The organism is Vibrio ulleungensis (assembly GCF_016900875.1).
GTDB lineage: Bacteria > Pseudomonadota > Gammaproteobacteria > Enterobacterales > Vibrionaceae > Vibrio > Vibrio ulleungensis.
Genome location: NZ_JAFEUM010000001.1, coordinates 852,616 through 910,286, shown reverse-complemented (window position 1 = coordinate 910,286; position 57,671 = coordinate 852,616). Strand labels below are relative to the sequence as shown.

Below are 57,671 nucleotides of genomic sequence, written 5' to 3'. Positions count from 1 at the left end.
TCGATACGGTGATTCTGCGGACCGGACGTTCTTTGCTCGTAGGCCTGTCTAGATTGCTTAGCAAAGAACTCGTTGGCAAAGCTGACACCAAAAGAAACACCATCTTCTTTAGGAACCGCGGTAAACGCGACATTTTCAGGTTGGAAAGGAGAAACAATGTATTGGTTCACTAAGAATGAGATACCTGCTGCAGCAAGAACATCATCAGCATGATGGCGGTTACCGTGCATTCGACTTAACCCAACATAGGATGCCGCAACATAAGCAGGAATACCCCATGCCGAACCATAACGACTTTGAAGAAACGCAGCTCCAGAAAACGCTGCTGCTGTGTGACCCGATGGGAATGAAGACGTTCCATTGCCGTTTGGTCGAACACGTCCCACAATCTTTTTACCACCCTGTACTATGACCTGAGCGGCACCAACTGACAGTGCTAATTGTTTTGCACCTTGAGGATCTTCGTGTAGCCACGCGGCTAATAAGCCAGTTGCGGGTATAAGTATTTGTAAGTAGTCGCCAGATGAAACATAGTCGTCGCTAATGTTTTGATTGATAGCATTGGTGCTCGCGTACGCCGTAGATAGAGTTGCTGCGCTTAAAATTGCTGTTAGTAGTTTCGTTTTCATAGTGCCGCCACCAGGAATGTAAGTAGATGTTTCAGGAGCGATAGTACGGGCAAAATTTAAATAGATTTAATTAGAAACTATAGGTTATGTCGATAGATAAGTTTAGTCTAGGTACGCAAATTTAGGTTAAGTTATTGTAATATATAAATTATAGCCTATGGTTGAATGGGTCAATAGATTCTTGTCAGTTAGCCAGATGGTATAGTCTCTGATCTATTAAAGATTTAATTACCATCAGCACATGAAGTATCATCGCGTTAGCAACAGGATTATCACTAACTAACCTCCGTACATCGTTCTACGTGGCCTGTGTTGTAAACGTACCCATGAAATTTAGTATAATGGGCTTATGAGAGTCTGTCGAATTAGAATCAAATTGCGATGCTTAAAACCATAGACTTTGATTGTTCACCTTTTTGCTTCCTCTTCCAGTTAGCGTCTTGATGCTAGTACTTAACGCTCACATCCCACTCTTTATTAAGTTCATAACGTACACCGGCGTCTGCCAACAAGACGGAATCATTTTAAAGTTTTTGAAATTGAACCTGAGCAAATGTATGCAAATCATCAATGACTTCATAATCTACATGCGAGTTAAATGTCGGCATTATGCGATACTCTGTTGCACTAGAATGTTTCCCGCAGTTGAGTTTGTCGATTTGGAAATGAAGTATGTATCCAGCTGCACCTGCACCTAAACTCGCAGTAAGATTATCACTTAATTCAACTACCCGATTGTAAGTTGCGCTTGCTGACCACCGTCTAGAAGCCAAATAGACGCCCTCTCCTGCCTCATAATGATTGCCTTCAAAGTCAAAGCTATGTTCAGTTTTACCATACTGTCTTGTTTCATTGGGGGGATAAGTTCACTTCTAAAAATGAGTTATCATTAATCTTATAATCGTACGTCAGCGACGAAAATGGCTGAACTTCGTCGACTGGATGATTACCGGGCAGCCTTGGTTTTAAGATCGCTTTTCTACGGAACGTAAGAAATGAAATGTATGTTCGAAGTAATGCGTTAGGGAGATAAACCATCAGTGGATTGGACTACTATCGACTTAATGAGTAAATAAGTCACAGCTAACATCGCAAGTACTTCTGGTAGCACCCAACCTGGGACTAACACAAGGGGCCCCAAAGCCGCACCAAAAGTTTGTGCTGCCAAAGTAAATCGTATGACGACTTTGCCATGCTTACCGCTCGCTAAACTGCCCATAACCAGTGGCAAAATTAGGTTCCAGAGTAGTTGAAAAAGACAAGACGCTACTATGAAGCTGATTTTGTCATGGCCTGTCAACATTACAGAAACAACGAAGCACTGCATCATAATTGCAATGGTTAGAACACTCTTTTTATGTTCGTGTGCTTTAGGGTGGGTAGAAATAATCGCACCCATCACACTAAACAAGGTCCCGACTGCAAACAACACTCCCTGGTCACTGACTTTCACGTTGTGTTCACTCGCAAACGTTGCCAGAGCCGACCACACCGCAGTGTGAGTCAACATAACCATAGCCACAGCACTTAAACTCAATAGTACCGACGTATAATCGATTGAATGATGATTGTTGAAATCGGTTGTTTCACTAGTGATGATACTTCGAGGTAGCAACGCTGCTAACCCGGCTAGAATCGCAAGAATGGAGAAGAATGCCTCGCTGCCTATAGTGTCAAGTGCAAGCGGTAATGACAAAAATAGAATTGCTGTCGTGATCATTTGAACGGCGATCGCCTTACCAAAAGCCGCATCTGGGTTACTTTCATTGCCTAATACTTCGTAGCTTCTTACTACCACTAAGCCAGCACTGATCCCGGCAATGATCCTTAGTACAAAAAACAAAGAAGGTTCTTGTGTGAATGCGCTGAAGATATGGCATAGGCACAACACTATCAGCGCAATTCGTTCATTAAAAATTATACGCCAACGAATTAGGATAAAGTTTACTGCACAGGCGAGCGCAAAACCTAATAGCTCTAAGGTGGCCAAGTAATTAATCAACGTCGGAGCGAACTGAGTGTGCTCTGCTACGGCTGTAATATAGCTGGGAAGTATGGAAAAAACGCTCGCTGCAATAGCAAGCTTTATTGAGGCTGAAAGCCAATTTGGAATTGAAAGCACATTCGAGACCTAGATTACAACATTCCGTTAACACTACAGTAAGCTAAACTCTTTTAAAAGTTTAGAAATGTATACAGTGTTCTACGAATTAATCTATGAATTATTCGATATGCTTTGTTCGCCACAAACAATCGACACCAATGTTCAATAATTACCTAAATACTTTAGAAAAGCTTGCTATCACTAGCCAATACTTCAGCTCTAAATTTAGGTTAACCAGAATGTTTGGTTAAAGCGAATCATAGCTTGTAGTTCGTCGATATAGGCTTGCCCACGTTCAGAGTAGCTCTGCAAACCTTGAGATAGAGCCAGTGCTGCGTCCGTACTTGTCAGATCACTTCGATTTAGCATTAACTTCGCACGAATGTTTCTAAGCTCTGCATAAGCTGCGTTACGATTAATATTCATAAAATAGGCATTAACGGATTGTTGTGCAGTGTCAAATTTAGCCACCTCATGGGTCGCACCTTCAGGACGTTGCTCTGGGACCAACCCGCAGCCTTTTGAATAACACCATTGACCAAAGTAATTGTTTGCTTGTACAGCAAACCTTGACGTTCCCCATGCCGATTCGTTGGCCGCTTGGGTAAGAATTAACGCTTCTGGAATAACATTGACGCGATGCAGCATCTCTTCTAGCCAGGCATTATCGATTCCAGTTGATGGAATAGGCCAGTTATAGCTATTGCCCAAACGCGCTAGGTTAGCTTCTTGTTCAGTGGTTATTATCGATTTGTTTTCTAATGCAATTTTGGTTTCATCCAACAGTTCACGTTCAGCCAAAATTCGGTTATTTTCAACCTCAACACTGACTCGTAAGTAGTCAATGAAGGCTTGCTTCTTTTCGGTTACTTCGCTGATAGCCGCAAAATTTGGCTTATCGTTGTTCACGGCTAAAGCAACAGCTTCAATTTCGGTTTCAATTTCGGTTTCGATTGTCACCAATTCCTGTGATGATGTCACTGGTGTATCTGAACTTAAAAACGGGTATACCATCATTGCCAATACCGACGGGAATACCGCAAGTGTAAGTACTTTTTTTATCACAAATCGACCTTTAAATTAATGCGGGTTGAACGCCCTTTTTTTCGAGCACGCATGTTATACAAAATTTTGTAGCCGCACTAGCCAATACAAGGTAAATCTTTGCAAAGTTAAAGACAGCAATTGTCAGCAAATTGACCGCACACGGGTGTTACCTACGAGTTTATTGTAACCACTGGGATTCTCACTCATTAATAGAGATAGAACCACAGAGTAATTTCTCTGGTTTTAGTGCTTTAATTATGAAATCAATGAAAAGTATCGTGCTAAAGAGATCGGTCATGGTTAGTCCGCCAGGGTATTAAGGCGTTTACCCCACTCCTTTAACTTTAATGAAGAGCCGCTAAGAGGCTCAATACGCATCAGTCTCGTTAACGTTCATTCGTCTCTCTTACCGAGTTAGCAGATACTTAGAGAATCAAAATTGGAAGTAGTATCAACCCAATCAACACAACACCGCCACTAAACAGCTACACTAACCAGTTATTGTGCTAGTAAACTGGTTATTACTGCATTAACGATCTTAATTGAGACAAACTAGTGACCCTAGTCGTTCTAGAAATAACCAACAAACACTCTGTCACTAATAAAACCGTGCACAGAACGTAAAAATAGACCAAACTCAAACGGTTACTCATACACTTCAACGATAGGAAGAATCTCTATGAAACCTCTAAAGTATGGTTTAATCGCTGCCGCTGCTCTGTTTACACTTACTGCCTGTGAATCTACGGTTATGTCTGACTCAAAAGACAATAACAGCGATATGAGCGAAAACATTGAACAACAACCTATCTCTTCGCTAATGGGCAAGCAGGTTCGCGCTTATACAACTGGCTCACCACTTACAATGGACTTCAATGAAGAGCGTGTGAATATCGAGCTAGATAACGAAGGCAAAGTCATTCGCATTTGGAAAGGTTAGAGCATTGCTGTAATGAGCCGCTATTGGGACGCAAGAATTACACTGTTTATTGTGTCCTGCTATACGTCCATATAGATCTAAGTAAATACATAGCCGTTCGTTCATGATAGCTAAGCTACCGCTTAGCTATCTTTGAGCAGGAGTCTGCTAGTTAAACCCCAATCACTGACTACCTATTCCGCAATTCTACTTAAGTAACTAAACGTTGGAGGTGTTCTACATTTAGTCCGGATAAGCACCTTGCAGTAGAAGCTGTAATAATCAATATTGAAGCCTTTTACCTTTGTTAAGCTTCGTCCATTAATTAACAAATAGAGACGGCTTTAATTTGAACCCACAAAGATGTCCCGGGCTTGATAGCAAGCAAGCGAATCGAGCGTGCAGTCACAAAAGATTGCAGTTTTATCCCACTTGCTAACTCTAAGATTAACAACAGCTCGCCTATGCGATGAGACTCTACAATTTGCTCTACCGTCGCTTCTAGGATATTTAATATTGAAGAGTGTTTTGGGTAGTCAATACAAACGCTGACATCCGTTGCCAAGATCCTACATCGTACTTTGTCGCCTATTTTTTCATGACGTTTTGGTACATAAAGTATTGGCCCATCTTCAATTGATAGCAGCGTTATGTCATCTATTTCCTTTTTGACTACTTTGGTATCGAAAATCGCACCACTTCGCTCTCCAAACTGCGCACTAAACGTTGGATCACACAGAATATCTACCGCCTTTCCCGATCGCGTGATCTGCCCGTTCGAAAACATCACCACATGGTCAGCTAACCTGGCTAGTTCGTCTATAGAGTGCGTGACGTAAATAACCGGAATTGATAGCCGTTGATGGAGTTTTTCTAGGTAAGGTAAGATTTCTGCTTTGATTAAGTTATCCAGTGCCGATAGCGGTTCATCCATTAATAGCAGCTTGGGTGATGTCAATAAAGCTCTAGCGATAGAAACGCGCTGCTTTTCCCCACCCGACAGTTGGTTAGGTCTACGTTCTAGAAGGCGAGTAATATTGAGCAATTCACAGACATCTTCAAGCTCGATTTGACGCTTATGTTTGCCGATCCTTTTGTAGCCGTAATTTAAGTTGTCAAATACCGATAAATGAGGAAATAGACTAGACTCTTGAAATACGTAGCCTATTTCCCTTGTATACGTTGGCATAAAGATGTTTCGTTCGCTGTCTTGCCAAACGCTGTCCCCTACGACGACACGTCCGGTCGCTGAGCGTTCAAGACCCGCTAATACTCTTAAGCAGGTGGTTTTCCCCGACCCTGAGTGACCGAATAACACAGTTACACCTCTTCTAGGCAGCGCCAAATTAGTGGCCAGTGTAAAACCGTCATAACTAAGATTTATCTGTAATTTAATTGGTTGCGAGTAAGATGGATCAATATCAAATTGCTGCATTGTGACGTTACTCATTAATCATGCTGTAGCGCTGATTAAGCCACTGCATCAAAAGTAAAGCGCAAAAAGAAAAAAGGACCATTCCCCCTGCGAGTATATGGGCCTTACCGTATTCCAACGCCTCGGCATGGTTGTATATTTCCACAGAAATAACCCTGGTCTTACCGGGTATATTACCGCCAATCATTAGTACAACACCAAACTCTCCTAGTGTGTGACAAAACCCCATTACCATAGCCGAAAACACGCCAGGCCATGCTAATGGGAGAGAAACACTAAAGAAAGTATCGAGTGGCGAGGCACGGAGTGTGGCTGCCGCCTCTGCGGGCTGCTTTCCAATTGATTCAAAAGCGTTTTGCAGTGGCTGTAAAACAAAAGGCAAAGAGTGAACAATGCAAGCAATGGCTATTCCAGCAAAGGAAAAAGGGAGTTGGCTAATACCCAGCGCTAGCATGGCTTTTCCCACTGGTCCGTTAGGCCCCATTAAAACCAACAAATAAAATCCTAGCACTGTAGGGGGCAATACCATTGGGAGCGTCAGTAACGCTGAAACAATGCTTTTATGCCTGTTGGTCGTTGTCGCTAACCACCACGCTATGGGTATGGCAATAAGCAGCAACCAACTCGTTACCACTAAAGCGAGCTTTAGCGTTGTGGTAATAACCGTAATGTCAATGTCGGCCATCGCAGAGCCCCTACAAGTACCCAAATTCAGACATAATCTGCTTGGCTCTTGGTCCTTTTAAATAGTCAACAAACATGCTTACGGCGTTGTTGTCTATCGCTGCTGACAAAATAACCGCATTTTGCGCTATCGGCTGGTAGTAACTGCTTGGGATCACCCAGAACGACCCGTCAATAAACTCTCCATCTCGATATATCTGAGACATTGAGAGAAACCCTGCTTGCGCGTTACCCGTGGTCACAAACTGATACACCACACTCAGGTTTTTTCCTTCCACCAATTTAGATTCCAAAGAAGCATAATTGTTGGTTTTTTCCATAACTTGTATTGCAGCCGCGCCATAAGGAGCCAGCTTAGGATTAGGCAGCGCTAAATACTGTATTGCTGCAGACGTCAATGAAGAAGCATCATTGCTTAGAAGAGAACGATCCAACGACCAAAACACTAACTGTCCATACGCGTAAGTGAACGGGTGGACCGCAAGACCCGCGTCCACAAGTTTCTGTGGCCTGGCGGCATCGGCAGAGAGAAAAACATCAAACGGCGCACCTTGCGTGATTTGTGCATACAACTGCCCGGTTGAGCCAGTGCTCACAATGAGCTCATCACCACTGTACTCTTTATAATCGATGGCTAACGCTTTAAGGGGACCAAAAAAGTTGTTGGCCACTGCGACGCGAACCGTATCTGCGCTCACCTCTAGTGACAACGTCACTATCGCTAGTCCAATGATAAACCTTAATTTCTTCAAACACATAGGCACCTCTTCATCACTATGACGCTAATTGGCTTAGCCATTGACGTTGTATGTATGCCGTGGCTCTATCTTGATGCTTTTCTTCTAGATACGGATACACTTCATCAAAACTGGCCACATAAGGGGCTTTCTTTTGCTCCCACTTAACGAGGTGGAAACCAGCTTCTGTTTCAATCGGATGACTAATTTGACCCGCTTTTAGGCTGTAGAGCGCGTCTGTAATTTGAGGGAAGAGTTTCTCCTCCTCACACCAACCCAAATGACCGCTTTCTACTGCACTTGGGCATTCTGAGTACTTAAGCGCGAGCTCCGAAAAAGGCGTTGTCTGAGAGAGTAAAAAGACAGACTTAATGCGTTTTTCGGCATTAATGCGAATATTGTCCTCAAACTCGTCGTTAATGGTGATCAAAATCTGATTGAGCTTCCAGGTGGTTGAACGAGAAAAATTGAGCCTATGCTTTTGATAATACTCCAGGGCGTGCTCACGACTGAGTGCAGGAATATTCGCCGCGACAAGCCCGAGTACTTTCTCACAATGGAGCTGCTCTTTAAGCGCGCGTTTATACCCCTCTTCGGTAATGGCTTGACTGCTTAACGCTGTAATAAACGCTTCGGTCGTATCAAAATTTTCCACACACTGCTGGAAAGCCTTTGACACTTCAAGCGCGTCCACCTGCACCTGCTGTGCTTCGTTTGAGGCTAGAATTTTTTGCTGTAACATTAGAAGCTGGTTTGTTGCCACATCAACGTCTTTGCGCTGCTCTAAAGAAAGAAACTCTAAATTTAAACGATACTTTTCAGTCGCGATTTTTGCGTTAAGGTAACGCCTTTTTTGTTGCATATACATTGCGTTATCCATGACTGATTGCCCCCTGAATATGTAACGGCTTTTGCGGCAATGAAAGCACTTTTGCGTCTAGCCAAATCCGTTCATTGGCAACGTTAACTAAGTATTCGACACCACCCGTTTCTAGATCCCTGAATACTCGATACACTTCAACCAAGTCCCCTTTTTTTGCAATGATTTCGCCACGCATCTTTAACGACATAGTTAATTGCGCTTGTTCTAGGGAGCGAAATTGACAGGGTATCCACGGCAGTTCACTATCAATCACTTCGTTGTCTCGCACCCCTACCGTTTTCTCGATGTCGGGAAAATAGATCTGATAGACCACTTGATCCTGCAAAAAATAGCCTGAACTTCTAATGATCCCTATCTCCCCCTCCTCAACTAGCAACTCACCCTTAGCGGTGTCCCTAAAACTGCCATCATTTCTAATGTTTCGGATTAGGCGTACCCTAGAACCATTAATAAAACGCGCTTCAAAACACTCCATGTTTTGTCCCCCCTTTAATCACAATCACTACAGCCATTGCATTGGCTTGCGGTAAATGACAATTCGTTACCACTAACGATTTGCCGGTAAGCAATGCGTAGTGCTTTTTGATACTCTTCAAACGTCGGTTCATCCTGAAACGACTCTAATATGTGGTGAAACATTCTCAGCAGTGGGATCCGTTTGCGTTGCAACACAACTGGGTCATACTCAACGTTCAAAAAGTCGCAAAACCCTTCAGCACTGACCAACTCACTCAGTTGCGTACTCAATTCACTATTCATCGTCCGCTCCTCGATCATGCACTCGCGTTCTTACACCCTAAGCAAGGCTTAACTGCGCCAATCGATATAAGTCGGCTTCAGTAGGGATCGACTTATTGGACTCTGCCCAAAAACGCAAATTACCTCTTAGCAGCTCGCACTGAGCTTTTGACAGTTCAATCCCTAATTGCTTGTATACGGTAGAGATTGCTGTATTACCCGAATGCTTCCCAAGCACCACCGAGTGTTGCCGACCGACCAACTGTGGCGAAAATCCTTGATAGTTATGTATGTCTTTGACCAGCCCATCGACATGGATACCAGACTCATGAGTAAATACACTGTCTCCGACAATGGCTTTTTGCGGCCCTGTGACTCGGCCACAGGTTTGATTGACAAGCTCACACAGGGTCGGCAGCGCATGTAAATTGATACCACTGTCAGCTTTTCCTAATACCGACAAAGCTACGGCGACTTCTTCTAGAGCAGCATTGCCCGCTCGCTCTCCCAACCCAACCACAGTTGTATTTACCGAGTTGGCACCGGCTTCGATCGCCGCAAGTGTGTTGGCTGTTGCTAATCCCAGATCGTTGTGAGCGTGCATCTCAATCGATAGGTCACTGTGTCGATTTAACGCCTCGATATACATAGTAGTTGTATGCGGATCAAGCACGCCTAATGTATCGGCGAATCGCATACGTTTTGCTCCTGCACCCTGAGCGACATCAGTAAGTCTGTACAACAGGTCTATATCGGCCCGTGACGCGTCTTCCATACCTAGACAGACATTAAAACCGTAATCGACAGCCGTTTTAATCTGGTCGCTCACATGAGAGAAATATTCCCTGTGCGATAAGAAACTTAACTTATGTTTTATCTGCTGCCCAGAGGCCGGGATAGAGAGATCTATCCAGTGCAACCCAATGCCGCGCGCAGCTTCAATATCACTGCGATGCATTCGGCACCAAGCCATGGATTGTGAAGTAGTCAGCGACTCAGTGATGGTTGCAATGGTCTCTTGCTCATGTCGACCCATTACTGGAATGCCTATTTCGAGCTCTTTTATCCCTATACTTTCTAAACTCAGGGCTATCGCGACTTTTTCATCGCGGGTAAAGGCCACACCGGGGCTCTGTTCGCCATCTCGTAATGTGGTGTCGTTAATGGTGACGTGTTTGTGGTTACTCATGCTACCCGCCCCTTTATCCGTAAGCAGGATTAAAGCTTGCTTCACTACCAACAGTGTCGCGGCTATTCCAATAAGGCGACATGCTCCTTAAACGCTCGACAATAGGAGGTAGATGCTCTAACACATGATCAATATCGTCATCTTGAGTGAAACGCGATAACGAAAAACGTAACGTTCCATGGGCCGCTGTGAGAGGGATTGCCATTGCTTTCATTACATGTGATGGCTCTAACGAGCCTGAGGTACAGGCAGAGCCCGACGATGCGGCGATGCCTACATGGTTCATCATTAATAAAAGCGCTTCCCCCTCTATATATTCCACAGCAATATTGGCGGTATTAGGCACTCTTTCTAGAGGGTTACCTGTGACAAAGGTATTGGGTATGCGGGCTAGAATGCCTTGCTCCAGCCTATCTCGCATCATGGCAATTCGGCTAATGTCGGCGTCGAGCGAAATCTCGGCCAGCTCTGCCGCTTTTCCTAGTCCTACAATCGACGCGCAGTTTTCAGTGCCTGCACGGCGTCCTCGCTCTTGGTGACCTCCCCTAAAGAGCGGGCGAAAGCGTGTACCGCGTCTAAGGTACAGCGCCCCAACGCCTTTAGGGGCGTGAAATTTGTGTCCTGACAAACTTAACAGGTCAATGTCCGTCAACTTTACATCAATAGGGTACTTACCTAAGACCTGTACCGCATCAACATGCACTTGCGCACCAACGCTCTTCGCAAGCCTTGCCACTTGGGCTGCGGGGAAAAGAGTGCCTGTTTCGTTATTGGCCCACATGATGCTGACTACCGCCACTTTGTCACTTAACACGCGTTTTAGCTCATTAAGATTTAATCGACCACGGCTATCGACACCGATGTAATGCACTGTGTAGCCCTTACGTTCCATGTGTTGACACAACTCTAAAGTCGCGGGGTGCTCTACCGCAGTGGTGACGATCTCTTTTCGATCAGGCAGCGCTTCTAATGCGGAATAGATCGCTGTTGCAGTAGCTTCGGTAGCGGAAGAGGTAAAAATGATTTCAGAAGAGTATTGTGCCCCCACTAACGATTGCACCTGTTCTCGAGCGGTTTCAACCGCCATACCCACTGTAGCGCCCTGCTGATGAATCGAAGATGGGTTTCCATAAAACTCACTCAAATAGGGCATCATTGCCCTTAAAACTGCAGGATCAATTTGGGTGGTGGCATTGTTATCTAGATAAACCGTTTTTAGCTCTGAATGTTGCTTTTTATTGAGGTTATCCATAGGTAGCCTCCTTAGTCAGAGCGCCACTTTGCACTGGGAACACCGTAATTGATTCACCTATGGCTGCGCTTATTTTGCTCTCGATACTGGCGAGCGTGAGTCCCGATAATCCACAACCACTACAGGCGCCCGACAAGTGCACGAACACCATGTCATCTTCCACATCCACCAGTGCAATATCCCCCCCATCTGCCACGATGCCCGGTCTAGCCTCATCCAGCACTTTTTCAATGATTGAGATTCTCTGTTTACTTTGATCATCGTATACAGCTTCAACGGTTTCGGGAATGGCAGTGCTTTGCGATTCTGCGCTTTGCACAGCAGAAACAGGATTGTCCAACACGCACTCCTCTAAAACCCATTCGATTTTTTCATGGCAAGATGAACACGCTCCACCCGCTTTGGTGTAGTTGATCACTTCTTCTAGGGTCGTCAAATTATTCGCAGCCACGATGCGCTTTATCATCAGATCATCAATGGCAAAACACTTACAAATTAACTCGCCTTCCTCATGATCATCCTCAATGCTTTCTCCTCGATAGTCCGCAATGGCAGCGTGAAGCGCCTCCATGCCCATCACTGAACAGTGCATCTTCTCTGGTGGCAACCCGTCTAGGTATTCAGCAATATCGTTGTTCGTTACTTCTAGTGCTTGTTCAATGGTCTTGCCAATAATGATCTCTGTTAGCGCTGACGATGATGCAATGGCACTGCCACAACCAAAGGTTTGAAAGCCTGCATCGGTTATTACTTCGGATTCTTTATCAATCTGTAAGCTAAGGCTTAGCGCATCACCACAACTCAGCGAACCGACGTCGCCTTTGGCACTCGCATTATCAATCTGTTTGGCATTTCTCGGTTGAAAAAAATGGTCTTTGACCTTGTCTGAGTAATTCCACATAAGCACTCCTTGCTAAAGGGCATCTCACAACTGAAGACGCGTATAAAAGCTAAGTTGCAAACATCAGACCCAAACAGAGTCTCCTTGTAATTAATTGAAATAAAACGAGAATATTCTCCAAACCTGATAAGTGTCACCTAGCGTACAAAGAATGAGCTGCCAATTGTCATGAAACAGATAATTGGATTGTTAGAAAACGGACAAAGCCAAAACCGATAGCTTATACCCTAAGCTGCTCACCCCGGTACAATCCCCCTAGTACCATGTACTCTCTTTCCCCGCTTAGAGTGCCCGGTAGAAGTGAATCGAAACAGATTATTTTATAGCGTGGCACGTCCACCTTGACCACTTGCGTACCAAACTGCAGCGCCAGTTCAGGGTCCTCTGTCATTGAACTTAGGTTGTTGAACAAGTAGACCGGTTCTTCATTGATGGTTCGCGTTGGTAACGTCGAAAACCCTCTATACAGGGTGAGGTGGTCAACTGAAGAGTAGCGGGTACCCAGCTCCAATTGACAGTAATAATAGAGAAAGTCGAGCTGCGAGAAGAGCTCGTCACTATTGAGCGAATAGTAGCCACTTAGACTGGCGTAATGGTCATAGCGATCGCTGTCTGGTCCGAGTAATTCCAAGTTGTGATAGCGTGTTAACAAGCCAAAACGAGATTCAACCCAGGCACGTAAAACTGCACCTTGCTGATTGCCTGAGTCAAACAGCCAACCGATCAATATTTTTCGATAGGTTGATGGATTGCTAACCTCACCATCGTCGCAGACGTTGGGTTTATGCACCTGGTAGCGCTCGCTCATTGCGCGATGAAAATGCTCAACCCTATCGTTTATTGACGAGAGCTTCATGCAACTTTTCCGAAACTCGCGCAACCAAGGTTCAAGGGTATAAATATACAGTGGTACCGGGATAGATTGATAAGCAAGGCTTGCCAGTAAGATTGAAGGAAGGTTGCAATGGTTAAAAGGCAGCGTGATTGTTTTAAGAAACAGTCGTTCTTGTTCACTCTGCCTATAATGTGACTGGCCTGTCACCACCTTTTTACCGATTACTTGGACTGTTGTGTGCTGGGTTCGAAACTGTGGCAGTTTTTCGGACACACTTTAGCGCATGACCCACAGCCGATACAGTCTAGGCTGTCTTTTATTGCCATCACCATCATCACTTGATCATCGTCATAATCGTCATAAAGATCGTCGTCTTCCTCTAGCTCTTCTTTTTCGATAAGATCAAATACATCTCGTGAACACACTTTAAAACAGCGTCCACAGCCAATACAGCTAGAAGCGTTTAACGCATCGATAAATTGTGGGTCCCAAGGGGTTCCTCCACGAGTATAGCCTTTGATGGTTGTCATACATTCTCCTTGTGGCAGTTACCACTCTTCGTCCATTAATTGTGACAGCCTATCGCTGTCTGGTGTCGGTCTTTCGCCCTGGTTACGTTTTTGCCCTTGCAAACCGCTATGCGCTTTTAGCGCACGCTTAACCCACCCCATTGGCTCACCTAATAATTGTTGTTGAAGCCCAGAGATCAATGAGTGAATATCGGTATCAAGGTGGACTTTTATAGGATTGATTCCATTTTCGAGTAGCTGGCGAATAGCCGACACACCGCAAGCATTACAAAAAATAGCGCTGCAATTGAGCTCAGACAGATCTGAAATACGAGTGGGTAATTTTGCGTGCCTATCTTCATCGACACTACAATATTCAACCGCTTCTAATAACGACCATTGCGTTGCATCGACGTTATAGATCATCACGCAACGTGCACTACCAAAATGCTGATCGACGTGGCGCCTATCCTGTGTCGCAAACGCAACGATTAAGTTTGGCTCACCGTTGCTAGGTTTAGGCTCAACAGACAATTTACGCCTAGTGTTTAACATAGCGCGCTCCCTCGTCGTTGGGATGTAGGTATTACTTGTTCGGCATTAAAGCGATATATGCTTTGGTGAGGTGATACAGTGTGTTGGTTGTGCATCACCTTATTTGCGAGGGCAAATAGGCGTTCACGGCTGCCTTCATAGCCAATCTGCTTGATGTCCATGTTCCCAAACTGGTCATGACAAGGGAATCCAGCTCGCAATACAGGTACAATGGGCTCGTAGATATTCGCCGCGTGCGAGTTGCTAATTATCGCGTCAACCTCGTCACCCACTTGCGCTAACATAGAAAGGTCGCCCACCATCAAGGTCTTCGCCTCGATAGTCTTGACTCCTGAAGTATCTATGGTTGTCACTAACCGTTCAATATCCACACCGACACTGTGCAAAAGAGCACTATACCCAAGCGCTAGATCGGGCTCTAAACCGAGCGACATCCTCGACGAAGATAAGAAAAAATGCGTATCGACCATTGCGTCTTGAAGACGTTTACGCTGTAGAGTGATCCATTGCGGTACCGGTTTATCGGATAGCTCAGCAAGTGCCATGATTAAGTTATCTGTTTGATCTATTCCCATGCACATCTGACTTTCAATGATAGGGATCGAGAAACGTTTGTAGAGCCATCTTGCGGTTGGCATCATCGATTCGCCGACAACTATGGTCGCAGCGCTGTTTGAGATCTGCTCAACTTCTTGCAGCGAGGTTCCGCCCATACTGGTCGACACAAACTCTTCAGATCCCATATGACCGTCTAGTGAAAGGGAAATATCTGGTACAAATACCGCCTTTAGATCGAACGCCTCCACATAGCGTTTTAAGGTCTCGATATCCGCACCACTGAGACCAACCGAGCAAAGAACGGTCAGCTGCTTTTTCTCACTTTGATGCCGAACCGGTGGTTTGACAATCTGCCTCACTACTCGGTCAACAGCGTGAGCAAAGCCGGTTTGCATTGAGCCGCTAAAGTCTGGCGTATTCATCGGTACGATATGGGTCGATGTAAAGTGGGGGTGAGCTTTTTTAAATTCTACAATGACTCGGGCTAAATCTGTGCCTTGCATCTCGGTCAGCCCTGTAGTCATCACTGCAACCAGCTCCGGTGAATGCTTCTCACACAGCAACAAAAGCGCGTCGAACAGGTTTTCATCACCGCCCATAACAGCCGATATATGGTCAATGGCGGTGTTTTGAATGGGAATAGGCTCTCTAAAATGGGAAATTAAAAATACTTTGCTAAATGCCGCACAGCCTTGAGCACCGTGCAGAAGGGGTATGGTCTCTCTAAACCCAAGAGCCGCTACCGCAGCGCCCGTTGCTGCGCTGGTTTTAAGTGGTTGAGTCGCAAGTGGGACTCTCTGTTTAATGAGTTTGCTCATATCACGCTCCTTGCACCTTAGTGACCACAGTATCGGCAATTGAATGATTTACATTGCGTGTGGATCCATCTGACATTTTTGTTAACTCCCAAGGCGGCCTACTTCGTGCTGCATGCCATACTGGGCTTTCTATGGTTCTACACAGCTCTTTTGCTAAGGTGATCATTCCTTCGTAACCTGCATAGGCATGTTCGCGCTCCTGATTAATGTGCAGAAAGGGAATAGGCGCTTTCATCGCGGTATACATATTTCGTCCACCAGCGATTAATACGTCCGCTTGCTGCTCATGGTAGACATTGAGCAGCACTTGAGCTCCCCCCTCTTCCAGCATCAGCGCTTCCTCTCCCATAATATCGATGATCCGGTTTTTATCAGCTTGAGTCGATTTGCGCGTACCTGTTGCAACCGTTGTTACGCCAATATCCGCTAACGCCGACACAATCGACCAGGACTTTACCCCACCGGTGTACAGCAGTGCTTTTTTCCCGGCGAGTCTCTCGGCATAAGGTGCCAATGCCTTGCGTACTCTAGTTTCCTCTCGCTTAATGAGTTGCTCCGTATGCTCGCTCAAACGTTCATCATTTAGCATGCTCGCAAATTGGCGCAGCGCGTGGGAGGTATCTTCAATGCCATAAAAGCTCCCCTCAAACCAAGGGATCTGCCACTGTTCTTGAAGTTTGCGTGCGACGTTAATTTGAGCGCGAGAACAGACCACCATGGAGACATCTGCACGATGCATTGTTTGTACTTGATGAAAGTGAGTATCACCCGCTAAACAGCAAAGTACGCGCAAGCCCAATTCTTCGAGAAGAGGCGATACATGCCAAAATTCACCCGCAATGTTGTATTCCCCGATAAGAACAATGTCGTGCACGCGCCGTGAAGGGTCATGCTTCATCTCGGGCTTTGGTGGAGGCTCGGCACTCCCTACCACTTGCTTGAGCATCACCTCGCCCGCTATTCGGTTGCCTAAGTTTTTATTGCCGTAAAACCCTGCGCTGTCGACATGAACAACCGGTAGACCAAATCGTTGCTCGGCAAGGGTGCATATCGACTCTACATCATCCCCTTCTAGTGCCGGTACACAGGTCGTGTAAACGAATACCGCGGGGGGATTGTGCTCGTCGATCAACTGCTTTATCCCATGGAGCAACCTTTTTTCCGAGCGACCCATAATCACATCTTGCTCATTAAGGTCGGTTGTAAACCCCAAACGAAATAAGTTACTGCCACTGGCTTTTGTACCACGATTATTCCAACTGTTACCCGCACACCCTATTGGGCCATGGACGATATGTCCGACATCGGCAATTGGCAATAAGCTGATTTGCGCACCATCAAAGGTGCAGCCCCCCGCCGTTGCTCCGGGTATTGGGCGGCTGCATCCACTTTTTTCACCTGCATTGTGTTCACAGGCGGGTTCATCCTGCAGTACCCGAATTTCCGATTGTTTCATAGTGCCTCCTGCACTTAAGGAACGTCCTTATCGTTACTGCAAATCTAAAGCCACTCACTAACCGACTGTAAATGTTGAAGTTTTTAACTTTGCTGACATAGCAGTGCATAGTTTTGTCGTAAAACGAACAAATCTACTAACGCCACTATTCACCACGCCTCTCGTAGTGCAATAACCACTCCGCGGTAATTGGAAACATCAAATGTTAGCCCTAGGCATCCGTTTCCGGCCGACAGTAGATGAAGATCAAAATGGTCAAAGGTAACAAATGGCTCACGCTCAGCAGTGTCATCTTCGGAGCAGAGTGTAAACCTAAGATGCGGGTAGTCTTGTCTAAGCGAGCTAAGACTTTTTTCATCAATATCAGCGATTCGACTAAGTCGACGACCTATTATCTCTATCTCAGTCGTTGATTCAGCATCAGGGCTACCTTGGTTGTTTACCTCAGTCATACCAATCTCCTATGACTCACAAAGCAGCAACTTCTGGATCCACGGCGGTGGATTGCTTCTGATCACACCTGACAGATCGCCTAATAGAGTATCTACCTGAGTCTCTACTGTTTTTTTAATGGGGTGGATGTTGGCACGTGTTACCTTCGCCGCTGCTGGGCCACCGATGGATAAGGTAAACAGCATATGACAATCCTTAATGAGCGCTAAGTTAGCGTCGGTTCGCTTTTCGCCTCGTTGTGTCCCGTCAATGTCTCTAACATCCACTAATTGACTCTCTAGTGCGTTTACTTCGTAGACTAAAAAGCGCAAACAAGACCCAAAGTGGCCATCTAGGGTCTCTCCCTGATTTGACGTCACCGCGACTCTCAGTTTGGCGCCGCTCAAAGGGCCTTTATTGCCTGGTTTTGGCGGTTGTTGAAGGGTGATTTCTTGGCTAGTCAATACCGCGAGAGCCTGATTGACTGCTTGGTTATTGACTCGTTTATCAACCGAAGAAACTAATATACGAAACGACTTTGGTGACAGCGACATCAACTTTTGCGCTGAAAGAGGCTCTCCCAAATGTTGTATTAGCAGGCCCAAAAACGACTTGGTCCCCAACTCAGGCAACGATTTTGACGCCATAGAGATACGAAGTGCGACTTCATTAGACAGTTGTAAATCCATGTTTTAACTCTCCTTCTAAGCTATTTTGATAGTTGCAGTACTGTAAGTGGGACTAGGCAGCAACAAGCCGTTTTGCCCGTAAACTAATTGGGAGCTTGGGCCTGGCCGCCATCGGCTCAATAAAGTAAACGGCGCCATTGGCTAAATGCACTTCTCCACCCCATTTGCTCTCTTCATCAAACTCAAATTTTGTCACTAATTCTTCTAGATCTTTCTTGGGCAAATACAAGCTAAGTTGCCCTTGTTCGTTACGCTGTATCATGACATTGGCCATGGTGCTCTCCTTATGTGGGGGGGGGTGACTCTGTTATGGAAAAGTTTCCATGGTAATGACCATGGAAACTTTGCTCGACTCACCGTTATGCGTTAGCGCACAAGGTCAAACCCGAAGTCGGTTTTGCCAAGATCACTGGTTTCTTTGTCCAATTTAGCGAGCACTTCGTTAACCAAAGTCGTTAAAATGTACATCGCACCTTCGTAGCCTAATGTTGTACTACGATGCAGGTGATGGCGGTCAAAAATTGGGAAACCAATTCGCACCAACGGCACTTCAAACTCTGCGCCTTTCGCTTTGGTGTCACGTTCGATAAATTTGCCATAAGAATTACCGATCATCAGATCAGGTTTATCGGTGAACACCAACGAACGGAAGTGCCACAAATCTTTGCCCACAAACACTTCAGCATTTTCGCCATAGGGTGTTTCAGCAAGCTGAGCTTCCATTTTTTTGCGCCAGCGTTTGTTACCGTTATGACACAGCACATGCTTGATTTCGCACCCTAATTCCGTGAGAAACTTACTCATGCCTAACAGGTAATCTGGATCGCCGTACAAAGAAATACTCACCCCATGCAACCAAGAGTGGGAATCAGTCATCATATCGACAAGACGGCCACGCTCCTTGGTGATTGAGTCTGGTATCGGTTTACCTGACAGCTCCGCCATAGTCATCACAAAATTGTCGGTCCACTCCAGTCCCATTGGGATGGTGGTCTCTGGGATAGCTTGTTTCCAAGTTTTACCGATGATCTTTTTGGTTTTCGCTAAATGTTCTGGCTGAAGGAGCACAGTTGCTTTAGCGGCGGGTGCTGACTTAATCGCATCAATGGGGGTTCCTCCATCGTACATCCGATACTCACCGTCAGCGGGTGTATCGAGCACCTCTGACGGGTCGCACAAATAGTTGTAATCAATATCCATTTCATCAAGCATTCTTTGGATAACACGATAGTTGCCTAAGTACGTTTCAAAACCTGGGACAATATTTATTGTGTCACTTGTTTCAGCCTGTTCATCTGTCGCTGAAGTAGGATTAAAATAAGTTAGAAATCCTGCAAACATGTTGTCCCAACCAGTAAGGTGGCTGCCCACAAAACTTGGCGTATTGGCATAAGGAGTCGGAAGATCTTCCGGAATATAGCCACCGGATTTTGCATTACCAGTAAAGGCGTTTAAGTCATCACCAATCACTTCTGCCATACAGGTCGTAGACAGTGCGATCACTTCTGGCTTATAGAGAGCCAGTGAGTTTTGTAGACCATAAAACATGTTGTCTTGGCCACCAAATACGGCCGCATCTTCAGTCATAGAGTCTGATACACACGCGATGGGCTCTTTAAAATGTCGGTTAAAGTAGCTTCGAAAATACGCGACACACCCTTGCGAGCCGTGGACATAAGGCAGTGTTTTTTCAAAGCCTAATGAGCATAAAACCGCGCCTAATGGCTGGCAGGCCTTTGCAGGGTCAATGGTGACGTGTTTTCGTTGAAAGTTGAGCTCTTTATATTCTTCCGTTGTCGTCCACTCAAAGGTCTCTTTCACCTTTTGTGCGTCAACGGAATCTTCATGAACAGTACGCTTTGATTTAAACATCTCCTGATATTCAGGTTGTTTAAACAAGTCGTAACCTGTTTTGATGTCGTCGATCTTCTGAGTCATAATTTTTCTCCTACCGTGCCACTAATCTGTGAACGCCGGTTCGGTTTGACTGTGATGGCTACCTTGATCCGGTGATCTAGGTTCCACCTTTCATTGATTGGTTTGCGGTCACAATGCTAGTGATCACGCAGTTTTAGCCAATGGCTTTTCAGGCTCTTGCTCTTTAAGCCAAGGGGCTTTGACCGCACTCCAACAAGGATTGTTTATGGTTAGATCCATATCGCGTGCGAAAATCGCAAAGCCGTCTACCCCGTGATAAGGGCCGGAATAATCCCAACTGTGCATTTGACGGAAAGGAAAACCCATTTTCTGGAACACGTATTTCTCTTTAATGCCTGAGCCTACGAGATCGGGATTCAGTTTTTTCACAAACTCTTCCAATTCAAATGAGGAAGCGTCGTCAAACAACAGTGTCGCGTCCTTTAGCTCGGGAGTGGTTTTCACATAGTCATCATTGTGGGCAAATTCATACCCCGCGCCGACAATCTCCATCCCTAAGTCTTCATAAGCACCGATGATATGACGAGGCCTTAGGCCACCGACGTACAACATGACGCTCTTACCGGTCAATCGAGGCTTATACTTGTCGATCACGGCTTGCCACTGCTCTCGGTAACGTTGGATCACTGTTTCGGTTTGGGCTTTAATCTTATCGTCAAAGTATTCGGCTATTTTGCGCATCGACTCTTCGATTTTTGTAGGTCCAAACAGGTTGTATTCAATCCATGGCACACCATTTTTCTCTTCCATATGACGAACGATGTAATTCATGGAACGATAACAGTGGACGAGATTGAGTTTCACCTTAGGGGTGTTTTCCATCTCAGCAAGGGTGCCATCCCCAGACCACTGAGCCACCACGTTTAGGCCCATATCTTCGAGGATGATCCTTGATGACCAAGCGTCACCACCAATGTTGTAATCACCAATAATCGCAACGTCATAATCGCCTGCTTCAAACTCACGCTCGTCAGATTTTGACAATACATGGTCACGAATCGTGTCATTCGCTATATGGTGTCCAAGGGATTGAGACACACCGCGAAACCCTTCACAGCGGACAGGTACAATTGTCTTGCCAATCTCTTCCCCCTTGATTTTTGCCACAGCCTCTATGTCATCACCAATGAGGCCTACTGGGCATTCCGACTGCACCGAGATCCCTTTGGAAAGAGGAAAGAGTGTCTCCAACTCGTCAATCGCACCAGAGAGTTTTTTATCACCACCAAACACGATATCGCGCTCTTGAAAATCAGTGGTAATGTTTAGGGTGCCAAAACTGTCCACACCAGTAGTACCTGTGTAATAGTTACGGCGTCCAGCGCGCGAATATTGCCCACACCCCACAGGACCGTGTGAGATATGCAACATATCTTTTACTGGGCCCCACACCACGCCTTTGGAACCTGCATAGGCACAGCCGCGTACGGTCATCACACCAGGCAAGGATTTACGGTTTGAAGTGATGCACTTTCCTTCGCCAGCTTGGTCATTTACACCGAGATGTTTTGCGCGATCTTCGCGAGCAACCTCTGGGTATACTTCCAATACCTCGTCAATCAAGGCTTGGGCTTGTTCTTTATTCATCGACATTTCTGCCTCCTTGTTTCAGGCTACTGCTACCCTTTTTGACAGCAATAGATTTCAAACAACCATCGTCGGTCTATGCGACTTCCGCTGCAGCCTTACCAATAATGCTTTCGTCTTCGACTTCCATGATGCCGAACTCCATTAATAGGTCTTCGAGCTCGTCCATGGTTGCAGGGTTGGGAATCACAAACTTGTCATTAGCGATCACTTTTTTCGCTAAAGTACGGTATTCATCGGCTTGACCACAGGTTGGGTCGTACTCAATAACGGTCATTCGACGAATTTCTGCACGCTGAACAATGTTGTCACGAGGGACAAAGTGGATCATTTGGGTGCCGATTTTTTCTGCTAACGCAATGATCAACTCATCTTCGCGATCGGTGTTTCGCGAGTTACAGATAAGTCCAGCAAGACGCACGCTGCCTGAAGTGGCGTATTTACAAATTCCTTTAGAGATATTGTTTGCGGCGTACATCGCCATCATTTCGCCCGACACGACGATGTAGATCTCTTCTGCTTTGTTTTCACGGATTGGCATAGCAAAACCACCACAAACCACGTCACCAAGAACGTCATAGAACACAAAATCTAAATCATCTTCGTACGCACCCTCTTCTTCCAAGAAGTTGATGGCCGTGATCACGCCGCGTCCAGCACAACCCACACCTGGCTCTGGGCCACCGGATTCAACACAGCGTACATCGCCGTAGCCAACCTTAAGCACATCTTCCAGTTCGATGTCTTCCACAGTGCCCGCTTCTGCCGCCATTTCCATAATGGTATTTTGAGCTTTAGAGTGCAGAATCAAACGCGTTGAATCCGCTTTTGGGTCACAACCGATGATCATGACTTTTTTGCCAGCTTCAGCCAGTGCTGCCACTAAGTTCTGAGTCGTGGTAGATTTGCCGATGCCACCTTTTCCGTAAATTGCACATTGACGAATTGCCATAATGGTTCCCTCCGTAGGATGTTAAAAAAACAATTCATCACTACTAGTGCGAAATACAGGCCAAGCGTAACAATCTCAGTAAGTATTTGTATTTGTGAGGTTATTTTTATTATTCGATAAATGCAGACAGTACAATAATCAGACAATACCGTTAGTTTTGTTCGCTACCGAACAAAGATGTTATACCAATCGAAGTAATTAATTGGTCAGAAAATTGCGCCGGAAAAATCGCTAAGAGCAAGGCAAAGATTGCCGTAGATAGTTGTCCTACCTACAAAATCTTTAACGCCGCTATTAGCGATTTTAACAAGCAAGAATGATCAGTTAATTGCTTTGGTTGGTATTAAAGCTTTAACACACTAAGTTGTTTTACTGTTGAGCATAAAAAAAGGCCTTAAGGCCCGTTTTTATTAAGATATGCTCTTTAAGAAGGTGGACTGTCTGGAAGCGCAATACTGTGTGTGGTTGGAGCAAGCCTGCACGGCATGGATGCCGTGTTTGAGCCATCATGGAAGAATTCAAGGCGACTTGCGGAAATCACACACAGTATTGTGCTAAGTGTGAAACTTTAAGCTATCCACTAACTATGGAAGCGTAGCGTTGTTGTTATAGTCCCATTTCAGCCGTGATCATCTCAACCCAATGAGCAACGCGCTCATCACTCATCGAGGCTTGGTTGTCTTTATCGATAACCAATCCGACAAATTTGTCGTCTTCAACCGCAGTAGACTCATTAAACTCATACCCTTCCGTCGGCCAGCGTCCAATTACGTCAGCGCCACACTCAACGACACAGTCGTAAAGTTCGCCTAGTCCATCAACAAACTCATCCGGATAATTAACTTGATCGCCTAGTCCGAATAACGCCACTTTTTTGCCGGACAGATCAATCTCTTCGAAATTGGGGGCAAACTCTTCCCAACTTTCAGCTTGGCAATCAGCGCTTAACCCTGGAAGCAGCCCTTCTCCGTAAGTGGGTGTTCCCAAAACCAGATAGTCGTATTGATCGAATGCGCTCGCATCAACTCGATTTATATTTAACGGTTTATCGGCAATCTCCTCACCCAATTGTTTAAAAATCTGTTTAGCAATTTTTCGAGTGCTGCCTGAATCTGTTCCAAAAAAAATACCTACTTTTGACATGGTGTTCTCCTTAATCATTCCTTGAACCTGTGACGTCTTTGTCTATTAAACTCGCCCACACAACTAAACGTGCAAATACCAAACCAAAAATAAAGCACTGTATTTAAAGGAATAAATTACAGTGCTTAATCGTTTGTTGGACAATTTGTAATAAACAAGACAATCAATCGTCATCCTCGTCTTCGGGTGTCCAAGTGATAGGACGATAGATCTCTACTCGATCCCCTTCCGTTAACGTGGCCTCAAGTGAAGAGATCTTGCCAAAAATGCCCACTTTTTGGCTTTCAAGATCGATATGTGGATACATACTAAGTATTCCAGCACTGTGAATGGCAGTCATTACCGTCGCATTTTCTTCTATCTCAACAGGAAGCCAAGTTTGTTCTTCAGCTTGGGCATACACAACACTTACTTTCATCGCTTTGCTCCTAGTGAGTGGCTACAGCTTGTAGTTGTCGGTTTTTGATAATCAACTCAAATTTCTGTTTCACACCTAACAGTGCACCTAATACTAAAAAGCCACCAGGCGGTAAAATGATCAATAGCAGTCCTCGATACTCCGGTATCACAGTTATTTCTAAAAATGAACTCCATTCACCAAGTAGCAAACTTGCGTTGGCAAATAGAGAACCGCTGCCTATCACTTCACGAATGCCACCTAGTATGGTTAACACCCAAGTAAAACCAATGCCCATCGCTATGCCATCGACCAACGAAGACATCACATTCGACTTGCTGGCAAACGACTCCACCCGCCCCAGAATGGCGCAGTTGGTCACGATCAGAGGGATAAACAACCCAAGTACTTTGTGTAATGGGTGCAACCAAGCATTAAGTGCAAAATCCGTTAGCGTAACTAGAGTGGCAATTATCACCACATTGACAGGTATTCTCACCGCTTTACTGATCCAGTTTTTACCAAGAGACACCAGCACGTTTGACGCTATCATCACTGCTGTCGTCGCTAAACCAAGCCCCAAGCCGTTTGTCGCACTGCTTGTAACCGCTAAAAGGGGACAGAGCGCAAGAGACTGGTTTAACACAATATTGTTTTTCCAAAGCCCCTCTCTAAAGATGTGTGAGTAGTTATTCATCGACATTCTCCTGCTCGTTTTGTAGGGCTAACAGTGCATGATGCACCCCGTTAACAACACTTCTTGGTGTAATGGTTGCGCCAGAAAATTGGTCAAACTCGCCACCATCTTTTTTGACCTTCCATATCGCTGTATTAGCCAGTGAACGTTCATTAAAGCTTAATATCCAGTCGCTCTTTTCGACCTCAATTTTATCCCCAAGACCCGGAGTCTCAGTGTGACTCAACACCCTGACCCCCTCTATTTGTCCACGACTATCGACGCCGATTAAAAACCGTATTTCACCGCTATACCCTTCTCTACCTCCGCGAATCACATGGTGGGTTATCTCACCTTGATCGCCTTTTACTGGGTATAAGGTAAAATTCTCTCCTGCGTATTCAACCAGCCGCCCCTCGTCAAACACTTTGTTGGTAAACGTCTTCCCATTAAGGATTTGCGAAAGCAGCCTGTTCTGATCTTGCTCCACTTGATACTCGATGATCGGTGCGGTTATCGACTGCACCGAAACGACTAGCGCCGCTGCAACTCCTGCGCAAACAGCTAGAAGCACACTTTGATAAGGAATATTTGCCTTCCACTGCTCTAATGTTGTTTTCATATTGAGTCTCGCTCTAGGTTGGCTGGGTACTATTTCGATGACGTCGAGTTTGATGCGCTTTTTGCGCTACTTTTTTGCAGTTCACCGCTGCCAAACAGCGATGGACGTAGGTAGTGGTCTATGAGCGGTGACGCTGCATTCATGATTAAAATGGCAAACGCAACCCCTTCGGGATAACTACCAAAACTACGAATAAGCCAAACAAGCAGGCCGCAACCCACTCCGTATACGGCTTGACCTTTTAAACTTGTCGGTGAGGTCACCAGATCGGTGGCAATGTAAAACGCCCCTAATAACGCAGCGCCGCTGAAAATATGGGTGCTTGCGGTCAAAAACGTATCAGGTTCAATCCACGAGCTAATAAACGCTGGCACCGCAATCCCTAACAGAAACATCACAGGTATCACCCAATCGATGATGCCTTTTTTTATTAATATTCCGCCGCCAAGCAGTAACAGGAATGCGCTGGTTTCGCCTAAGCTCCCAGCTTGCATGCCTAAAAACAGGTCTTGTATGTAGAGTGATTCTGTTGCCTCGCTAAGTGACGTTGCTGACGTGACACCATCGACGGTTAACCACTCAGTTGGGAGTCGAATTTGATTGCCGCTAAAATCTATTGGGCTTGGGTCCACCCAACGCGTCATTTCGACGGGAAAACAGATGAGCAACATAACTCTTGCAAGCATGGCAGGATTAAATAGATTTTGACCCAATCCACCATACAGCTGTTTGCCTACCACAATCGCAAACACAGCGCCTATAGATACCAACCACAATGGCGCGTTTGGCGGCAAACTCATCGCAAGTAACAACGCCGTAAGTAATGCAGAGCCATCAACACAGGCCTTTGGATCGCGCCCCATTAGTTTGAGGCACCCAAATTCAACAAGCACGGCGACAACGCAGCAACAAAGAACTACCCAAGCACTGTGTAAGCCAAACTGGTAGATTCCAAATACCACTGCCGGCATGAGCGTTGCGATAACGGTGTACATGATCCGTACACTGGAATTTTTACTGTGAGAAAATGGCCCAACGGCCGAATTATAGTTAATCATTTGCGGCCTCCCTGGCGGCTTTACTGGCTTGTCGAGGCGTCCTCTTCTTTCTAGCTGCCGCTTTTTTCGCTTTTGCTTCACGTTTCGCTTGGGCTTCTTTTTCTAATCTGAGTTTACGGGCATCGGTTAGGGCTTTGGCTTGTGCTGAGCGTTTCTCTTTGGCTTTCACAGAGTTGATTGCACCTTTCACATGTTGGAAATAGTGAACTAGAGGTAAACTTGATGGGCAGACATAGCTGCATGCACCGCATGACAGACACGCGGTAACACCTATCTCTTCTGCACGTTGGAGATCAGAGACTCTAGCATACGCAGCCATTTGAAACGGCATTAACCCCATAGGGCACGCACGCACACATTGTCCGCAGCGAATGCACTCTTGCTGTTTTGGCTCTGTCGTTTCGGCCTCCGTGAGGGCTAATATGCCCCCAACGCACTTATCGATCGGTACTTTGGGTGAAGTGATCACCTGACCCATCATTGGACCACCGAAAATAAGCCGTGAAGTCTCGTCACTTACGCCGCCACAATGGGTAAGAATTTCGTGGACCGGTGTCCCAACAGGCACTCGCAAGTTGCCTGCTTTTTCAATCCCTTTCCCAGAGACCGTAATAACACGACTCACTAAAGGACGATTAAATCGCACCGCGTTATACACCGCTTGGGCTGTGGCGATGTTATTGACCAAAATACCTACTGAAGTCGACAGCTTTCCTAGTGGAACAGTGACACCTAAAACCGCTTTAATGAGGTGCCTCTCAGATCCCATAGGGTAAATACTAGGGACATGGGTGATGTCGATATTGTCGTCGTCACTGGCCAATGATTCTAAGGTTTCAAAAGCCTGCTGTTTGTTATCTTCCACTCCGACAATGGCTTTGTTCGCGCCACAGGCTTTTAGCATCAATCGTATGCCTGCAATCACTTCGTTGCCTGCTTCACGCATGGTCATATCGTCGCAGGTTAGATAGGGCTCGCACTCACCACCATTGATCACCAGTGTATGTACGCTCGCTTGACGGGCAAACTTGAGTTTGGAGGCCGTTGGGAATCCCGCTCCACCAAGCCCTACGATACCTGCTTGCTCAATTTTATGAGTAATTTCTTGCGCACTAAGCTGATAGAAATTTCCTGTCGGCACGCTTGAGATCCAGCGCCTATCTTGATTGGCTCGAATAACGATTGTGTCTGACTCTGCTTTAGAAGGGTGTGCACTGAGGTGTTTGCTGATATCAACCACCATACCATTCACCGACGAATGAATCGGCGGCACCATGCCAGATTTACCAATCGCAATAAGCTGTCCTCGCTGTACCCGTTCACCAATCTCGACAGTCGGAGTTAACAGCGCACCATTTCGAAGTTGAAGCGATAGGTACACCATTTTAGGCCAAAAGCGGCGATCAATTTGAGTTTGATTAGAGAGTGATTTATACGATTTTGGGTGTATTCCTCCCCGAAACGGGGCGGTAAGTAAACTGTGCATGTCACACTCCTTTAGCTCGCGAGGTCCGTTTTAGGTCCAGCTTCGGGTTTTGGCCAGTACCAAGTTGTAATATCTGGCTCTAAAGCAATCATCGACAAACAACGCTGTGGACAGGCTTCAGAGCAGAGCTGACATCCTGTACACACATCTTGGATTACTGTGTGTATCTGCTTGCTCGCGCCAACAATGGCATCGAACGGACACGCTTTATAACAGCGGGTACATCCAGAACAGGAAGATTCGTCTATTTTTGCCACCCATTGAATATCTTCTTCACCCGCTTCTAATGACACACCAAGCATATCAGCAATCGCGCCAGAAAGTGCGTTGCCGCCTGGTGGACAAGAGGCAGGATCAAGATCCCCTCGCACCATAGCTTCAGCAGCCTGACGACATCCTGCTTCTCCACATTGTCCGCACTGTCCTCCAGGCATTAACCCTTCGATCTTTTCAACCAACGGGTTACTTTCGACGTGGAATACTTTAGCGGCATAACCGAGGGCTGCTCCCAACAGTGCCCCCAAAAAAACAAATAGCATTACGGCAATCATCTTAGCCTCCTTTACGCCATTCCAGAAAAGCCCATGAATGCCATGGAAAGAAGGCCTGCCGTGATAAATGCTATAGGAGTTCCTTGAACGGCTTCAGGCACGCGACTAAGAGATAATTGCTGGCGAAGACCTGCAAACAAGACAATCACTACAGTAAAACCAATTGCGGAGCCTACGCTAAACATCAACGTGTAAATGAAAGAAAGACCATCTTGAATCGACAATAAAGCGACACCCAATATGGCGCAGTTAGTAGTGATTAGCGGTAAGAACACACCAAGGATTTGATATAAGGCTGGGTCACTTTTTTTGATGTATAGTTCAGTCAATTGGACCACTGCTGCGATCACTAATATAAAACTAATGATCCTTAAAAACTCCAACCCTAGCGGTTGTAAGAAAAAGGTATCGAGAACCCAAGATAGTATCGACGCCATTGTCATGACAAACGTAGTGGCAATACCCATCCCAAGTGCGCTACCGATCTTTCCAGACACCCCCATAAACGGGCATAAGCCTAAAAAGTTTGCCAGTACCACATTATTAACAAACGCGGCACTAAGTAATATCAGTATCCCTTCTGACATGACCTCTCTCCTGATAGTGACTTTTTATCAAGCATTCTGCATAAGCTATGCCACACAAATTGTTGCACCAACGAAGGTCATAACGCCCAATGGCGATAGGTCACGCCGTACTTTTTACTATTTTTCTCATCAGAACTTGCGATGTTACAAAGCGAACAATCACAAAAATTTTGTTGCCAATTGTCGTAAATCAAACAAATTGCAGTTATTAAGTTGCCCACTCAGCCTGGCTTTCCCATTGGAATATTAAATGCATAACTCAAAATATGTACTGAATTTACAGTTATAAGTTTCGCTATATATAAATGGACGGGTATGGATATGGAACAAACATCTCGCGCGGTATGCCCTAGCATAACTCAGCAGCTAGGCTTAGACGCTTTTGAACACATCGTTGATCATGCACCTACCGCCATCAGCATCACTGATGACCACGGGCGTATCATCTTTGCTAATCAAAGTTTTCTAGACATAACTGGCTATAGCGAGCCAGAAATACTTGGGCAAAACAGCTCGATACTTTCGTATAAAATGACCCCAAAAAGTGTTTATCAACATCTTTGGAGTACCATATCTAATGGCTTGGTATGGCGGGGGCAATTGATCAATAAACGAAAAAACGGCGCGCTATATGTCGCTGACGTCTCCATTTCCTCACTCTCAAACGCAGATGGGAAAATATTCTATTACGCTATTCAACAAGATATTACCGACACTCATAAGCTTCAAACAGAGCAAAAGAACCAATCTGCTCTGTTTCATGCCGTACTCAATTCGGCACCGATCGCAATGGCACTTCTTGATGACGAAAATCACCCTTTGTACAGTAACCAACGCTACCAGCAATTAACCTCAACTCTGCTCTCGTCGCCAACAGATATAGTATTGGATCAGCTACAAGGCGATCATCAATGCACTTCAATAAGCCAATATTTAGGGACAAAAGATCAGCGTACTAAAAGTATTTACGTCGCGGAAAATCGCCAAGGAGATGAAAAATGGTTTGATGTTTCACTGGTAAAGATTCCAGTAAACGACACAAAAACCGAATCTTATTTTCAACCACTGGATGAATACTTCACACTTATAGGCGTAATCGATAGAACGAAAGATAGACAGTACATAGAAGAGAAGCGACTCAACACCATCAGCCAACGAGTAAACGACAACAAGTTTGTACACTCTATGCAAGAAGTCATGATGGCCACCTTGCACCAATTACAGGGTCCACTCAACATGGTTGAGTCCGCGGTGACTATTCTAAAACAGACCAATCATTCTTGTCCTGGTCTCACGGCCATGGACGATGCAATGGCTTCAGCTTCAAAAGCCTTATTAGATATCCATCAAGCAATCCCCGAAAGGCCCCCCGAAGTCGCACAACCGATTAACTTAAATGAATCGGTAAGAGACGCCATTTCAATTAGTACTAAATCACTGTTAAACAACTCTATTAATATTTCGCTCGATCTGGCGGCGTCGTTAAACTCTATCAACGGTAAACCTAACCGTCTTCTATTGGCACTAAAACAACTGATCGACAATTCAATTGACGCCATCCAAGTTGCCAACCCAACCGAAAGAGCCTTAGTGGTTTCGACTTCAGAGAATCTTGAAGAGAGCATTATCACAATTGATGACAGCGGCACGGGTATACTCGATGAGCACCGCCTAAAAGTATTCCAGCCCTTCTTTAGTACTAAGTCCAAAGCTCATTCTAGCTGTCGAGGCATCGGCTTAGCGATTGTTCATCAAGTTATGACTGAGCACTCAGCCATGATTGAAATTAATAAAAGTCATTCGCTTGGTGGTTGCTCAATACGTCTAATTTTTCCTAAAAGTTGGCATTAAGGGGGCGCTATGGTTATTGAACATTCTATCGTTGAGCTGGAAAGAAAACTGCTCTCGGCCATGTATCGCATCAGCAGCCAACTTAATATTAGTCTTAACTACGCAGAGTCAGCCCAACAAGCATTAGAAATATTACATGATGAATGTAGCTTGATGTGCGGTTTACTCACCATAAAAGATCCAGACAAGGATACCTTGCTGGTTAAATCGTTACACTCACCAGATTACCAACTCGAAAGTAACGATAAACCAGTAAGTTACCGTTCCGGAGAAGGGATCATCGGTAATATGTTAGAGCAAGGCGACGCGATCGTTGTGCGCAATTTAGGAGATGATTTACGCTTTATCGATAAATTAGCCATATACGATTACGACAAGCCCTTTATCTGTGTTCCACTCAAAAACGCTCAGGCGGAAATAATTGGTGCACTCTCGGCTCAGCCTAAATGTACATCAGATCAAAAGATCGCGCTGCTTAGCCGATTTTTAGAAATGGTGGCCAATCTCATCGCAAAAAATGTTCAGCTGGCTACTCAAGTTGAACATCAAAAAACGCAACTCGTGAACGAAAGAGATGGACTAAAACGAAAGATACGCAACAACTACAGTTTCGATAACCTTGTGGGCCACTCGCAAGTGATGCGCAAAATATTTGAACAGATCCGGTTAGTGTCTAGATGGGACTCGACAGTACTCCTTCGCGGAGAATCAGGTACCGGTAAAGAGGTACTCGCCAACGCCATTCATTACAACTCGCCAAGAGCTAGTTTTCCATTTGTTAAACTAAACTGCGCTGCATTACCCGATAACCTATTAGAGTCCGAGCTGTTTGGTCATGAAAAAGGCGCGTTTACAGGAGCAATTAAGCAGCGTAAAGGACGTTTTGAACTGGCTGATAAGGGGACGATATTTCTCGACGAGATTGGAGAAACGAGCCCGGCTTTTCAAGCAAAACTGCTTAGAGTGTTGCAAGAGCAAGAGTTTGAACGTGTTGGCGGATCGACCACGATATCTGTGGACGTTCGTGTCATAGCAGCCACCAACCGTAACTTAGAATCAGAGGTCGCTGCAGAACAGTTTCGCGAAGACCTTTATTATCGTCTTAACGTCATGCCAATGTATCTACCTGCATTACGAGAACGAATTGAAGATATCCCAGATTTATCAGAGTTTATGTTGACCAAAATAGGCAATAAGCAGCAGCGCAAAATCACCATATCCGGGTCAGCCATTAGGCACCTTATGGGTTATCACTGGCCGGGCAATGTTCGCGAACTAGAAAACACTCTGGAACGTGCGTCCATTATGTGTGAATCAGGGTCAATTACCCCCGAGCACATATCGTTTCCACAACCAATGGCGAATATCGCCGTTAGGCCCGCATCGCAACCACAGACTTTCGAATCTCCGCCTCCCATAACGAGTGGCGCATCACAACCACAAAACGCAAATGATGAAAAACAGACCGTCATTGATGCGTTAGAACAATCTGGCTGGGTAAAAGCCAAAGCGGCACGTCTACTCAATATGACCCCACGTCAGGTCGCCTATCGAATTCAAATTATGGATATTGAGATGAAGAAAATATAACCAACAACGACACAAAGTCGATTGTCGCGTTTACGACAAATGTCACAATTGAGCAAATACATTATTATAAGTCTTTGTTAATAGGTCAATTTATACTGGTACGGGGTTTGCAGATGTCACTAATAACTTAGAGTTTAACAACGCAGTTTTTGAGGTCTCAATGTCACAATCAGATAACACTCGATCGCAGGATGACTCGAACACTAAGAAGGTGTCGTACTTTTTTGCCAAACCCGTCAGAGAAAAAATTGAGCAGCATCCCTGTTATTCTAAAAACGCCTCACAATACGCAAGGATGCACTTGCCCGTCGCACCGGCGTGTAATATTCAATGTAACTATTGCAATCGAAAATATGACTGCTCCAACGAGTCACGACCAGGCGTGGTGTCTAAACTCACCGACCCAACGGGTGCAGCAACACAATATGCTGCGGTTGCAAAACGTAGCGACGCACTAACTGTTGTAGGCATCGCTGGCCCAGGAGATGCGCTCGCTAACCCACAAGCTACCTTTGCAACGCTTCGAAAAGTAAAGCTTCATAACCCGGAGGTACAACTGTGTATATCTACTAATGGCTTGATGTTAGCGGACTATGTAGAAGAGCTTCGTGAACTAGGCGTTGATCATCTTACCATTACGATTAATTGCATCGATCCTACCATTGGAATGCAGATCTACCCTTGGGTGTTTTATGACCATAGACGCCTTCGAGGCTATGAGGCTGCGAGTACGTTAATTCGCCGACAACTAGAGGGTTTATCGTTAGCCGCTAAAGCCGGCATGTTGGTTAAGGTAAACACAGTCCTTATTCCAGGTATTAATGATCACCACATCGAAACAGTTGCACACGAAGTCCAGCGACTCGGCGCAATGCTACACAACATTATGCCGCTTATTTCAGAGCCCGACCACGGCACTTATTTTGGATTAAACGGTATAAAAGGGCCTAACGAGCAGCAATTGGAGCACGCGAGAAAGGTTTCTGGTGCTTTCATGCCTCAAATGACCCACTGTCAACAGTGCCGCGCAGATGCCGTAGGCACGCTAGGTGAAGCGTGTTCTACTAACTCGTCGTCCGACGTAATGCCAGTGTATAGAGTGGCCATTGCCACTAAAAGTGACAACCTATTACCCGTTATTGATACGCATTTTGGGTACGCTGATCAATTTGAATTGTATGATTACGATACGACTACTAAGAGCTTTATCCACTGTGAAACTCGAAAAGTGTCAAAGTATTGTCAAGGTAGTGATGGCTGCGATACAGAAGAACAATTTAAAATACAGTTGCTTGAAGCACTGCACGACGTAAACGAGCTTTTTTGTTCACGAATCGGTATTACTCCTTGGAGACAACTTGAAAAGCAAGGCGTTACGCCTAATGTCGACTATGCATTTTCGACCCACCAAGAAGCATTACAGGCAACGGCCACACGTATAGTTCAATCGCTATCAGATAAGGAGCTTAAACATGTACGCAATTACGGATAAATGTACTGGCTGCCACGCATGTAAACTGGTGTGTCCTAATAAAGCGGTCACGATTGCAGATGAACCATCAGGTAAATTTGTGATACAACCACATCGCTGTAACGGCTGCGTCGAGCAATATGATTCGCCTCAATGTGCAAGTATCTGCCCTATTGAAGAAGCAATTGTTTGCAGTAATGGTGTGCCAGTGAATCCCAAAGGAAGTTTATCTGGGCATGTACCCATACAGACAATGTAAATACTAAGATCTGAAAGTGCGTATATTGCTGCTTGCGCTAGAAGGATTTCTACTTAGGAACTGTTGAAAAGAAATTGGAGCGTACTGCGGGAATCGAACCCGCATCATCAGCTTGGAAGGCTGAGGTAATAGCCATTATACGAAGTACGCTATGCTCTGGAAGCACAACTAATATGCCATAGTTTTCAAAAATTTAAACCCTTATTTTTGATATGTGAGTCTGTTTGACCATAAATCAAACGTTACGACGATTTTTCCGCCATAACCGGCAAATCTTTCACAAGACAATAGCTTACTAACTAGTAGCGATCGGTAATTTAACTTGCTTGCTACCTTCTAAATCTGTCTATATCACGTACTACGCAAAATTCACGGTCCTTGGTGCACAGAATTTTAACTCCTTTTTGATATTGATCGCCAGTAAATAGAATTCTAAGCAGCACATTGACTCAACATACAATGCAAGGCAGTATTGATAACTATTATCACATAAAATCAACATTTAAGGATTGTATGAAGCTTATACGCATTGTGCTTGGAAAAGCGATTCTGCTTGGCGACTTCGTGTTTCGCCCATCTGGTGTCAAACGTTCGGTTCAAGACCAACAAAACGCAGACAACAAAGCACAAGATCTAACACTCTATCAATTTGAAGCCTGCCCTTTTTGTGTCAAAGTCAGACGTGAAATGAAACGACAATCGATCTCTGTCGAATTAAAGGACGCCAGACGAGACTCTAACGCCCGTGAAGAGCTAAAGATTGGTGGAGGTAAAGTAAAGGTTCCATGCCTAAAAATAACTAAAGATGGCACTGACACTTGGATGTACGAATCCAATGACATTGTTCAGTACCTTAAACAAGAGTTTGCTTAATCCATTTACATAGTGTTTTTTACCGTTTGAACACCCTAGCAGCGCCAATTCTGGCGCTCTTTTCTACCTAGATTTTCGCCACATACACTCGCGCAGTTTTAAATCTAGTTTACTTTCCAAGCTGTAAGTAATTATAGTTTTCGTTGTCAGAGAGTTCCGACAAGAAGCAATTAAACACTAATAAAACAGTGAGTTAACTCCAAACCAAGATTCCACCTCGTTTGACATCAATCTATCTGAATTTACAGTAGCACTCTTTTTCCCCAGAGTTATTATTGTGCTGCGTACGTTCAACATAGTTTTAAAATGCTTATCATGCTTGTTGCTCAGTATGGCTGCGTCTAACGCAGCGGCTGATCCACATCAAGACGTTAACTACAAGTTTGCTGTCATTACTGAAGAGACTCTCCGACAAGAGAAAGTTCTAACGACGTTCTACGGCATTAACTCTGACTATTTACACAACATATCTAAAGCTTTGGGGTTCACATTTGAACTCATCGCTTATGACGACATCGAGTCAGTGTTTAGTGCGATTGACAACGGCGATGTAGACGCAGCTTTGGGGTTTAGCGCCACGCCAAAGCGAGAACAACGATTTCTATTCTCCGAGCCTCTATTTGAAGCGACTACTGCGATGTGGTTTAGCGATCCCCATATGGCATTGTTTCCAATGTCTCGAATCAGTTGGGCTTGTGTGGCTAACTCAGTTCACTGCGATCATGTGGCCAAGAGTAACCCCAGGTCTATCGTAACGTACGATAATTTCCAGAGCGCTATGCAAGGGATATTAAAGGGAGAAGCGCATGGGATCATAGGCAATTTCATCTCCATTACAGAGTATCTGGACCGTCACGATATCCACTTTGGAACAATGACCCTCCCCAGCCATATTAAACCCGAAAAATTAAGGTTAATAACGTCTAAACACAATCAACAAATTGTTGATCAGTTTAACCAAGTTCTCAATTGGGAAGCTCAAGGTACCAACGTTCGATCAATCGCTTCTCGAAACCGATACCATGTCGCTGATCGATTGCTCACCAAATTTCGTCATGGTAATGGGTCATCAAACCAAATAACTTATAGTACCAGCAGTAATGCATACCCCTTTTTCTACACAAACAACAAAGGCGACCATGACGGGTTTTTAGTCGATTTTATGTCGATATTAACGTCGCGTTCTGGGCTTGCTTTTGAATATCGTTCACCAGCTCGCTCAAAAGGCGATCTGGCGGGGTTTACCGCTGATTTAGTACCTGTAGCGTATGCCAGCGAGCCAATTGGCGGGGATTGGGCGTTAACCAAGCCCTTTATTACCACCAATTACGTTTCTGTAGATGTTAATTCATTGGTTCCGTCTACAAGTACGGGAAAATATGGCGTTTTAATTAGTGTCGATAAACAAGGCATCGTTCATCTAGATTCGTGGCGAGATAACGCTATGCTTCGCTTTACCGACCTGTCTCAAATGCTATCTGCTCTAAAGCATGGTGAGATCGATGTTGGTTATCTACCCGAAGATATTGCGCACAACTACCTAGCAAATAGTGCATATAGCGACTTTCAATTGGCGACTCACAGCAGCTTACCCATATCAATTGCATTTGCAGTCTCCTCAACAAAACCTGAACTGACATCACTTATAAACGCATTTATCGATACCTTGGATCAAGACGAGGTCATTAAGCTGCATCAAAGTTATCGAAAGTTCACCATCAAGCAAGGACATTCAACTCGTCAAATCGCTATTGTTACCGCGGCGCTCATGGCCTTATTTATCGTCGTCATGGTATTCGTTTATGTGGGGCGCAAGAACCTAAAATTAAAAGTCACTTTGGCCCACGCAGTCATCAACCAAGAAGAAAAAGAAAAACACTGGCTACAAGAAATCATCGGGCAGTTAAATAGCCTTGTTTTTATTCATGATGACAATAACGATATCGTGCTTACAAACTGCTCTCGTATGAAAAGCGGTGCTTGTACTCGTTGTACTCTTCGTGACGTTAACGACAAGACTCAGCTGGTAGACAACTCGGTCGAATTAAAATTGGTCATGAAAGATCAACTCATCGCTCAAGAACATGAAGTGGAGCGTTGTCACCTTAATATTCAACACGTCACACGTGAACGGAAGATTATTCAATCGAGTGTCACATCTAAGCCCTACGTAATTACCGTTATGAACGATTTAACCGCTCAAAAAAGACGAGAAGAAAGCCTTGCGAAAGCACAAGCTGAAGCAATGAGTGCCGTGACTGTAAGAGAACAATTTTTAGCCACAATGAGCCACGAGCTACGAACGCCAATTGCCGGCGTTCATGGGCTTTTAGATTTACTAGGCCACAAACTGTCCGATCCTTCCTTAGTTGAACTCATCGAACAAGCAAAGTCGTCAACATCTTTACTTAATCAGCTCGTCAATGAGGTATTGGACTTTTCTAAAATTGACTCTGGTGATACGACGTTAATCATCACTAAAGTCGATCTCGTCGCAGTATTATGTGAAAGCGTAAGAGCGTTTGAGCAACGTGCAAACAACAAAGGGCTACCCATCCAGTTCGCGTTCTTGCCCACATTGCATCGCTTTGCGATGACTGACTCGACTCGACTTGTCCAGATTGTAAGTAACCTTTTGTCCAACGCAATAAAATTTACTCACAACGGTAGCGTTCAGGTCGACATCAAACTGACCCACACAGAGTTAGATCTCAAGGTGACAGACACTGGGATTGGGATGACAAAAGAACAACTATCTAATGTACTAAAGCCTTTCGTTCAAGCCGATAGCACTATCAGCCGAGAATATGGTGGGACAGGTTTAGGGTTAACCATCGTCGACAAAATAGTCACATCGATGGATGGGCAAATAATGATTGAGAGCATTCCCGATGTTGGTACGACAGTACGAGTAACTTTACCTCTTACCTTAGAGCTACAACCTATGCCGAAATGGAACGATTCTGTGGTATTTGACAGCATCGCGCACAGCAATAAGGCATGGTGTGATATATGGAATGTGCCATTATTGCCATCGACATCTCTAGCAGAAAAAGACATTCAAAATGAAAAGCGACTGGATTTGTCAGGTTTAGAAAGCAAATACCCTGACCTTCTTTTCAAAAAGCTCTCTGAGGGTCAAAAAGAATCGGCATCTACGACACTCGCACAGCATAGGCCTTTAAATGGTCATGTACTTGTTGCTGAAGATAACCCGCTCAATCAAGCGCTGTTGAAAATGCAATTGAGTCAGCTTGGACTTAACTACACCGTCACGAACAATGGCCTTGAAGCGATAAAACAACTTAAGAGTAATTCTCGCTTTGACATAGTTATTACTGATTTTCATATGCCAAAGATGGACGGTATTGCCCTAGCGAACTTCCTTCAAGATAGCACTCAATCAACTTCGCTCCCTATAATTGCAATTACAGCAGACGATCCTCATGTTGCTGCTAAAAAGGCAACACAGAGCGGTATTCATAAAGTGATCACCAAGCCTTACTCTTTGGACGATCTTCGACACGCTCTTCAACCTTTGCTTAAGCCGACGAGTGCTATCCCTTTTTGGCTCGATCAATTTGCTTCTGAAGAACGAATTGAGATAGCCCAACTGTTTGTAGATACCGTAACCAAAGACATTGAACTAATTGAATCCTCTTTTGATCATCAAATCACTCATCAAGCGCTGCACAGTTTAAAAGGCGGTCTCGCTGCGCTATCCATTACTAACTATGGACAGCTGTTTAAAAAGTTAGACTCCTCTAATTCTACAGAGCGCAAAGACCACATTGCTGAATTGATACAGTCACTTCGTTACGAAATTGCCCACACAACCACTTGGATAAGCCATCATGAATGAGCACGCAAGTATTGTCATTGTTGATGACAATCTTCTACAACTGACCCTGTTAGAGCGAACATTAAAACGAAAGGGAGCTAGCACCGTTCACGGTTTTGTCAGCGGCTATGACGCTCTATCTTGGATGGCGCAACACCATGCAGACATTTTATTTTGCGATTTAAAAATGCCCGAAATAGATGGAATCGACATGCTAATTGCCCTAGATAAACAAGGTTTTACTGGCAATGTTGTAATCCTTAGTGCCATGGAGCAATCCGTTACCGCGACTGTGAGAGCAATGTGTGACAACTTTGGGTTCAACGTAATTGGTCAGTTGACAAAACCTTACGAGCAACAGCAGCTTGATTCGTTTCTTGCATTACCAACACAGATACTCCAAACACCACAAAAAGCCGACAATGTTATAGTCAGTGAGGCAGACCTGTTGATCGCTCTTGCAGAAGGACAGATACAAAATTTCTACCAACCTCTCGTTGATTTTGACAGCAACATAATCGTAGGTGTGGAAGCATTAGCCCGCTGGCACCATCCGCAATTTGGTGTTTTGTCTCCCGCAGTATTTATGCCAATAATTGAGCGCTGCAACCTATCCCTAGAGTTATTTGACACTGTGTTTGGCAACGCGATTACTGACATACAAGAAGGTCAATTGGCCTACCAAGTATCCTTGAATGTTGAACACTCCAATTTGCAGTTCGCTCGTTTTAGCGACGAGTTTCTAGCTCGTTGTTTAGAGCACGACATCGCTCCATCAAAATTTACTATTGAAATCACAGAAGGCGACAGCTACCACGACAGCGTTGAACTGTTTAGGAACTTATCTAAGCTGCGTTTGAATGGTGTTGGGGTGTCAATTGATGACTTTGGGACTGGCTTTTCATCCTTACAGAAGCTCTCTGCATTGCCATTCAATGAAATAAAAATTGATCGCTCTTTTGTACAGGGCTTGATCAATGAGCCGAAGAAAAACCAAATTGTTTATTTTATCTGTGCTCTCGCCAAAAGCTTAGATATTAATGTCGTAGCGGAAGGCGTCGAAGACAAAGCCACGTGGAACACACTCAAAAACTATGGCGTAAATGTATGCCAAGGGTTCTACCGTTACCGTCCCATGCCCATCCAAGATCTAGCACTCATCCCTTAGGTAAATACAATGACCCAAATTAACTGTCTGATCATCGATGATCATCCATTGGTGTGCGTTGCGATAAAAGCGTTGATCACCGAACTCCCCTCTGTCGCATCAGTATTCACCACAACCAAAGCCGTTGAAGCCCAGTCTTTGATAGATAAACACGGAATTAACCTCATAGTGCTCGACGTCAATTTGGGTGATCACGACGGATTTGATTTCATGCGCCGTCTCAGTTCAAAAGGCTACAGAGGAAAGGTACTTTTTTTCTCTGCTGAAGGCAGTCCTATGTTTAGCGAACTCGCGTTCAAGTTGGGAGCTGATGGTTATGTGTGCAAAGCGGAAAGCCACAACATTCTTAAAGACGCCGTAGCCAGTATCGCCAACGGCTATACCTTCTTCAAATTTAAAAGTAAGCGACACCAAACCCAAGATGACACCATGCTGTCTCAACGTGAAGCGGTGGTCATGAACCACTTGTTGCAGGGTCGTTCCAACCGAGAAATCGCATCAATATTGAGCATCAGTGAGAAAACAGTAAGTACCTATAAAAAAAGAATTTTAGACAAGTATTCGGTCTCCAATTTGGTCGAACTTTCCCGCGCAACAGCGCTTTGATGTAACTGAAAGGATTACCATGGCATCAAAATTATCTAAGTCTTCAAGTTTTAACTTTGCATTAATTCTATCTTCCATCGGCTATTTTTTGTTTTTGGCCACAACAGGAAGCTATTTTGTAAGCAGCAACTTAAAAGAGTTTGAAGTCATTACTAAAGAGATGGACAACCACAAGCAAAAAATCATCATGATGGGCTTACTTGCCGAATCTGAGCTTGCTGGGCTTTCGGATAAAGATCCGCAACAAGTTAACGAATCTATTGTGCCCTCTTACCAGGACCACATTTACACTTTAGAAAACACACAATTAACGATTGAAGAAGCGGTAGCACGTAAGGTAATGCATCGCTCTATTCGTCACCTTTCAAGGTTTATTAATAACCCAAGTATTTTATTGATGTATCGATCCTTTAGTGGTGAAAAATACATTCTACAAAGACCTATTGACGGATTTCATTTAGAGAAGTCACTGTTCTCAGAAGAACGCTGTGTAATCACTCACGTCTGTGCAAAGTACGCGTACACCGACCAATTGGCAGACAGAATTATCGTTTCTGGCGTGTATACAGACGCTATTACAAGCAGGCCTGTCATTTCCATCTCCGCACCTGTCGTTTCAAGTAAAACGCCTCTTGCTGCCATCAACAATAAAGACATTGTTGGAGAGTACATCGTTGACCAATATCTAGACGATGATTGGCTAAAAGATAAAACCATAGAAGTTGAGTACGAAGGGCGAAAGAAGTACATACACATCCGTTATGGACACTATTGGCTCAGCGACATCGCATTCACGTCCAACTATGTTGCCGACAACATGACTACATTTGTTTATAGCTACCCTGTGAGCAAACTATTGAGCGAGCATTTGGTGTTTTTTGCGATCATGTTTTGTACGACGTTTTTACTTCATCTTAAAGTCCGCGAATCCAATGTGCGCAAATCACAACTTGATGTCGCCATTACAAGTGCCACAGTTGATGAATTGACAGGTTTATATAATCGCAAAATTTTTACCGCTCAAGAGTTTGACATTGCCCTCTCTGAATCAGGAAGCGCTATAATTGCTATTGATGGAAATAGAATTAAGTCGATCAACGACCAATATGGCCATCACGCGGGTGATGAAGCGATTAAACATATCGCAAGCAGCATGAAAAGTGTGTTTAGAAAGTCTGATTTCCTTGTTCGAAGCGGCGGTGATGAGTTCATTGCAATATTGCCAAGATGCAGTCGCAGCAGAGCAACACAGTTAGCCGACAAACTTCAATCAAAAGTCCAAAGTGATTCTGTCACCAGTCATAGATTTACTGTCGGGATTGCGTGTGGTGTTACGTACAAAGAATTACATGAGCCACTCGATCATGCGCTTCTAAGAGCGGACGAAAGACTTTATGAACACAAAAGCCAATTAACTCAAGCGCAATAAATCAACAAGTTGCAATATTTACAACCCACATTATTATTGGTGTGGGAGTATGCTATATATATACATTACCCTTATGTGCAGAGGCAGTATGAAAAGCGAGATCGACCTTAACCTGCTAAAAATATTGCCGCTTCTTTACCAACATAAGAAGCTAAAGGCTGTCGCAAAATTATTGGACAAGAGTGAAGCATCCGTTAGTAAGTATTTGGCGAGACTGCGCGAGCAATTTGACGATCCGTTGTTTTTTCTTGATCCCCACACTGGCTATGAGCCGACACCTCTATTGTTAGAAATTTTGCCGCAGCTAGAAAGTGGGTTAGATCACCTCAATAAAACGTTAACGAGACGCCCTTTCGTTCCAGAGCACTACAGTAAACCTATTGTACTTGCGCTACCTCAGTTTTCGCAGTACTACGCTGGGCATCGGGTGATTAAAATCGTTAGAGAGCACTTTCCCCACAGTCCATTAACTATCGTTTCGTGGGATGAAGACACACCACAAAAAATACTGCAAGGTCAAATAGACCTGGGGTTTCATTTTTTCAACGAAGGATACCCTAAAGCCTTATATCAAAAGCCGCTTGGAAAGATTAAGTTCGCCATAGTGATACCAGAACGGCTTTGTCATCTCCCAATGGAAGATGTATATGGATTGCCTTTTATCCTACCTCAAGCAACGGGTTGGTCTGCTGAGTTACCATTTAAAGAAATAATTAACGCGAGTTTAGATGGGCAGTTCGATATCGTCGCACAAGTGGATAATATAACTAGCGTGTTAAATACCGTGAATGAAATCGGCGGTGCAACGATTATGACCTCAATAGATCGAGCTATCCCTGGCTTCTATAGTATTGACTTAGATATCCCTATTGAACAGATTCCACCGAGTTGCGCTATGTATTGCAATCGCAATCGGTACAGCGCGTTTCATCAGCACTTAACTAATATCCTACTGCCTCTGTTCCCTTTTCAAACTCAGTAAGCTGTTGATGCGCAGAAGCACTATTTAGTAAATGAACGAGCGAAGGCGCTTTATACTTTTTGAGCAGTCTTGCTTTATAAGTGCTGATGGTTTTTTCACTTAAACATAATATTTCGGATATTTGTTTGTTGGAATACCCTTGAGATAAGTAATTGAGCACGGAAAGCTCTCGTTTAGACAATGTCACTGTCGCAAGGTCTGTTGTGACAGAAGACTTAAAAAATGTGTAGCCTAACTTAACCGATTTAATCGCTTTAACGATTATGTTTGGCGCTTCCGTTTTGCTTACGTATCCTTGAGCGCCAACACTTTGTGCCAAACTTGAGTAGGTTTGATAGCTTTTAGACGAAACAAACAACACATTGCCTCTAAACCCTGCTTTACGAGCACGCTTAACCAGTTCAATGCCGCTGCCATTCTTCAGTTCAACGTCTGCAATTAATACGTCGATATCGCCTTTTCGTAACCATTTATACGCGTCACTCACGTCGTCACAACTCACCACTTGCTGCGGTTTAAATTGAGACTCGATAATCTGCTTTATTGCATCACTAAATAGCGGTTGGTTATCGATGAGTAAATACACTTTATTTGCCATGGTGCCTCGCTGAACATTAGCTAATTTCGACACCCTGTCTAATTTACACTTACTGCCATGTAAGAAAATGTTACTGGGCAGTATAATACAAGACCACTTTCAATTTTAGAAAAGCGGCCTTGAAGTAATTGAAAGTAGTTAAGCTAACTCTTTGACTTGAAGCTCAAAAAACCGAACTTGGTCGCTTAAAGTGACCGACATTCTAGCCAATTCATTAGCTGCTTGATTACTATCTTGCATTTGTAAAACCGTCGTTTCAACGCGATCACGCATCGAGGTAATACTTTGGTTGATGAGTTCTGCGGTAGTACTTTGCTGTTCGGTCGCTGTGGCAATAAGAGTGTTCAATTCATTCGTCGTTTCTACACAAGTTACGATGGTTGAAAACGCCTTGCTGGCACTTTCAGATTGGTCCACAGTTTGTTGTAGCATGTCCTGGCTTTCGTCGATGGACTCCACGACCTGAACCGTGTTTTGTTGAAGTGTTACTATTTTGGTTTCTATTTGCTCCACCGCTTTTTGTGTTTGCTGAGCTAATTGACGAACTTCATCGGCTACCACTGCAAAACCACGTCCTTGAGTACCTGCTCGAGCCGCTTCTATAGCCGCGTTTAGCGCCAGAAGATTGGTTTGTTCAGCAATTTTTTGGATGACATCCATGATCTCTGCGACTTCTTGAGTCCCACTCTTTAGGGTCGTAATTTCTTTGCTCAAGACCCCCATTTTACTTGCCAAACCAGACACCTTTTGCATGGTTTGACTCATAACTCGATCTCCTTCATCCGCGACCTGAGTCGTCGTTGCAGCTTCTGTCGAGGCAAGGCTTGCGCTCGTCGCTACTTCATTTATTGCCGCAGTCATTTGATTAACCGCTGTCGCCACCTGATCGGTATCGAGTTGCTGATCACGCGCGCTTTGCAGAACCTCACCATTTACCGTAGATAGCTCTTCAGATGCGGAAGCCAAAGTATCACTACATGTAACCACTTCTTCGATTGTCGTATACAGTGTTCTTTCCATTTCGCTCAGCATTCTCAGCATCTGCGCTATTTCGTCTCGCCCAGTTGCGTCTATGACTGCATTCGTTAAGCTACCCGATGCAAGTCGCTCTGCCATCAACCTCGCTTGCTCGATAGGTTTAGTAATGCTTGACCCAATGATATGACACAATCCATATAAACTTGGAATCGCGAGCATAAGCGCGATCAGTACAACAGCATTAGTCCAATCAATGGTTGCAGAAAAATCATCTTCCACAGCAATTTGGTGTTCCACAGATTGCTTTTTTAAGCCATCAAGTATGTTCGCTACAGAAAAACCCAGCTCTTTAAGCTCATCCCAATACCCACTGTCTTTTGAAATAGGTGAACCTGATTGGTGGTAATTTTTTACCTTTGATAGCACTTCCATATACTGCTCTAAAAGTTGGTCGACGGTAAAATATCGCTGTTTACGCTCGACATTAACTCCATGCTTTGAATATTGTTGCGCTTGCATTCTAGCTTGATCTAAAAGCACGCTGGCAGTATCCAAAAATTGCATATCGAAGCTATTTCTGTAGGTTAGCGCGTTAATACGCGCACTTAGTACATCGCCTTCGATGGCAGCAGCAGTTGCTGCGCTTTGGCTATAGTATTGAAAAGATGTGAATTCGTCGCTGAGTCGCGTACCTGAGTATAGACTCACTCCAGCGACGACTAATAAAGAAAATAACCCCGAAGCCATAATGGCAAATAGTTTATGATTTACTTTTTTAAACTTGTTAAGCATCTCGTTGTCCATGCACGTGCGTAAAAAACGAGAGCTTATAGAGCATGTTGTTGAACAACAAATCGCTCTGTTTGGTATCAACCTTTTAAACTATTGAAATTGTTATATTAAAAGCAATTTGTCAGAGATTACCTACGTCACTTTCAAGGGCTAAGAGTCGGAATATACTGGGTATTTATTGTACCAGAGAGTCAATCCCGATTGACTCAATGTCGGTAACACCATTAAGCGTCATCGCAACTTCGATTTCGCGTTTGTAAAGCCCAAGAAGTTGTTCAACACCAACGCCTCCTTTGGCGGCTAGCGCGTAAATGTATGAACGACCAAGTAACGTACAGTCTGCGCCTAACGCCAACATTTTCACCACGTCCAAGCCACTCCGAATGCCAGAATCAACAAAAATCTTAGTCTGCCCTTTAACCGCATCTGCAATGGTCGGAAGTGCCTTTGCACTCGACATCACACCATCCAGTTGACGTCCTCCGTGATTGGACACCACTATGCCATCGGCACCAAACTTAACGGCGTCTTTTGCATCTTGCTCGTCTAAAATGCCTTTAATGACCATAGGCCCTTCCCAAAATTCACGGATCCATTCCAAGTCTTTCCATGAAATCGACGCATCAAAATTAGCGCCTATCCAACCGATATAATCTTCAAGTTCTGTTGGTGAGCCCCGATACTTGGATATATTGCCTAAATCGTGCGGTTTTCCCTTAATGCCGACATCAATCGCCCATTTAGGTTTGCACATTGCTTGAAATACCCGTCGCGCTGCGGCGTATTGGCCACTCATTCCGGAGTGATTGTCTCGATATCGAGCGCCAGGCGTTGGCATATCTACAGTAAAAACTAACGTTGTGACTCCCGCAGCCTTGGCTCTCTCTAAGGCGTGTTTCATAAATCCACGATCTTTTAGTACGTACAACTGGAACCACATTGGCCGATCAATCGCAGGCGCGACCTCCTCAATGGGACACACCGACACTGTCGACATCGTAAACGGAATCCCCATTTTTTCAGCGGCTTGGGCGGCTTGCACCTCTCCTCGACGAGCGTACATTCCCGTTAAGCCAACTGGTGCAAGTGCAATAGGCATTGATAGGTTTTCGCCAAAGAGTTCGATGGACGTACTGAGATTAGTCGCGTCTTTAAGTACTCGCTGCTTAAGCTGCAACATCTGTAAATCGAGGGTATTGTTCGCTAAAGTGACTTCTTGATTGGCGCCACCATCTATGTAGTGAAACAAAAAAGGTGGTAATGTTTTTTGGGCGGCTTTTCTAAAATCCAGTGGTGACGATATGATCATTATGACTCTTTTTTATTAGTTTGGTCTTTAGAGAAAAGACCAAACATCCCAAAAAGTCAGGAATCAATAGGTGACGATGTGATCGCGGTTAAAGGTATCCAATCTGAGTGTGACAACTGTCTATATTTTTATGAATCTCACGTAGTTACATCAATTTATTGCAACAACATACTCAACACAGTGAGTGCCATAAGAGTTAAGTAAAATATCGCCACAGTCGGTCTTAGCGACTGCTTGAAGTTATCTTTAATTAACCCTGAAAGTGATGGGCGTCGTTTCGAAAATTGACTGTGTAATTGTAAGGGAGAAGACATAACGTCAGATCCACCTTCAACCATTTGCTCAACAGCTAGCAGCCTGAACTCAATTCTTGATTGGAACGTTTTTAGCATTGCTTCTTGCAACCACAATAATCCGACAAGACCAATAGTTATGACCCAGTGGCCATGCATCAGATACGTGATAACAAATAGCACTGTCGCACTGAGTTTAATCCATTGAGAAAGCTTATCGTAATCGTGATATTGGTTATGCAGAGTTTGCCATTCAACGAGTAGAAGATTTTTCATTAGTTACCATCTATTAGAAGTCAGATGATTCATAGTACGTTTGCCGATTTTCATAACAATATCTCATAGTGAGACAACGAGCATAAAAACAATTTCAACTGAAAATCAGCGGACTAACACACTAATTAGCAGTTGAATTCTATATAGTAAACCAATACTTGTGTTTATCAGGGTACTGTATGAAATTCCAGAAAACGAACTGGGTCGCTATCGGTTTTATCTCAGTGATATTAAGCGGATGTTTTGGTGATAAACCCACGCAAGCACTGGGCACAATAGAGCGTGACCGCGTAACCTTTATAGCTACTGCTAACGAGATTATTCGTGAGCAACCCGTTAAGGAAGGAAGCAGTGTTGTAAAAGGCCAAGTCCTCGTTCAACTCGATACTCGCAGTCAAGAAGCGGTCGTGGCACACTCCTTTGCTCTAGTTGCAAAGGCGCAAGCTCAGCTACTAAAACTGACCAATGGTGAGCGGCCTGAAGATATAGCCGCGGCGCAAGCGCGAGTATCACGCTCAGAAGCTCGACTAACGCAAGCGGAAAAAAACTATACTCGCCAATCTGAGTTGGTGGCTAAAAAAGTCGTCAGTCAATCAGAAAAAGATAGCGCTATAGCCGCTCGTGACACCGCAATTGCCGAGTTGGACTCTGCCAAAGAAGAGTTTAGTAAGCTTACTGCAGGCGCTCGTCCTGAAGAAATAGCCCAAGCGCAAGCGGAATTGGAAGCAGCTCAAGCCGAGTTACGGCTTCAGCAACAAAAGTTAGATGAGTTAACTATCATTGCGACCCGTGATGGGATTCTCGATACCCTGCCCTATAACCTTGGCGAACGAGTACCAATAAACTCTATAGTGGCAGTTATTCAAGGCAATCGGATCCCTTACGCAAGGGTCTATGTTCCCGCGTCCCATAGGGTAAGTTTTGTCGTCGATAAGGAAGTGACTGTCCGTATCGATGGCGTTGAATCGCCTTTTACTGGAACAATACGTTGGGTTGCTACTGAACCATCATTCACCCCCTATTACGCGCTAACCGAAGATGAGCGTTCGCGACTCGTTTACCTTGCGGAAGTCGATTTAGACGAATCTGCTGCAGTATTGCCTTCCGGTATTCCAGCGCAAGTTGATTTGGAGTAGCGTATGAACGGATTCGCGATCCAAGCAACGAAAGTTGTAAAACGATTTGGTGACTTTACCGCTATCAACGATATTAATTTATCCGTACCAACTGGGAGTATTTACGGCTTTTTGGGCCCTAATGGTTGCGGAAAGTCGACAACCATTAGAGTGCTTACTGGCCTACTGAGCCCTAGTGAAGGTCAGGTTGATGTTTTGGGGCTTCAAGTTCCAAAACAAACAGAACAATTACGCCAAAAAATCGGCTACATGACTCAGAAGTTCTCACTGTTTGATGACCTGACCGTAGATGAAAATCTAAAGTTTATTGGCAAGATATATGGGTTACCAAAAAAGACACTCACTCATCGAATTAACCAACAGCTTTCAACCTATGGCCTGAACAGTTTAGCCAAGCAACGAGTCGCGGGAATGAGCGGCGGACAAAAACAACGGTTATCCCTCGCCGCCGCAACAATGCACAGCCCAGAGCTGCTTTTTTTAGATGAGCCAACATCCGCGGTCGATCCTGAAAATCGACGTGATTTTTGGGAGCAGCTGTTCGACCTTTCTGAGCAAGGCACAACCATTTTAGTCACTACTCACTATATGGATGAAGCAGAACGATGCCATCGACTTGCCATCATGGATTCTGGGGTGATTAAAGCCGATGGAGAGCCTGAAACGCTAATGAATACTATGGGCGTTACCGTAGTTGAAGTTAAGGCCGATAAACTGCGCCAGCTAAAAGAACAACTGTTACCCTACCCTGAGGTTATCTCTGCCGCTCAACTCGGTATTCGATTGAGGATACTGATTGATCAGTCCATTGCAGATCCAACACATTGGCTCACTATGCGTTTTCCCTATTTAAATCACGCTGAGTTAACCATTGCGAGGCCTAGCCTAGAAGACGTATTTGTAACCGTCACTGGAGAGGGTCGCCAATGAATGGAATTAGGCGCCTTAGTGCCATAATGTCTAAAGAGATAAGACAGTTATCTAGAGATAAACTCACCTTTGGCATGGTTGTAATGATCCCATTGATCCAGCTGTTACTGTTTGGGTTTGCGATCAATACCGATATACGCAATATTCCCGTGGCCATTGTCGATCAAAGTGAGAGCACCGCAGGAAGAATCTTAGCCGAGTCTGTAAAAGTAACTCAAGTTGTTGATGTCACCCACACATTCGCAACTGCCGAAGAAGCAGAACAAGCGATTAAAACCGGAGAGATCCGAGCGGCGCTAATCTTGCCAAACGATTTGACGCAGCGGCTTATGCAAGGTCGAATTTTAGGGCATTGGATAGTTGACGGGACGGACACTGCGGTTAGTGCTGCGATTTTAGGATTGCAATCGATGCCTCTCGTAGACTTTGATTTTGAAGTCAGGCCGCAAGCTCAAAAAACCTTCGAAGTGACGCTATATTACAACCCAAGTCGTCGCTCTGCAGTCAATATTGTTCCTGGTTTGCTTGGAGTTATCCTAACCATGACGATGATATTGTTTACCAGCGTTGCCATCGTTCGAGAGCGTGAACGAGGCAATATTGAGCTGCTAATCACCACACCTGTGCGTTCGATAGAATTGATGTTGGGCAAAATCATCCCTTATATTTTTATTGGTTTGGTTCAGGTAGTGATCATTTTAGGGCTCGGATACGTCATTTTCGACGTACCGATTAACGGCGATGTATCGCAAATCTTTTTGGGCACCCTACTGTTTATTTCCGCAAGCCTAGCCCTTGGACTGGTTATTTCCACCATCGCCAAGACCCAACTTCAATCGATGCAGATGACCATTTTCGTTCTGCTTCCTTCTATATTACTTTCCGGCTTTATGTTTCCTTATGAAGGGATGCCAGTCATTGCACAATGGATTGCGGAAACCTTACCCGCGACTCACTTTATGCGTTTGATTAGAGGGATTGTGTTACGAGGCGCAGACCTTGGCGAGCTATGGCGCGATACCCTATGGCTAGCATTGTTTACTGTTGTTGGGCTTTTAGTGGCAGCCAAACGCTTTAAGAAAACATTGGATTAAAAAAAACCTACTGAAGGAGGTCACTCAGTAGGCATAGGTAAGGGTACGGTGAGGTACTATCAACCCGAAGATTTGGTGTAAGAATAACCTAGAAATTATTACGGTATCACCATGCAACGAGGGCAAGGTCTCTCGGAAAGAACCACAAAGGGTTCTTATGCGGCATAGCGCGATCTAATTTCTAATTGAAAAGTGCCCTCCCCACATAATCCGAATCGCTCCTTGGAAAACTACGTCAGTATAGGATGACGCATTCACCTTCGATAACGGTATGGGGAGAGCAACAACTTAGTCGTACGTCCAACAAGACCAAAGTCCGTGCAACTAAGTACTGAATCAAAGAAATTACCCTGTGTTTCAGTTTTCGAGTGCAATGTAACGAATCACACCATTACCTTTGCGATATGAGACATCTTATTTCTTATGACAAGTAATCCATCATTGTCCCCTTTATCGTCAACAACCGATTTCACTTACCAAAAAGCACTTTACAACATAAAAGTAGGGGTTATTATTCCCACGCAAACGTTTACCTAGCCAAATTTAGTATTTATGAGGGGTCTATGCTATCTGACATCGAAATCTGTCGAACCACGCCACTTAGCTCAATTAACACCATCGCTCGCCAAGCAGGCTTTTTAGACACGGAAGTTGTCAGTCATGGAACATACAAAGCAAAAATTTCTTTAAAAGCGTTAAAACGTTGTCAGACACACGCTAAAGGAAAACTCATACTTGTCACCGCAATTACACCTACGCCATTGGGCGAAGGGAAAACCGTTACAACCATTGGATTGGCCCAAGGTATTGCCAAGCTCCAACATTCGGTGATGGCCTGTATTAGACAACCATCTATGGGCCCAATTTTTGGTATTAAAGGCGGCGCTGCAGGCGGAGGCTTCTCACAAGTCGCGCCAATGGAGTCGCTGAACTTGCACCTAACCGGTGACATACATGCCGTGACCAGTGCTCACAACCTTGCTGCCGCAGCATTAGATGCCAGAATTTACCACGAACAAAGGCAAGGTTACGAAGCATTCGAAGCTCGCACCGGAATGACCGCTTTAAAAATTGATAAAGTCGTTTGGAAGCGTGTACTAGATCATAACGATCGTGCCCTACGCCGAATTACTGTTGGCCAAAACGAATTAGGTAAAACCGTCAATGGATATGAGCGCGAAGATGGGTTTGATATTTCAGCCGCTTCAGAGCTTATGGCTATTCTGGCTTTGGCCTCTGACATCCATGATTTAAGAACACGAATTGGCAAAGTAGTGTTAGCCTACAATCTGCAAGGCGAGCCCGTTACTGCAGAAAATTTGCAAGTAGCTGGCGCCATGACGGTAACAATGAAAGAAGCCATTGAGCCCACACTGATGCAAACCCTTGAAGGGGTTCCAACACTCATTCATTCAGGTCCTTTCGCCAATATTGCGCACGGCAACTCATCTGTCATCGCCGACAATCTAGCAACAAGCTTAAGTGATTATACGGTGACTGAAGCTGGATTTGGCTCCGATATGGGGTTTGAAAAAGCGTGCAATATTAAAGCGCAGGCCTCTGGTCAGTCACCAGATTGTGCCGTGATTGTCGCGACACTTCGTGGCCTAAAAGCTAACAGCGGCAACATAAGCCTGCAACCTGGCCAACCCATACCTAAAGAGCTTTACCAGCCAAACAAGGATGCGTTGCTAAAAGGTTTTGAAAACCTCAAGTGGCACATTAACAATGTCACTCGTTACGGGATCCCTGCAGTGATTGCAATCAACCGTTTTCCTCAAGACAGCGAGCAAGAGCTAAATGAGCTGGTGAAGATGGTTAAAGCATTAAACTACCCTGTTGAAGTAGCCATTAGTGACGCATTTTCACAAGGTGGCGAAGGTGCTCTTCAGTTAGCTGAGAAAGTGATAAAACAGTGTCAAACACCGACTGCGTTCCAGCCTCTTTATTCACTTTCCCAAACTCTCGAAGAAAAGCTCATGAAAATTGCCGAGGTTGGCTATGGCGCATCAAATGTCGTGCTTAGCGATCAGGCTAAAAAGCAATTACAGCAACTAACTGCTCAAGGTTATCATTCGCTGGCGTTGTGCATGGCTAAGACGCCTGCTTCCATATCCGGCGATCCTTCAATAAAAGGGGCACCACGCGGGTTTACTTTAGAAGTAAACGAGTTAAAGCTTTGTGCTGGTGCCGGTTTTATTTACGCCGTGTGTGGCAACATCATGACGATGCCTGGACTTTCAGATCGTCCTTCGTATATGAATCTCGATATTGACCAAAACGGAGATGTTATCGGCCTTTCGTGATCTTGGGCCCCCTAGTGTCACTAGGGGGCTAACTTGTTTCCAACGAGCACAAGATGGTCAAATTATAACAAGTGCTCTATGGGCAATATGCCTGCAAACCATGCACCCATTCTTAACAACAAACCGGCATTAGGTTCTTGAGTATATGTTTGATCGTTTTGATGATCCTTCCACACCAATTCGTCATCTTCAAGTTGCAACTGATAGGCAATTTCAGGCAGGTATTGACGTATCTCGCTTACGGCTTCATCGGTAAACTCCGCATTGTGAATCAATACCCCCATTTCGGTGTTTAGATCAAGAGAGCGAGGATCAAAATTCATCGAGCCCACAAACATTTTCCTACGATCAAACATAATCACTTTCGCGTGCAAGCTTGACGTGCTACTACCTGTAATCGACCACTGATTATCCAGGTCTGCATTGTCTTTGAGCTCCCAAATTTCCACGCCGCCTCTTACAAGGTCTTCTCGATACTTTGCGTACCACCCATGCACCGCAAACACATCGTTAGACGCCAAAGAGTTGGTAATTATGGTGATTTTTTTACCTCGTTTAACCGCCTTTACCATCTGTTGAGTGCCATATTCTGTGGGCACGAAATAGGGCGAAACAAACATCACTTTTTCTTGTGTGTTGGCCAGTGCACCGGACAAATGCAAAACCAACTCACTACTCGAGCCTTCAACTTTTTGCGGTAAGTCGTACCAAACTTCGGCTTGTCCCCAAAATAGCGCAAAATGGCCACTGCTCATTTGCTGGTAGAGCTCTAGCTGAGTTATGTCGTATTCACCTTCACTAAATTTCTGATGCAAACCGTATTCTTCGGCCATTTCGTTCATTTCTTCTTCAGTCACGGCTCTTGCACCTGCAAAGATCAGCTCCATGGGGACGGCATAAAGGCTATTCCAGTATTCATCAAACTGTTCGGAGGTTTCTTCCACTGCCTTTCCGTACAACAGCATGTCAAAATCCCCGAAATCGACAACGGTATTCACAGAGAAGTACTCGTTACCCACGTTTCGACCTCCGACAATAGAAGCCACAGAGTCTGCGGTAATGGATTTATTATGCATCCTACGATTTAAACGCTCAAAATCCGTCGCCATTGAAGTGATTCGAGCATTACGAAATTGATGAGGATTAAACAGGCGAATTTCGATATTTGGGTGGGCATTTAAATGGGCAATATGTTCGTCGTTGCGCTTTTGCATGTCGTCTAGCAAAAGTCTTACTCGCACGCCTCTCTCTGCGGCTTCAAACAGGCGCCATGTTATAAGGTTTCCCGTTTCATCCGACCTATAAATATAGTACTGAACGTCCAAACTAAACTGCGCATTTTCGATAAGTGCCAGTCTGGCTAAAAGTGCGTCATGACCATGGCTTAGTGGATAAAAACCTGTGTCTGCGTCGCCAATATCGTGGCGAGGGGCTAACTTCTTTGCGAGTGCACTAGAAGACTGATATCCAAGGTGAGTCGTTTCACTTTTTTCGAGTAACTGCTGGCCATCAATGCTTGCACATCCCGAAAAAATACTAACCAAAACAATAAAGAGTACGAGTTTTAACCGCTGAAACAACACAATCACCAAAATACCTAATAGAGGTCCATTCTTAGTCTTTAAGAATAAGGGTACTAGAACCAAAAGAAAACCGCTTGAGAACGAGTCATCACTATTATTGGGACGCTAAGATGCAAAAACGGCGTGTTTTTTGTAAAAGTGTGCAGTCAAAGTGTCGAAAAACATGACATACTGTAGTGCTAGAAAAATTATATTACTTTTAAATCAGATAGATAGGTAACGGTCTAATACTTGCAGTTTACATCTTAACTAGTCAGCTAGTTAAGGAAGATGAAGTGAACAAACTCTTAATACTACTTTTAGCAAGCTCAACCCTTACACTAAGCGCTCACGCAAGTGTCATTAGGGAGGTTGAGAGAAATAATAACTTTAACCAAGCGCAAAATTTAGAAGACTTCTTTTCAAATGACTATAAACGACGCGTTGAAAACAGCGGTGTCTCTGATTGGGAGTGGGTTTCGATCAAAGGTAGAGGAAACGGCACCTACGATTACTATGTATTTGAAGCCTTTGCCGGCCAAGACTATATATTTGACATAGATAGAGGAATGAGTAAACGGCGCTCTGTCAATACCGAATTAGGGCTTTGGGCTTTAGAGGGGGTGCTCCTTCACGAGCAAGATGACTGTTACAGCGACAACGGTGGCGAGCTAGATTGCAGTAGGACTTGGTTGTCTAGCGACAAAGGTAGCAATCATATCTTTGATCCAATGTTCTCTTGGACCTTTGAAACCAGTGGCTTATTTGTCGTCGGCGTTGGAAAATTTTACACCTATGCTGATGAGGACGGTTTTGGCTTTGACCAAGACGGCCAAGCCACGCAACAAGGCGAGCGGTATAAACTCAATGTATCTCGTAGCTTACCCTTTGCTACACAATCTATTGATATTCCGGAACCTGCTAGCTTAGCAATCTTTGCATTGGGACTCATTGGAATTGGCGCTGCTAGAAGTAAGCAGCGCAGAAGACGTTAAAGTTAGTCACCGACAGCGGTTTAGATAGCAAGCCCGTGCCTAGGTGACAACGTCACCTAGGCACTTTTAATTTCGTAAGAGTGAGTCATTGGAACAGTGCCTTGCAGCATTAAGCAAACAGAACAGAACTTCTCCAGCGAGTCCTTAACGACTCTCGACACACAGGCTTCGTCAAGTGACTCTCCGGTTACCGTGAAATGTACATGGACTGTCGTAAACACTCTTGGTGCGCTCTCTTTTCTTTCGGTGGTTAGCTCAGCGACGCAATCCGTTACTTTTTGCTCATCAGCTTTGAGCCCAGCAATAACATCCACCGAACTGCATCCTCCAGCGGCCATCAATACCATCTCCATAGGACTTGGCGCACTCTTCCCGCCAGAACCATCCATAACAATGGAATGACCAGAAGCAGATTGACCTACAAATTGTAATCCATCGGTCCATTTTACCTTCGCGTGCATACTAAACTCCTCAAAATACGGGTAATCAGCGAATATGACTAAATAATGTTGGGATTACGTTACCTGAATTTGGCAATTAAACACAATCAATCCTTCACTTTTTCGTATTCACCTTCTAAGACTCGGCTGCTTGTTGTTGCGTTCTCAGAGTCGAATTGGTAGGTGCTTCTAATTTGATGGATCTTGTATGCGGCAATACCGGCCCCAATAACGAGTAACGGAACAATGAGTACAAAACTGATGCTAATCATCACTATACTCAGTAAAATGCCACACAACATAGAGAGATACGACACTATCTTCTGTTTCATAAGGGCTCCTTAATTGCGAGTTATACGATGTGCTTACGAGCACATTAACTATGCTACGCAGTGTCGCACGACAATTATGAACCTAACCTGAACAGTAGCCATTTTAATGTCATCATCCAAATCCACCACCTTAAATAACCTAACGAGTGCCCATGTAAGCGTCGTTGATCCCGCTGAAGTCAGTACTTCAAACGAGACTCCTTACGACGGGCACAACTGCCCTCAGTGCGGCTGTCGTTTATTTTGTGGTGTAAGCCTGGGTCAAAATGAGTGTTGGTGCTTTGATGTTGATATTAAGAAGACCGCCTCCGTCACAACAAAAAACTCGCTTTGCCTATGTCCAGATTGTCTACACAATGCACCAGCTCAATACGGCGACAAATAAAGTAACCAAATATGTGTTTGTTACCAAATCGCAATATTTAGTTCACCGATTCGTCACTTACCTCCTCTACTTTAGTGCTCTGATTATTACACTATTTTAATAAGGACATACTATGTGGAAGCGAGAACACGGTGACTCACAATTTACTCAGATGGTGGATGCCCAATTAACCCGCCGCCGTTTTATTACAGGCACAGGTGCGGCCAGTGCAGGTGTATTTTTGGCGGCGAACCCTATCGCATCGGCGATGGCGTCATCTCAATCGCCATTGCTTAATTTTGAGCCTATTCCCGCATCAACGAGCGATAATTTCATTGTCCCTAAAGGCTATACTGCTACCCCTCTACTTGCTTGGGGCGATCCAATCTTTCCTTCTGCCCCAGAATTTTCTCAAGATGGCCAACAAGACTCTAAAGCGCAATCGCAACAGTTTGGTGATAATACTGATGGCATGAACTTCTTCGCGATCTCGTCAACTAGAGCAGTGCTCGCAATCAACAATGAATACACGAACTATGAATATTTGTTTGCGCATCAAGGCAAACAAATGACCGCAGACGACGTGAAAAAAGCGCAAGCAGCCCATGGTGTTACCATCGTTGAAATAGAGCTAGTCGATGGCCAGTGGAAGGTCGATAAGCAAGGCATGCGCAATAGACGCATAACGGCAAATACACCAATGACCATAACCGGCGTAGCGGCGGGACATACGTTATTAAAAACATCGGCAGATCCAACCGGTACTAAAGCGCTTGGTACATTTAATAATTGTGCAAACGGGCAAACGCCTTGGGGTACTTACCTAACC

The 57,671-nt window shown here is 44.7% G+C and carries 56 protein-coding genes and 1 tRNA gene (2 of these 57 only partly in view); 18 read left to right on the top strand and 39 right to left on the bottom strand.

Annotated features, from left to right (window positions below; all coding sequences use genetic code 11):
• The 3 genes from JQC93_RS04205 to JQC93_RS04195 form a co-directional block, all read right to left on the bottom strand.
• Positions 1-629: the start of a phosphatase PAP2 family protein gene (locus JQC93_RS04205; protein ID WP_205157190.1), read on the bottom strand. 637 nt of this gene lie to the left of the window's left edge; only the first 629 of its 1,266 coding nucleotides appear in the window; its start codon is at positions 627-629; its stop codon lies beyond the left edge, outside the window.
• A 1,021-nt stretch (positions 630-1,650) separates the two neighbouring features.
• Positions 1,651-2,751 carry an MFS transporter gene (locus tag JQC93_RS04200; RefSeq protein ID WP_236009281.1) on the bottom strand — a complete coding sequence of 367 codons (1,101 nt, stop codon included), beginning with the start codon at positions 2,749-2,751 and terminating at the stop codon, positions 1,651-1,653.
• Positions 2,752-2,958: 207 nt separating this feature from the next.
• Complete coding sequence (locus tag JQC93_RS04195) at positions 2,959-3,750, bottom strand: glucosaminidase domain-containing protein (protein WP_205157387.1); 792 nt, start codon at positions 3,748-3,750, stop codon at positions 2,959-2,961.
• A gap of 709 nt (positions 3,751-4,459) precedes the next feature.
• Here JQC93_RS04195 and JQC93_RS04190 point away from each other — a divergent pair.
• Positions 4,460-4,720: an I78 family peptidase inhibitor gene (locus tag JQC93_RS04190; RefSeq protein ID WP_205157189.1), complete on the top strand. Its 261-nt coding sequence runs from the start codon at positions 4,460-4,462 to the stop codon at positions 4,718-4,720.
• A 304-nt stretch (positions 4,721-5,024) separates the two neighbouring features.
• Here the strand turns inward: JQC93_RS04190 and modC are convergent, their stop codons facing one another.
• The 28 genes from modC to rsxA form a co-directional block, all read right to left on the bottom strand.
• The gene (gene modC / locus JQC93_RS04185; RefSeq protein ID WP_205157188.1) at positions 5,025-6,149 is read right to left on the bottom strand and encodes a molybdenum ABC transporter ATP-binding protein; all 1,125 of its coding nucleotides are present in this window, start codon (positions 6,147-6,149) and stop codon (positions 5,025-5,027) included.
• A complete protein-coding gene (modB, locus tag JQC93_RS04180) occupies positions 6,142-6,819 on the bottom strand; it encodes a molybdate ABC transporter permease subunit (protein WP_236009280.1) in 678 nt (225 codons plus the stop codon). The genes modC and modB overlap by 8 nt, the downstream gene beginning before the upstream one ends.
• 10 nt (positions 6,820-6,829) lie before the next feature.
• Complete coding sequence (gene modA, locus JQC93_RS04175) at positions 6,830-7,576, bottom strand: molybdate ABC transporter substrate-binding protein (protein ID WP_205157187.1); 747 nt, start codon at positions 7,574-7,576, stop codon at positions 6,830-6,832.
• A gap of 16 nt (positions 7,577-7,592) precedes the next feature.
• A complete protein-coding gene (locus JQC93_RS04170; protein WP_205157186.1) occupies positions 7,593-8,435 on the bottom strand; it encodes a peptidylprolyl isomerase in 843 nt (280 codons plus the stop codon).
• Positions 8,428-8,913 (bottom strand): nitrogen fixation protein NifZ, encoded by a 486-nt coding sequence (locus JQC93_RS04165; RefSeq protein WP_205157185.1) that lies wholly within the window; start codon positions 8,911-8,913, stop codon positions 8,428-8,430. Before JQC93_RS04165 ends, JQC93_RS04170 begins: the two co-directional genes overlap by 8 nt.
• A gap of 14 nt (positions 8,914-8,927) precedes the next feature.
• Entirely contained in the window at positions 8,928-9,197 is a 270-nt protein-coding gene (locus JQC93_RS04160; protein WP_205157184.1) for a nitrogenase-stabilizing/protective protein NifW, read from the bottom strand.
• A gap of 37 nt (positions 9,198-9,234) precedes the next feature.
• Positions 9,235-10,365, bottom strand: a complete 1,131-nt coding sequence (nifV, locus tag JQC93_RS04155) for a homocitrate synthase (RefSeq protein WP_205157183.1) — start codon at positions 10,363-10,365, stop codon at positions 9,235-9,237.
• A 13-nt stretch (positions 10,366-10,378) separates the two neighbouring features.
• A complete protein-coding gene (gene nifS / locus JQC93_RS04150; RefSeq protein ID WP_205157182.1) occupies positions 10,379-11,617 on the bottom strand; it encodes a cysteine desulfurase NifS in 1,239 nt (412 codons plus the stop codon).
• The gene (gene nifU / locus JQC93_RS04145; RefSeq protein WP_205157181.1) at positions 11,610-12,518 is read right to left on the bottom strand and encodes a Fe-S cluster assembly protein NifU; all 909 of its coding nucleotides are present in this window, start codon (positions 12,516-12,518) and stop codon (positions 11,610-11,612) included. The genes nifS and nifU overlap by 8 nt, the downstream gene beginning before the upstream one ends.
• A gap of 220 nt (positions 12,519-12,738) precedes the next feature.
• The gene (locus tag JQC93_RS04140) at positions 12,739-13,560 is read right to left on the bottom strand and encodes an NAD(+)--dinitrogen-reductase ADP-D-ribosyltransferase (protein ID WP_328833246.1); all 822 of its coding nucleotides are present in this window, start codon (positions 13,558-13,560) and stop codon (positions 12,739-12,741) included.
• A 14-nt stretch (positions 13,561-13,574) separates the two neighbouring features.
• Entirely contained in the window at positions 13,575-13,883 is a 309-nt protein-coding gene (gene fdxB, locus JQC93_RS04135) for a ferredoxin III, nif-specific (RefSeq protein WP_205157179.1), read from the bottom strand.
• 18 nt (positions 13,884-13,901) lie between these two features.
• Entirely contained in the window at positions 13,902-14,417 is a 516-nt protein-coding gene (locus JQC93_RS04130; RefSeq protein ID WP_205157178.1) for a NifB/NifX family molybdenum-iron cluster-binding protein, read from the bottom strand.
• Positions 14,411-15,793, bottom strand: a complete 1,383-nt coding sequence (gene nifN, locus JQC93_RS04125; RefSeq protein WP_205157177.1) for a nitrogenase iron-molybdenum cofactor biosynthesis protein NifN — start codon at positions 15,791-15,793, stop codon at positions 14,411-14,413. The genes JQC93_RS04130 and nifN overlap by 7 nt, the downstream gene beginning before the upstream one ends.
• A gap of 1 nt (position 15,794) precedes the next feature.
• Positions 15,795-17,249, bottom strand: coding sequence for a nitrogenase iron-molybdenum cofactor biosynthesis protein NifE (gene nifE / locus JQC93_RS04120; RefSeq protein ID WP_205157176.1), 1,455 nt, complete (start codon positions 17,247-17,249; stop codon positions 15,795-15,797).
• 149 nt (positions 17,250-17,398) lie between these two features.
• Positions 17,399-17,701 carry a DUF6129 family protein gene (locus JQC93_RS04115; RefSeq protein ID WP_205157175.1) on the bottom strand — a complete coding sequence of 101 codons (303 nt, stop codon included), beginning with the start codon at positions 17,699-17,701 and terminating at the stop codon, positions 17,399-17,401.
• A 9-nt stretch (positions 17,702-17,710) separates the two neighbouring features.
• Complete coding sequence (locus JQC93_RS04110) at positions 17,711-18,370, bottom strand: NifB/NifX family molybdenum-iron cluster-binding protein (RefSeq protein WP_205157174.1); 660 nt, start codon at positions 18,368-18,370, stop codon at positions 17,711-17,713.
• Positions 18,371-18,422: 52 nt separating this feature from the next.
• The gene (gene nifT, locus JQC93_RS04105; RefSeq protein WP_205157173.1) at positions 18,423-18,644 is read right to left on the bottom strand and encodes a putative nitrogen fixation protein NifT; all 222 of its coding nucleotides are present in this window, start codon (positions 18,642-18,644) and stop codon (positions 18,423-18,425) included.
• A gap of 92 nt (positions 18,645-18,736) precedes the next feature.
• Positions 18,737-20,308, bottom strand: coding sequence for a nitrogenase molybdenum-iron protein subunit beta (nifK, locus tag JQC93_RS04100; protein WP_205157172.1), 1,572 nt, complete (start codon positions 20,306-20,308; stop codon positions 18,737-18,739).
• A 123-nt stretch (positions 20,309-20,431) separates the two neighbouring features.
• On the bottom strand, positions 20,432-21,901 hold the full coding sequence (nifD, locus tag JQC93_RS04095; RefSeq protein WP_205157171.1) for a nitrogenase molybdenum-iron protein alpha chain: 1,470 nt from the start codon (positions 21,899-21,901) through the stop codon (positions 20,432-20,434).
• Between the two features lie 70 nt (positions 21,902-21,971).
• A complete protein-coding gene (gene nifH, locus JQC93_RS04090) occupies positions 21,972-22,847 on the bottom strand; it encodes a nitrogenase iron protein (RefSeq protein ID WP_205157170.1) in 876 nt (291 codons plus the stop codon).
• 606 nt (positions 22,848-23,453) lie between these two features.
• Positions 23,454-23,990 carry a flavodoxin gene (locus JQC93_RS04085; protein WP_205157169.1) on the bottom strand — a complete coding sequence of 179 codons (537 nt, stop codon included), beginning with the start codon at positions 23,988-23,990 and terminating at the stop codon, positions 23,454-23,456.
• 163 nt (positions 23,991-24,153) lie between these two features.
• A complete protein-coding gene (locus tag JQC93_RS04080; RefSeq protein WP_205157168.1) occupies positions 24,154-24,408 on the bottom strand; it encodes an RnfH family protein in 255 nt (84 codons plus the stop codon).
• 10 nt (positions 24,409-24,418) lie between these two features.
• Positions 24,419-25,084 (bottom strand): electron transport complex subunit E, encoded by a 666-nt coding sequence (locus tag JQC93_RS04075; RefSeq protein WP_205157167.1) that lies wholly within the window; start codon positions 25,082-25,084, stop codon positions 24,419-24,421.
• On the bottom strand, positions 25,077-25,685 hold the full coding sequence (gene rsxG, locus JQC93_RS04070) for an electron transport complex subunit RsxG (RefSeq protein ID WP_205157166.1): 609 nt from the start codon (positions 25,683-25,685) through the stop codon (positions 25,077-25,079). The genes JQC93_RS04075 and rsxG overlap by 8 nt, the downstream gene beginning before the upstream one ends.
• 29 nt (positions 25,686-25,714) lie before the next feature.
• Positions 25,715-26,743 (bottom strand): RnfABCDGE type electron transport complex subunit D, encoded by a 1,029-nt coding sequence (locus tag JQC93_RS04065; protein WP_205157165.1) that lies wholly within the window; start codon positions 26,741-26,743, stop codon positions 25,715-25,717.
• On the bottom strand, positions 26,736-28,229 hold the full coding sequence (rsxC, locus tag JQC93_RS04060; RefSeq protein ID WP_205157164.1) for an electron transport complex subunit RsxC: 1,494 nt from the start codon (positions 28,227-28,229) through the stop codon (positions 26,736-26,738). Before rsxC ends, JQC93_RS04065 begins: the two co-directional genes overlap by 8 nt.
• A gap of 11 nt (positions 28,230-28,240) precedes the next feature.
• A complete protein-coding gene (locus JQC93_RS04055; RefSeq protein ID WP_205157163.1) occupies positions 28,241-28,780 on the bottom strand; it encodes an RnfABCDGE type electron transport complex subunit B in 540 nt (179 codons plus the stop codon).
• Between the two features lie 11 nt (positions 28,781-28,791).
• Positions 28,792-29,367, bottom strand: coding sequence for an electron transport complex subunit RsxA (rsxA, locus tag JQC93_RS04050; RefSeq protein ID WP_084882825.1), 576 nt, complete (start codon positions 29,365-29,367; stop codon positions 28,792-28,794).
• A gap of 321 nt (positions 29,368-29,688) precedes the next feature.
• Between rsxA and nifL the strand changes: the two genes are divergently transcribed.
• The 4 genes from nifL to JQC93_RS04030 all read left to right on the top strand — a co-directional run bounded on the left by nifL (position 29,689) and on the right by JQC93_RS04030 (position 34,538).
• On the top strand, positions 29,689-31,218 hold the full coding sequence (nifL, locus tag JQC93_RS04045) for a nitrogen fixation negative regulator NifL (RefSeq protein ID WP_205157162.1): 1,530 nt from the start codon (positions 29,689-29,691) through the stop codon (positions 31,216-31,218).
• A gap of 9 nt (positions 31,219-31,227) precedes the next feature.
• Positions 31,228-32,808: a nif-specific transcriptional activator NifA gene (nifA, locus tag JQC93_RS04040; protein WP_205157161.1), complete on the top strand. Its 1,581-nt coding sequence runs from the start codon at positions 31,228-31,230 to the stop codon at positions 32,806-32,808.
• A 160-nt stretch (positions 32,809-32,968) separates the two neighbouring features.
• Positions 32,969-34,300 carry a nitrogenase cofactor biosynthesis protein NifB gene (gene nifB / locus JQC93_RS04035; protein ID WP_205157160.1) on the top strand — a complete coding sequence of 444 codons (1,332 nt, stop codon included), beginning with the start codon at positions 32,969-32,971 and terminating at the stop codon, positions 34,298-34,300.
• Positions 34,281-34,538, top strand: a complete 258-nt coding sequence (locus JQC93_RS04030; RefSeq protein WP_205157159.1) for a 4Fe-4S dicluster domain-containing protein — start codon at positions 34,281-34,283, stop codon at positions 34,536-34,538. The genes nifB and JQC93_RS04030 overlap by 20 nt, the downstream gene beginning before the upstream one ends.
• 75 nt (positions 34,539-34,613) lie before the next feature.
• Here the strand turns inward: JQC93_RS04030 and JQC93_RS04025 are convergent.
• Positions 34,614-34,688, bottom strand: a tRNA-Gly gene (locus tag JQC93_RS04025).
• A 363-nt stretch (positions 34,689-35,051) separates the two neighbouring features.
• Here JQC93_RS04025 and JQC93_RS04020 point away from each other — a divergent pair.
• The 6 genes from JQC93_RS04020 (at position 35,052) to JQC93_RS03995 (ending at position 43,437) form a co-directional block, all read left to right on the top strand.
• Positions 35,052-35,411: a glutaredoxin family protein gene (locus JQC93_RS04020; protein WP_205157158.1), complete on the top strand. Its 360-nt coding sequence runs from the start codon at positions 35,052-35,054 to the stop codon at positions 35,409-35,411.
• Positions 35,412-35,742: 331 nt separating this feature from the next.
• Positions 35,743-39,273, top strand: a complete 3,531-nt coding sequence (locus JQC93_RS04015) for a hybrid sensor histidine kinase/response regulator (protein ID WP_205157157.1) — start codon at positions 35,743-35,745, stop codon at positions 39,271-39,273.
• Positions 39,266-40,420: an EAL domain-containing response regulator gene (locus JQC93_RS04010; protein WP_205157156.1), complete on the top strand. Its 1,155-nt coding sequence runs from the start codon at positions 39,266-39,268 to the stop codon at positions 40,418-40,420. The genes JQC93_RS04015 and JQC93_RS04010 overlap by 8 nt, the downstream gene beginning before the upstream one ends.
• A 9-nt stretch (positions 40,421-40,429) precedes the next feature.
• Positions 40,430-41,026 (top strand): response regulator transcription factor, encoded by a 597-nt coding sequence (locus JQC93_RS04005; RefSeq protein WP_205157155.1) that lies wholly within the window; start codon positions 40,430-40,432, stop codon positions 41,024-41,026.
• A gap of 19 nt (positions 41,027-41,045) precedes the next feature.
• Positions 41,046-42,455, top strand: a complete 1,410-nt coding sequence (locus tag JQC93_RS04000; RefSeq protein ID WP_205157154.1) for a GGDEF domain-containing protein — start codon at positions 41,046-41,048, stop codon at positions 42,453-42,455.
• A gap of 88 nt (positions 42,456-42,543) precedes the next feature.
• Positions 42,544-43,437, top strand: a complete 894-nt coding sequence (locus JQC93_RS03995; RefSeq protein WP_205157153.1) for a LysR family transcriptional regulator — start codon at positions 42,544-42,546, stop codon at positions 43,435-43,437.
• Here the strand turns inward: JQC93_RS03995 and JQC93_RS03990 are convergent.
• From JQC93_RS03990 to JQC93_RS03975, 4 genes are all read right to left on the bottom strand, one after another.
• Positions 43,397-44,035: a response regulator transcription factor gene (locus JQC93_RS03990; protein ID WP_205157152.1), complete on the bottom strand. Its 639-nt coding sequence runs from the start codon at positions 44,033-44,035 to the stop codon at positions 43,397-43,399. The genes JQC93_RS03995 and JQC93_RS03990 overlap by 41 nt on opposite strands.
• A 138-nt stretch (positions 44,036-44,173) precedes the next feature.
• Positions 44,174-45,805, bottom strand: coding sequence for a methyl-accepting chemotaxis protein (locus tag JQC93_RS03985; RefSeq protein WP_205157151.1), 1,632 nt, complete (start codon positions 45,803-45,805; stop codon positions 44,174-44,176).
• 175 nt (positions 45,806-45,980) lie between these two features.
• Positions 45,981-47,114, bottom strand: coding sequence for an FMN-dependent L-lactate dehydrogenase LldD (gene lldD, locus JQC93_RS03980; RefSeq protein WP_205157150.1), 1,134 nt, complete (start codon positions 47,112-47,114; stop codon positions 45,981-45,983).
• Positions 47,115-47,269: 155 nt separating this feature from the next.
• Entirely contained in the window at positions 47,270-47,683 is a 414-nt protein-coding gene (locus JQC93_RS03975; RefSeq protein ID WP_205157149.1) for a hypothetical protein, read from the bottom strand.
• Between the two features lie 179 nt (positions 47,684-47,862).
• Here JQC93_RS03975 and JQC93_RS03970 point away from each other — a divergent pair, with 179 nt between their 5' ends.
• From JQC93_RS03970 to JQC93_RS03955, 4 genes are all read left to right on the top strand, one after another.
• The gene (locus JQC93_RS03970; protein WP_205157148.1) at positions 47,863-48,819 is read left to right on the top strand and encodes an HlyD family secretion protein; all 957 of its coding nucleotides are present in this window, start codon (positions 47,863-47,865) and stop codon (positions 48,817-48,819) included.
• Positions 48,820-48,822: 3 nt separating this feature from the next.
• Entirely contained in the window at positions 48,823-49,749 is a 927-nt protein-coding gene (locus JQC93_RS03965; protein ID WP_205157147.1) for an ABC transporter ATP-binding protein, read from the top strand.
• Positions 49,746-50,843 (top strand): ABC transporter permease, encoded by a 1,098-nt coding sequence (locus tag JQC93_RS03960; RefSeq protein ID WP_205157146.1) that lies wholly within the window; start codon positions 49,746-49,748, stop codon positions 50,841-50,843. The genes JQC93_RS03965 and JQC93_RS03960 overlap by 4 nt, the downstream gene beginning before the upstream one ends.
• Positions 50,844-51,406: 563 nt before the next feature.
• Positions 51,407-53,149 (top strand): formate--tetrahydrofolate ligase, encoded by a 1,743-nt coding sequence (locus JQC93_RS03955; protein WP_205157145.1) that lies wholly within the window; start codon positions 51,407-51,409, stop codon positions 53,147-53,149.
• A 62-nt stretch (positions 53,150-53,211) separates the two neighbouring features.
• On the opposite strand, the gene JQC93_RS03950 is transcribed toward JQC93_RS03955, so the two are convergent.
• Positions 53,212-54,729 (bottom strand): phospholipase D family protein, encoded by a 1,518-nt coding sequence (locus JQC93_RS03950; RefSeq protein ID WP_408068586.1) that lies wholly within the window; start codon positions 54,727-54,729, stop codon positions 53,212-53,214.
• 278 nt (positions 54,730-55,007) lie between these two features.
• On the opposite strand from JQC93_RS03950, the gene JQC93_RS20440 reads away from it, so the two are divergent.
• A complete protein-coding gene (locus JQC93_RS20440; protein ID WP_205157144.1) occupies positions 55,008-55,706 on the top strand; it encodes a PEP-CTERM sorting domain-containing protein in 699 nt (232 codons plus the stop codon).
• Between the two features lie 56 nt (positions 55,707-55,762).
• On the opposite strand, the gene JQC93_RS03940 is transcribed toward JQC93_RS20440, so the two are convergent.
• Entirely contained in the window at positions 55,763-56,167 is a 405-nt protein-coding gene (locus JQC93_RS03940) for an OsmC family protein (protein WP_205157143.1), read from the bottom strand.
• 86 nt (positions 56,168-56,253) lie between these two features.
• A complete protein-coding gene (locus JQC93_RS03935) occupies positions 56,254-56,478 on the bottom strand; it encodes a hypothetical protein (RefSeq protein WP_205157142.1) in 225 nt (74 codons plus the stop codon).
• 106 nt (positions 56,479-56,584) lie between these two features.
• Between JQC93_RS03935 and JQC93_RS20495 the strand changes: the two genes are divergently transcribed.
• Positions 56,585-56,863 carry a cysteine-rich CWC family protein gene (locus JQC93_RS20495; RefSeq protein ID WP_205157141.1) on the top strand — a complete coding sequence of 93 codons (279 nt, stop codon included), beginning with the start codon at positions 56,585-56,587 and terminating at the stop codon, positions 56,861-56,863.
• Positions 56,864-56,975: 112 nt separating this feature from the next.
• Positions 56,976-57,671 carry the 5' portion of a PhoX family protein gene (locus tag JQC93_RS03925; protein ID WP_205157140.1) on the top strand. The gene runs 1,179 nt beyond the window's last position, so only the first 696 of its 1,875 coding nucleotides appear in the window; its start codon is at positions 56,976-56,978; its stop codon lies off the right edge, out of view.

Coding starts and splice junctions, on each gene's coding strand:
- JQC93_RS04005 (WP_205157155.1), top strand. CDS start 40,430: ATGACCCAAATTAACTGTCTGATCATCGATGATCATCCATTGGTGTGC.
- modA (WP_205157187.1), bottom strand. CDS start 7,576: ATGTGTTTGAAGAAATTAAGGTTTATCATTGGACTAGCGATAGTGACG.
- JQC93_RS04055 (WP_205157163.1), bottom strand. CDS start 28,780: ATGATTGCCGTAATGCTATTTGTTTTTTTGGGGGCACTGTTGGGAGCA.
- JQC93_RS04195 (WP_205157387.1), bottom strand. CDS start 3,750: ATGATGGTATACCCGTTTTTAAGTTCAGATACACCAGTGACATCATCA.
- JQC93_RS04165 (WP_205157185.1), bottom strand. CDS start 8,913: ATGGAGTGTTTTGAAGCGCGTTTTATTAATGGTTCTAGGGTACGCCTA.
- JQC93_RS03935 (WP_205157142.1), bottom strand. CDS start 56,478: ATGAAACAGAAGATAGTGTCGTATCTCTCTATGTTGTGTGGCATTTTA.
- JQC93_RS04110 (WP_205157174.1), bottom strand. CDS start 18,370: ATGGATTTACAACTGTCTAATGAAGTCGCACTTCGTATCTCTATGGCG.
- nifB (WP_205157160.1), top strand. CDS start 32,969: ATGTCACAATCAGATAACACTCGATCGCAGGATGACTCGAACACTAAG.
- JQC93_RS03995 (WP_205157153.1), top strand. CDS start 42,544: ATGAAAAGCGAGATCGACCTTAACCTGCTAAAAATATTGCCGCTTCTT.
- lldD (WP_205157150.1), bottom strand. CDS start 47,114: ATGATCATATCGTCACCACTGGATTTTAGAAAAGCCGCCCAAAAAACA.
- JQC93_RS04030 (WP_205157159.1), top strand. CDS start 34,281: ATGTACGCAATTACGGATAAATGTACTGGCTGCCACGCATGTAAACTG.
- nifV (WP_205157183.1), bottom strand. CDS start 10,365: ATGAGTAACCACAAACACGTCACCATTAACGACACCACATTACGAGAT.
- JQC93_RS04190 (WP_205157189.1), top strand. CDS start 4,460: ATGAAACCTCTAAAGTATGGTTTAATCGCTGCCGCTGCTCTGTTTACA.
- JQC93_RS04065 (WP_205157165.1), bottom strand. CDS start 26,743: ATGATTAACTATAATTCGGCCGTTGGGCCATTTTCTCACAGTAAAAAT.
- modC (WP_205157188.1), bottom strand. CDS start 6,149: ATGAGTAACGTCACAATGCAGCAATTTGATATTGATCCATCTTACTCG.
- JQC93_RS03965 (WP_205157147.1), top strand. CDS start 48,823: ATGAACGGATTCGCGATCCAAGCAACGAAAGTTGTAAAACGATTTGGT.
- JQC93_RS03955 (WP_205157145.1), top strand. CDS start 51,407: ATGCTATCTGACATCGAAATCTGTCGAACCACGCCACTTAGCTCAATT.
- JQC93_RS03985 (WP_205157151.1), bottom strand. CDS start 45,805: ATGCTTAACAAGTTTAAAAAAGTAAATCATAAACTATTTGCCATTATG.
- nifL (WP_205157162.1), top strand. CDS start 29,689: ATGGAACAAACATCTCGCGCGGTATGCCCTAGCATAACTCAGCAGCTA.
- nifN (WP_205157177.1), bottom strand. CDS start 15,793: ATGAGCAAACTCATTAAACAGAGAGTCCCACTTGCGACTCAACCACTT.
- JQC93_RS04160 (WP_205157184.1), bottom strand. CDS start 9,197: ATGAATAGTGAATTGAGTACGCAACTGAGTGAGTTGGTCAGTGCTGAA.
- JQC93_RS03990 (WP_205157152.1), bottom strand. CDS start 44,035: ATGGCAAATAAAGTGTATTTACTCATCGATAACCAACCGCTATTTAGT.
- JQC93_RS04075 (WP_205157167.1), bottom strand. CDS start 25,084: ATGAATAACTACTCACACATCTTTAGAGAGGGGCTTTGGAAAAACAAT.
- JQC93_RS04130 (WP_205157178.1), bottom strand. CDS start 14,417: ATGTTAAACACTAGGCGTAAATTGTCTGTTGAGCCTAAACCTAGCAAC.
- nifS (WP_205157182.1), bottom strand. CDS start 11,617: ATGGATAACCTCAATAAAAAGCAACATTCAGAGCTAAAAACGGTTTAT.
- JQC93_RS03975 (WP_205157149.1), bottom strand. CDS start 47,683: ATGAAAAATCTTCTACTCGTTGAATGGCAAACTCTGCATAACCAATAT.
- rsxC (WP_205157164.1), bottom strand. CDS start 28,229: ATGCACAGTTTACTTACCGCCCCGTTTCGGGGAGGAATACACCCAAAA.
- JQC93_RS04080 (WP_205157168.1), bottom strand. CDS start 24,408: ATGAAAGTAAGTGTTGTGTATGCCCAAGCTGAAGAACAAACTTGGCTT.
- JQC93_RS20495 (WP_205157141.1), top strand. CDS start 56,585: ATGTCATCATCCAAATCCACCACCTTAAATAACCTAACGAGTGCCCAT.
- JQC93_RS04000 (WP_205157154.1), top strand. CDS start 41,046: ATGGCATCAAAATTATCTAAGTCTTCAAGTTTTAACTTTGCATTAATT.
- JQC93_RS04020 (WP_205157158.1), top strand. CDS start 35,052: ATGAAGCTTATACGCATTGTGCTTGGAAAAGCGATTCTGCTTGGCGAC.
- JQC93_RS04085 (WP_205157169.1), bottom strand. CDS start 23,990: ATGTCAAAAGTAGGTATTTTTTTTGGAACAGATTCAGGCAGCACTCGA.
- modB (WP_236009280.1), bottom strand. CDS start 6,819: ATGGCCGACATTGACATTACGGTTATTACCACAACGCTAAAGCTCGCT.
- rsxA (WP_084882825.1), bottom strand. CDS start 29,367: ATGTCAGAAGGGATACTGATATTACTTAGTGCCGCGTTTGTTAATAAT.
- JQC93_RS04115 (WP_205157175.1), bottom strand. CDS start 17,701: ATGACTGAGGTAAACAACCAAGGTAGCCCTGATGCTGAATCAACGACT.
- JQC93_RS04010 (WP_205157156.1), top strand. CDS start 39,266: ATGAATGAGCACGCAAGTATTGTCATTGTTGATGACAATCTTCTACAA.
- JQC93_RS03940 (WP_205157143.1), bottom strand. CDS start 56,167: ATGCACGCGAAGGTAAAATGGACCGATGGATTACAATTTGTAGGTCAA.
- nifU (WP_205157181.1), bottom strand. CDS start 12,518: ATGTGGAATTACTCAGACAAGGTCAAAGACCATTTTTTTCAACCGAGA.
- nifT (WP_205157173.1), bottom strand. CDS start 18,644: ATGGCCAATGTCATGATACAGCGTAACGAACAAGGGCAACTTAGCTTG.
- nifE (WP_205157176.1), bottom strand. CDS start 17,249: ATGAAACAATCGGAAATTCGGGTACTGCAGGATGAACCCGCCTGTGAA.
- nifH (WP_205157170.1), bottom strand. CDS start 22,847: ATGGCAATTCGTCAATGTGCAATTTACGGAAAAGGTGGCATCGGCAAA.
- JQC93_RS03960 (WP_205157146.1), top strand. CDS start 49,746: ATGAATGGAATTAGGCGCCTTAGTGCCATAATGTCTAAAGAGATAAGA.
- JQC93_RS04170 (WP_205157186.1), bottom strand. CDS start 8,435: ATGGATAACGCAATGTATATGCAACAAAAAAGGCGTTACCTTAACGCA.
- nifD (WP_205157171.1), bottom strand. CDS start 21,901: ATGTCGATGAATAAAGAACAAGCCCAAGCCTTGATTGACGAGGTATTG.
- nifK (WP_205157172.1), bottom strand. CDS start 20,308: ATGACTCAGAAGATCGACGACATCAAAACAGGTTACGACTTGTTTAAA.
- rsxG (WP_205157166.1), bottom strand. CDS start 25,685: ATGAAAACAACATTAGAGCAGTGGAAGGCAAATATTCCTTATCAAAGT.
- nifA (WP_205157161.1), top strand. CDS start 31,228: ATGGTTATTGAACATTCTATCGTTGAGCTGGAAAGAAAACTGCTCTCG.
- fdxB (WP_205157179.1), bottom strand. CDS start 13,883: ATGACAACCATCAAAGGCTATACTCGTGGAGGAACCCCTTGGGACCCA.
- JQC93_RS04015 (WP_205157157.1), top strand. CDS start 35,743: ATGGCTGCGTCTAACGCAGCGGCTGATCCACATCAAGACGTTAACTAC.
- JQC93_RS03970 (WP_205157148.1), top strand. CDS start 47,863: ATGAAATTCCAGAAAACGAACTGGGTCGCTATCGGTTTTATCTCAGTG.